This window comes from Williamwhitmania taraxaci (assembly GCF_900096565.1).
GTDB lineage: Bacteria > Bacteroidota > Bacteroidia > Bacteroidales > Williamwhitmaniaceae > Williamwhitmania > Williamwhitmania taraxaci.
On record NZ_FMYP01000031.1, the window covers coordinates 1 to 46,436 of the forward strand.

Genomic DNA, 46,436 nt, shown 5'->3' on the forward strand with positions numbered 1-46,436 from the left:
CAATGAGAAAAAACAAGATGAAAAAAACTCAAATTAATTCATAAATTTGGTCACGAAATCATCCTTTTTTTGTGGCACAATATCACCGAAACAAGTGGCACAATATCACCGAAATATCAAGCTAAACAGAAAGTTTCTTGCATATTGAATCAAATCCATTATCTTTGATACTATCATATGATACTATCAAAAAATGAATAAATGAAACCACCATACAAAATAACAGGAAAGATTTTAAAACTAGTAGCTTCTATTTCTGAGAAAATTGGAGAAGTTAACTCTGCACATTTGAGTAAGCCGCCGACTGAATTAAGGAAGAAAAATAGGATTAAGACAATCCACTCCTCACTTGAAATTGAAGGCAATACCTTAACTATTGAACAAATTACGGCAATTGTTGAAAACAAAAGGGTAATTGGACCGAAAAAAGACATATTGGAAGTTAAGAATGCAATTGCGGTTTATGATTATCTGGACAATTTGAATCCATATAATTTTGACTCATTCTGTGAAGCTCATGGAATATTAATGAAAGGACTAATTGAATCAGCAGGCAGACTTAGAACCAAATCGGTTGGAATTGTTAAAGGCTCTGAAGTTACACATATAGCTCCTCCAAGCGAAATGCTTAAGCCGCTAATGAATGACTTGTTTGAATATTTGAAAAATGGGGATGATTTAAATTTAACTAAAAGTTGTGTATTTCATTATGAAATGGAATTTATTCATCCATTCATTGATGGAAACGGAAGAATGGGCAGATTATGGCAAACTCTAATTTTAAAAGACTCATATCCTGTTTTTGAATATTTGCCGATTGAAACATTAATAAAAGAACGTCAAGAACAGTATTATGAATCACTTGGAAAATCTGACAATACAGGAGAATCAACTGTTTTTATAGAATTTATGCTTGAAATTATTCTTGAGTCTTTAGAAGAATTGTTAAGTATTCAGAATGTAAGCTTAACAAATATTGACAGGTTAAACCTTTTTAAATCACTTGTAAAAAAAGACTATTTTACGCGGAAAGAATACCTAATGAGTTTTAGAGAAATTTCATCAGCAACTGCAAGTCGAGATTTGAAATTTGCTGTAGAAAATGGATTAATAGAAAAAATTGGGGACAAAAATACAGCAAGATATAGATATAAATAATGCCTAATAAATAGGACTTTAAGCCGCACTTAGCGCCCAGCGATAACCCCACGGCTCTTTACCGAAGCGATTGCCGCTCGGTTGAACTACATTCAGAGTTTAGTGTTCCTTTTATGGTTCTCCTCTTTACATAGTGTAATTTATGCTTGCTATCTGGTGGTTTGCTGCGGGTTTCTTTGCTCTTGGCCGCATTGCCAAGCAGCCAGCAGTTGCCGAAAAATGAATGTGAGCCCATTGAATAATACTGACTTAAAAGGATAAAAGCATGAGTGACGTATTGAACAACCTTGCCCTAATTAAGAAACGGATATCAGCTGCTTGCGAAAAATCGGGACGAAATCCTCAAGAGGTAAAGTTGCTTTTGGCAACTAAAACTGTTTCGGCCGAAGGCATTAAAGTTGCGCTTGAAGCAGGCGAAACTTTGATAGGTGAAAACAAAGTTCAGGAACTCAAAGAAAAATTTGACGCACTGATACACACTCCGCACAAAAAGCATTTTATAGGGCATCTACAAACCAACAAAATAAAGGATATTTTAAAGTGCGATGTAACCTGTATTGAATCGCTCGACAGGTATGATTTGGCTGAAAAACTGCATCAACGCCTGATGTATGAGCAAAAGAAAATGGATGTATTTATTCAGGTAAATACATCGGCCGAAGAAAGCAAGTTTGGTGTTAGCCCTGAAGATGCAGTTGAGCTCGTAAAGCAGGTTTCGCAGCTAGAGTCTTTGCACATAAAAGGCTTGATGACTATTGGGCTTTTTAGTGCCGAAACTGAAAAAGTAAGACAATGCTTTAAACTCCTTAAAAAGCTGCAGCTCGAAATTATCCAGCAAAACATTCCAAATGTCGAAATGAAAGAGCTTTCAATGGGCATGAGCAACGACCTTGAGGCAGCCATTGACGAAGGTGCTACAATTGTAAGAGTGGGCACAGCCATTTTTGGCCAGCGGATGTACCCCGACAGCTACTATTGGAACGAAAATGAAACCAAGTAATTAACGCACACAGCCACGAATACCACCCGCCACAAGTATGCTATTGCGCGGAATATCGCGCCTAGCCAAACCCCTTGGCTCATGAGCAAAGCGAATAGATCCAACTCGCTTTGGTTTTTAATCAAAGTCTTCGGTCTTCGGACTTCCGTCTTCGGACTCCCGACTTCCTATCTACTTCCCAAAATGCTTCGAATCGCCCCACTCGCCGTAGCCCACCTCGTGGCCGGCAATGTGTACGCGTGCTTCAAGACAGTTCTTGCAGTCCTCCGCAGCATCGTCGGTGCAGGGCTTATTCTCGTACAGCTTGTAGTCGTCGCGGTACTTGCCGGGGGTAATGTTGGGCATTAGAATGTTGGCGCCAACCTTAATGGCCTTCTCGCGCCCCAGCGGATCGATGGCCTGCATGGCCGTTGCTGCCACCATGTTTATATCGGGCATCATCAGCCTAAGAATGGCAATCATCTTCAGGGTAAGCGTAAAGCGCTCTTCCTTTGGCAATAGTAAGTTGGAGTATTTATAGAGTGGTGTATCATGGTGTTCCACAAAGGGACCCATGCCTACCATGTGTACATCCATATCCTTCATAAATAGCAGGTCGTCGGCAAGGTCATCGAGGGTTTGGAAAGGAAGCCCAACCATTACCCCGGTTCCTGTTTGGTAGCCAATTCTCTTGAGCGCTCTCAGGCACTCTAACCGCTCCTCGTAGGAGTGGTCGCCCGGATGGTATTTGTAGTATAGGGCTGGGTTCGAAACTTCTATTCGAAGGAGGTAGCGGTGTGCTCCGGCATCGAACCACTCTTGGTAGGTGGCCTCGTCCTGCTCGCCAAGGGAGATGGTAACCCCCAACTCGCCGTTCGACATCTCTTTTATCTTTTTCAGCAGGTTGGTTATGCGCTTTGTAAAGGCAGGACTCCTTAGCTCGCCCGATTGCAGTGCAATGCTGCCATACTTGTTGTCCCACGCAAACTTCGATACCTCCAGCACCTCCTCGTCGGTAATATTGTAGCGATGAACGTTCTCGTTGCTGTTTCTGATTCCGCAGTAGAGGCAATCCTTGGAGCAGACATTGGACAACTCTATGAGTCCACGGTAGTAAACCTTGTTTCCAATGGTGGCTAGCTTCACGGCCGAAGACTTTTCGAAGAGGGCTGTTTTTTCAGGTCCTTCTAGCGAAAGGAGGTAAATAATTTCCTCCTTGGTAAACTCATTTTTGGAAAGTATCTCGTTCAATTGAATCATAGTAGCGAAGTCGTTGAGGGAGCAAAGATAATAAACAATGAAATTTTAACTGTCGTATTTGTTACACTCTAAAGCTTATTTTCTATTTTACAGCATAAATCGTTTGCGTAAAGGGTGTATTGGCATATATTTGCAATCAGAAAGAAATAAAAACTATCAACACGATATGGTAAATAAGCAATTACTCGATCCCCAAAGCATTGTTGTGGTAGGAGGATCAGATGATATACAAAAACCGGGCGGGAAAGTTCTGAAAAATCTAATTGATTGTGGCTATAAAGGCAAAATATTTGTCGTTAATCCAAAATTAGATGAGGTTCAGGGTGTAAAGGCATACCGGGATGTGAGTGAATTGCCTCAGGTTGATTTGGCAATTATGGCTATTGCCGCCAAATTTTGTCCCGCTACCGTTGAAACATTAACCAAGGAGAAGAATACCCGCGCATTTATTATCCTCTCTGCCGGATTTCACGAGGAGAGCGAGGCGGGCGGAAAACTGGAGCAACAAATTGTGGATAGCATCAATGCAGTGAACGGTTGCCTTATTGGCCCAAACTGTATTGGTATGATGAACGCCAACTATGCCGGTGTTTTCACCACTCCAATTCCTACGTTCGATCCTAAGGGCATCGACTTTATTAGCGGCTCTGGTGCCACTGCCGTGTTTATTATGGAGGCAGGAATTCCTAAGGGCTTAACATTTAATAGCGTTTACTCCGTAGGTAATAGCGCTCAAATGGGTGTGGAGGATGTGCTCAAGTATCTCGATGAGACTTACGATCCCAAGACCAGTTCGCCCATAAAGTTGCTCTATGTAGAGAGTGTAAATAAGCCCGACTTGCTGTTGAAGCATGCTTCCTCGCTCATTCGGAAGGGATGCAAGATTGCAGCTATTAAGTCGGGTAGTTCGGCTGCAGGCAGTCGTGCCGCCTCCTCGCATACGGGTGCTATGGCAAGTCCCGATGTTGCTGTAGAGGCACTGTTCCGCAAAGCGGGTATTGTGCGCTGCGGTGGACGAGAGGAGCTGGCTACCGTGGCCTCCATCTTTATGCACCCTGAGCTAAAGGGCAAGAACATTGCTATTATTACCCATGCCGGCGGACCGGCAGTTATGCTTACCGATGCCCTTTCCAACAACGGACTCGATGTTCCCCATATTGAGGGACCAAAGGCAAGCGCATTACTCGAAAAGTTGTTTGCCGGATCGTCGGTAGCCAACCCAATTGACTTCCTTGCAACCGGAACGGCCGAGCATTTGGGCCTTATTATCGACGCCTGCGAAAACGATTTTGATAACGTAGATGCCATGGCGGTTATCTTTGGTAGCCCTGGTCTTTGCCCAGTTTACGATGTGTACGACTTGCTGCACGAGAAAATGAAATCGTGCAAGAAACCCATATATCCAATTCTTCCATCAGTAATTAACGTTAAGGACGAAATTGCCCACTTCCTCGCAAAGGGACGGGTAAACTTCCCCGACGAGGTGGTTTTTGGTAATGCCTTAGCTAAGGTTTACCATACCCCTAAGCCAATGCCTGAAGTGGCAGAGCTGCCAACGGTTGATGTAAAGGCAATACGGAAAGTGATCGATGGCGTTGATAATGGATACCTATCGCCTGAAGCAGTTCAGGAACTACTTGATGCCGCCGGAATTACTAGGGCCGGGGAGGCTGTGGTTACTTCGCGTGAGGAGGCCGTAAAGGCAGCCGGAAAGTTGGGCTACCCTGTAGTAATGAAGGTGGTTGGACCAGTTCACAAGAGCGATGTTGGTGGCGTTGTGCTCAACGTAAGGGATGCCGAGACAGCAGCCCGTGAGTTCGATCGCATGATTACCATTAAGGATACTACTGCTATTCTTCTTCAGCCTATGCTCTCGGGTGTTGAGCTGTTTGTGGGAGCAAAGCGTGAGGACAAGTTTGGACACTTAGTTCTATGCGGACTTGGTGGTATCTTTATTGAGGTGTTGCACGACGTTAAGGCAGGCATTGCACCAATATCGGTAGCTGAAGCTTCAACCTTTATTAAGAGCCTTAAGAGTTATAAGATTCTGGAAGGCGTTCGTGGACAAGAGCCTGTAAACCAAGAGCTGTTTGCTGAGATGGTGTCGAGAGTTTCGGCATTGGTTACAGTGGCTCCCGAGATTTTCGAGATGGACTTAAATCCATTGCTCGGCCGTAAGGATAGGGTAGTGGCTGTAGATGCTCGTATTCGGATTGAAAAATAAAGATGTATGAGTTTAAAGGAGAAGTATCAGGCATTGACGCCTACGGAAAAGAGTTTTATTTGGATTATCGTTGTTTTGGCTATTCTTGTAGCCTTGCGATGGGAGTACATCTCGGAACGAGTTATAGCCGGATTTAATTTCTTTTTTAATAGAAAGTAGGCTGTAGTGGTTTTGTTTTTAACCACAGAGAACACAGAGGAAAGAACAGAGAAGCACAAAGAAAACATTAGATACTCATTCTTCTAACTTCTTTGACTTCTTTTACTCCTTTTACTCCTTTGACTTCTCCTTTTAACCACAGAAGGCGCAGAGAAAACATTAGATACTCATTCTTCTAACTTCTTTTACTTCTTTTACTTCTTTTACTTCTTTTACTTCTTCTTTTAACCACAGAGAACACAGAGGAAAATTACACAAAACGCGCAGAGAAAACATTAGATAGTCATTCTTCTAACTTCTTTTACTCCTTTGACTTCTTCTTTTAACTTTTAACGTTTCAACAATGAAAAAATCAGATTTATACGTTCTATTGGGAGTAATCCTTTTTTTTCTCCCCTTCTTTCTTTCCGATGCGGTTTACGGTTTCTACGAAACATTCAACAAGGAGCATGCACTTGTAACCAGCTTCATTAAATTTGCATTGCTGGCTACTTTTGGCGAAGCCATTGGCTTACGATTACGTGAAGGTGTTTACAACAAGCAGGGCTTTGGCCTTATTCCTCGTGCAATTGTATGGGGATTTCTAGGACTCACTATCTACATGTCCTTTATAATCTTTTCGAAGGGTATGCCAGAATTTCTTGCAGCCGTTGGGCTAACCGATGCTCCTGCAATTATGAAGGGCGATCTCTCATGGGCAAAACTTCTTGTGGCATTCTCCATATCTGCGGCTATGAATACCATTTATGCTCCGGTTATGATGACCCTGCACAAGATTACAGATATTCACATTGTTCAGCATGGTGGTAAGGTTGGGGGACTTTTTCGTCCAATACACTTTGGTAAAATAATGTCGGGAATGAACTGGGATGTTCAGTGGAATTTTGTTTTTAAGAAAACAATTCCCTTCTTTTGGATACCTGCACATACTATCACATTCCTTCTCCCTGCTGAGATGCGCGTGCTGTTTGCAGCCCTCCTCGGAATTGCATTGGGTGTGCTTCTCTCGCTGGCAAGCCTAAAGAGTGGAAAATAGTTGTATATTTGTAGCAAAGAGAATTATTATGAATAAAGTAGGTATATTTTATGGACCCGTGGGTGGTAGCACCGAGCGAGTAGCCAAGAGAATCGCCAAAGAATTTGGTGAGGAAAACGTAGAGTTGATCCCTGTGCACGATGCAACTGCAGCAGATGTGGAGCGCTTTCAGAACATAATATTTGGTTGCTCTACCATAGGAAAGGCAACATGGCAAGCCGATGCAGTAAAGAAGGATTGGAATCAATTTCGTTCCGAGTTGGCAAATGTTAAGGTTGAAGGTAAGACTTTTGCCCTTTTTGGGTTGGGCGATCATTTAACCTACCCTTTCCACTTTGTGAATGCCATGGGTGAGGTTGCTACCGGTCTGCTGGAGAAAAATGCTAAGATTGTAGGTCGATGCTCGGTTAAGGAGTATGAGTTCAAGGAGTCGATAGCCGTTATTGACGGTGAGTTTATCGGTCTTCCTATTGATGAGGATTTTGAAGCAGAAAAAACCGAATCGCGTGTTAAAAATTGGGTTGTTCGCCTAAAGAATAAGTTTGCCTAAGCATTCTTAATGATATATTGAAAAGGCCAACCGCAAGGTTGGCCTTTCTTGTTTTATCGTTGATGAGTTTAAAACTCAATCAATCCGCGGAAGGCAAACGTATTGGCGGTTGTGTTGAAGCCTTCAAACGAAAACGATTTTTCATCGCTGTTGCTGTGAGTTAGCTGGATTGCTTCGCCCGGCATGATCTCTTTTAGGAAGTTTATTGATAACTTCTTGGGATAGTTGTTTTTGTGAAAATCAATGGGAAATGTATCCATCATCCAGTCGATATAGCGGGTGGCGGTAACGTGACCATTCAAATCGAAATCGAAGAATGTTGGTTTGATCTCCACCGCGTTACCTCCCTTTACAGGAAATAGTTTTTCGGGAAGAATGCTCAATGCATGCTTGTCTTTTAGCTGGTTGAAAATCGAGATATCGCCTTCAAAGGTTTTTGGGCGTTTGGTTTTCAGATCAATAGCAAGCCAACCTGAAGTGGCCTTGGCAACTAGTTGTTGTTCCTGATTGCGAATTAAGTAATCTCTCAGGTATAGAATCTTATCCAAATCCTTGGGCCATGTCTCTACTTCGCACGATTGATACCAGGTAAGAGGCCTTTCAATCTCTATGGTTAGTCGGCTTAGTACCCAAAACAGTTTTTGCTGACGTAAGCCTCCAAAGCCGAATCCAAGGCTATCGGCGGAAGTAATGGCTGCTTGGACTAGAAAATTTGTCAGCGAACTCAGCTTTAAGCGCGCATTCATATCGGTGTCGGCTGAGGTAATCGGGTATGGTAGGCGAAGCGTTGTGTCTTGGTTTTTGAGATGATTACTTTCCATATCGTTCATTTGTAAGTAATGCGTTTGCTGAGTAAAAGTAACGAAAAAGACCAGCCGTGCGGCTGGTCTTTTCTAGTATTTTAGGGCATTATTAATTGTTGGAGTGAATCCGCTCATTTTAATATACCAATAATCAGTTCGGGTATCAGGTTAATTGTTATTCAAACCAGTTTTCTATAAGGACCTTTTTGTCCGATTGATAGTCAATTAATGGATAATGCACTTCCACATTGTTCTCAATAGTATAGTTCCAGTATCCCATAGAACCAGCTGGAGTGATAAAGGTTCTTTTTAGATAGAGCCTGTCTCCAACTGCAAAATCACATTTCTTACTATAGGCCGATATTTTACCAAAGATAGTGTCTCGGGATGTTTTGATCCAAATAATATTCGGCATTCCTGTGAGTTCTGGTTCAGTGTAACGATAAGTAACGAACTGGCCAACATACTTTCTAGTTAAGAATATTCTATCCTCCTCAAAGTGAGACGAACTATTATTCGTTGTGCTACACGCGGTAATAATGCCAGCAAAAAGTAGAAATAAAAGGGTTCTCATTTTTATGGTTACATTAAATTCTCCCTGATAATTTTTTTTGGAGATACGAATATAAAGGTTTTGGAGTGAAAAATGTTTAGTAATATCCCTGTTTTGTTTGGATTACTTTATGTGACTGTTGCTGCCCGTATGAGGATGCAATTGCAATAGAACACAGAATTGCTATAAATATTGGTTTATGAGTTTAGTCGTATTGTAATGCAATTCTCCTTTGTTTAGTAATGCAGTATAACGAACGAAGATACTGCAAATATAACTATTCTAGCAATATTTATTATTCTATTTTTTTTGCAGTAAGACACCATACAATGCACCGACCACCAAATTGGAGTGGATGGTTATAATTTGTTAGATTATTTTATCAAACTGGCATTTGGGGGAATCGGGCTTATGCTTCTTGTGCGAATATGGGAGTCCAGTATCCTCGCGCTTCCCCTGCTGAGACTTATACTATGGGGAACAGCTGGATATGGATTGGTTGCGTTTCGCAATTATATTCTTCTTTTACCACTCCGGTCAATCATAGATATGTTGAGATTCCTCTAGCTAGAAGCAATTGAGCCCGTTGGAATATGGATAACCTTGATCCCCTTTGTTCGATTGAGGTATTATAGAACTCTTTTTTTGGAATTTCGCCAAAGGATGAAACAACCAATGCATCTTAATTCGATGTTTGGATAAATATTTATACCATTTCGTTTTTTAATGTATTATTCACATCAGTAGCATGGTATGTGTTTTTTAGTGGCGATTTTTTGTTGAAAAATGCAAGGTGTTGCGTATATTTATGAGCGATGTGTGAAAAAAAATGAGAATCGTTATTATTTATGGTTTACAATGCCTAATTTCGCTGCGGTTTTTAACCAGTGTAACTAGTTGTTAGTAAATTATTAAAGGGGTAATTATTTTAGCGAATGAGAAAGTGGCGTATTGATGATTCGGCCGAACTCTACAACGTAGCAGGTTGGGGAGTAAACTATTTTTCGATCAACGACAAAGGCAACGTTGTGGTGACACCCAAAAAAAATGGTGTTGAGGTCGATTTAAAGGAGTTGGTTGAGGAGCTTACACTCCGAGATGTATCGGCTCCCATGCTGATACGGTTTCCGGATATTTTGGATAACCGGATTGAAAAGATGTCGAGTTGCTTTAAGATAGCAGCCGAAGAGTATGAATATAAGGCGCAGAATTTTATCATATACCCCATAAAGGTAAACCAAATGCGTCCCGTTGTTGAGGAGATTGTCAGCCACGGAAAAAAATTTAATATTGGTCTGGAGGCCGGTTCAAAACCTGAACTTCATGCCGTTATTGCTATCAATACCGATAGCGATTCGCTGATTATCTGCAACGGGTATAAGGACGAAAACTATATTGAACTTGCACTTCTAGCCCAGAAAATGGGCAAGCGCATTTTTATTGTTATTGAGAAGTTGAATGAGCTTAAGCTAGTGGCTACCATTTCGCGTCGCTTAAAGATTAAGCCAAACATCGGTATTCGTGTCAAACTTGCCAGTTCCGGTAGTGGAAAGTGGGAAGATTCGGGCGGTGATGTTAGCAAGTTTGGACTTACCTCAAGCGAGTTGCTTGAGGCACTAGATTTCTTGGAGAAGAATAAGCTTAAGGATTGTCTTCGCTTGGTTCACTTCCATATCGGGAGCCAAGTAAACAAGATTCGCCGCATCAAAATTGCCCTTCGCGAAGCTTCTCAGTTTTATGTGCAGCTCTACAAAATGGGATTTAACATCGACTTTGTAGATATTGGAGGTGGACTCGGTGTGGATTATGATGGCACCCGCTCATCGAACAGTGAGAGCAGCGTAAACTACTCCATTCAAGAGTATGTGAACGACTCTATCTTTACCATTGTAGATGCGGCCAATAAGAATGGCATTCCTCATCCAAATATTATCACGGAATCGGGTAGGTCGCTCACGGCTCATCATTCTGTGCTCATATTTGAAGTGTTGGAAACAACGTCCATTCCTACGTGGGACGATGAGGAGGAAGTGGGACCAAACGAACATGAGTTGGTTTGCGAACTTTACTCGCTGTGGGATAAGCTTAACCAAACCGGAATGCTTGAGACGTGGCATGATGCCCAGCAGATCCGCGAGGAGGCGCTTGATCGGTTTAGTCTTGGACTACTCGATCTTAAAACTCGGGCTCAAGTAGAGCGGTTGTTCTGGTCCATTGCCAAAGAGATCAACCAGATGAACGGTGAAACAAAGCACGGCATGGAGGATTTCAGATCGCTCCCTAAGTTGCTTTCCGATAAGTATTTTTGCAACTTCTCCCTGTTTCAGTCGCTTCCCGATTCATGGGCGATCGACCAGATATTTCCCATTATGCCCATTCAAAGGCTTGATGAGAAACCCGATAGAAACGCAACCATTCAAGATATCACCTGCGATTCGGACGGCAAAATTGATAACTTCATCTCCACCCGTAATTTCTCTTACGACTTACCGGTTCACTCCATAAAGTCGAAGGAATCGTATTATATAGGTGTATTCCTTGTGGGCGCTTACCAAGAAATCTTGGGCGATTTGCACAATCTCTTTGGCGATACCAATGCGGTTCACGTATCGGTGGGTAAGGATGGCTACTCTATTGATCAAATTATTGATGGAGAGACAGTTGCTGAGGTATTAGACTACGTGCAGTACAATTCCAAGAAGATGGTTCGTACCGTTGAAAGTTGGGTAACCTCTTCGGTAAAGGGTGGAAATATTAGCGTGGAAGAGGGGAAGGAATTTCTTTCGATGTATCGCTCCGGCCTTTACGGTTATACATATTTAGAGTAGTCTTTTATGCTACATATAATTAGAAGGTGCTCTATATAGGGCACCTTTTTTTGTAACAAAAGGTTTGGTTTAAGTCGCTTTCTTTTCTTCATCAGAATTCGAAGATCAAAACACTCCTGTTCAAGCCATAAGGATAGCTTAGTCTTTATGTTCCCGAAAATGCGACGATTTACGATTGTTGTTTTTTTAGTGAAGTTCAGGAATCTGCAATTTCTGATAAGAATTGGGTTGTTAGGTGTCAAAAAGCAATCAAAAGAGGTGGATTGGTTATAAATTGTTATAAAACAGGTGAAAAAAAGTTTAAATTATCTAAATAATGAGTAAAATTGTGCTTGAAAAAAAGCGCAAATTATGCAGGCTACCCCAATAAAAAGCGAAATCGTATTCGAGAAGATCAAGGCATCAGGGCTTCCTAATGTCGGAAAGGCATCTATTCGAGAGTTAGTACGGCTAGTGAATGAGATTGAAATAGCTAGCGGGGAGAAGTTTATCCGCATGGAGATGGGCGTTCCAGGGTTAGAGCCAGCAAAGGTGGGTGTAGAGGCTGAGATTGTAGCCCTGCGCAGCGGCGTTGCCTCAAAATACCCAATGATTGATGGTATTCCGGCACTCAAAACTGAAATATCCCTGTTTGTAAAGAACTTTATTAATGTGGATGTGGATGAGAAGTATTGCATCCCCACGGTAGGTTCCATGCAAGGTGGAATGGCCTCCTTTTTGGTAGGTAATCGCTGTCAAGTCGGCAAGGATAAAACGCTATTTGTCGACCCTGGTTTTCCTGTTCAAAAGCAGCAACTTAGGGTGCTTGGAATGGGATACGAAACCTTTGATGTATACAATTATAGAGGAGCAAAACTCAAGGCGAAATTAGAGAGTTACCTGAGCAAGGGCGATATTGCTACCATTATCTATTCCAACCCCAATAATCCATCCTGGATTTGCTTCACAGAGGAAGAACTTCAAGTAATTGGAGAATTGGCCACCAAGTATAATGTAATTGTAATAGAAGACTTGGCTTATTTTGCCATGGATTTTCGTAAAGATCTTTCAAAACCGGGCGAAGCACCCTACCAGGCTACCGTGGCCAACTATACTGATAACTATATCCTTCTGATATCTAGTTCTAAAGCATTTAGTTATGCAGGACAGCGAATTGGTATGTTGGTTATTTCTAATGCATTGGCAAAAAAACAGTTTCCTGATTTAAAACGCTTTTTCTCTTCCGATATTTTTGGATACGCCATGGTGTATGGTGCCGTTTATTCGTTGTCGTCAGGAACGAGCCATTCCGCGCAATACGGGTTGGCTGCAATTCTTAAAGCAGTAAATTGTGGAGAGTTCAACTTTGTAGAAAGCGTAAGGGTGTATGGTGAGCGGGCCAAACTGATGAAAGCAATTTTTCTTAAAAACGGATTTCGTCTGGTTTACGACATGGATGAGGATCAACCGTTGGCCGATGGGTTTTATTTTACCATTAGCTATCCTGGCTTTTCGGGTGAGAAGCTTATTGAAGAGCTGCTTTACTATGGTGTGAGCGCAATATCACTTTCGATTACCGGTAGTGAGCGAATTGAAGGATTACGAGCCTGTGTTTCGCAAGTTCAGGATGGGCAAATTCCGGTGCTGGAGCAACGTCTCGCTACATTTCATAAAAATCATCCTGTTGTTTAAGGATCATTATAATTGAGAATTATACGTAAATTAACCACAATTTTAAACGATAAATCCTTCGAAACATGGCAAAAGTAAGAGGAGCAATTGTAGTGGACACTGAGAAATGCAAAGGCTGTGGCCTTTGTGTTGTTGCTTGTCCCACAAAAGTGATTAGTCTAGCAAAGGAAGTAAACTCAAAGGGTTACAACTATGCATATATGGCTAACCCTGAAAGTTGCGTAGGTTGTACCAGCTGCGGTTTGGTATGTCCCGATAGCGCAATTACGGTTTATAAGGTAAAAGCTGTAGAAGCTTAGCAAAACGAAATTAATAACTTTAAAAAACATTGGTGTAATGGGAGATTTAAGGTTAATGAAGGGGAATGAGGTAATCGCTGAGGCAGCCATCCGCTGCGGATGCGACGGCTATTTTGGCTACCCAATCACCCCTCAATCCGAGGTTATGGAAACCCTCATGATACGCCGTCCATGGGAAGAGACCGGCATGGTTGTTCTTCAGGCAGAGAGTGAGACTTCATCCATCAACATGCTATACGGCGGTGCCGCTTGTGGAAAAAAGGTATTTACCTCTTCTTCGAGCCCCGGAATCAGTCTTATGTGCGAAGGGCTTACTTACCTTGCTGGTGCTGAACTGCCTTGCCTTGTTGTAAACGTAGTGCGTGGCGGCCCAGGTCTTGGAACGATTCAGCCTGCTCAAAGTGACTACTTTCAGGCTGTAAAAGGCGGTGGTCATGGCGATTACAAGTTAATTGTTTTAGCCCCTGCATCGGTTCAGGAGATGAACGACTTTGTAGATCTTGGTTTCGAACTAGCATTCAAATACCGCAATCCCGCAATGATCCTTACCGATGGGGTAATTGGTCAGATGATGGAAAAGGTTGAACTAAGCGATTTTAAGCCACGCTGGACTGAAGCCGAAATTGATAAGTTACATGGCAGTTGGGCTACTACAGGAAAGAAGGCAAACCGTGACCGCCACATAATAACTTCACTTGAACTAGACTCAAGTCGCCAAGAAGTATTCAACCATAAGTTGCAGGCTAAATATCGCACTATCGAAGAGAACGAAGTTCGCTTCGAAAAAATCATGTGTGACGATGCTGATTACCTGTTCGTTGCTTACGGTTCATCGGCTCGTATCTGCTCCAAAGCAGTAGAAATTGCGCGCGAGGAAGGCATTAAAGTTGGTTTGTTGCGTCCAATTACTCTTTTCCCATACCCAACCAAAGCAATTCAAGCGATGTGTGGTCAACTGAAGGGGGTACTTGCAGTAGAAATGAGCGCCGGCCAAATGGTTGAGGACGTTAGACTTGCTGTAAACGGTAAGGTTCCTGTTGAGCATTATGGCCGTCTTGGTGGTATGATTCCAAACCCCAATGAGGTAGTTGATGCACTGAAGAAACAAATTATCAACGGAGGAAAGTAGCCATGGATATAAAGGATATTATTAAGCCAGAGAATCTGGCTTACAGTAAAACCAAGATTTTAACTGATAATGTAATGCACTACTGTCCTGGATGTACCCATGGCGTGGTTCATAAGATTATTGCTGAGGTAATTGACGAAATGGGAATTCAGGATAAAACCATTGGCGTTTCGCCAGTAGGATGCTCTGTATTTGCATACAACTATCTCGATATCGATTGGCAGCAAGCAGCTCACGGACGTGCACCTGCTGTTGCAACAGCAACCAAGCGGTTATACCCCGAAAAGAATGTATTCACCTACCAAGGCGATGGCGATTTAGCTTCCATTGGAACTGCGGAAATTATGCATGCTTGCAACCGTGGTGAAAACATTACCGTAGTGTTCATTAACAACGCTATTTACGGTATGACAGGTGGTCAAATGGCTCCAACTACCTTAATCGGTATGAAAACGGCTACGACTCCTTATGGTCGTACTGTTGAGTTGAATGGTCACCCGCTAAAAATCACTGAGCTTATTGCACAGCTTCCCGGTACCTGTTATGTAACGCGTCAGTCGGCACATACTCCCGGAAGTGTACGCAAAACCAAGAAGGCTATTCAAAAGGCTTTTGAAAACTCAGCCAATAAGAAGGGCACCTCTTTTATTGAGGTGGTTGGTACCTGCAGTTCCGGTTGGAAACTTTCGCCGGTTAAATCGAACGAGTGGATGGTGGCAAATATGTTCCCCGCATACCCACTGGGCGATATGAAGGATGAATAGCCTTTTGTTAACTCTTTAAACATTGCAAAAAATGAAAGAAGAAATAATTATTGCAGGGTTTGGTGGTCAGGGCGTTCTTTCGATGGGAAAGATTTTGGCCTACTCCGGGGTAATGCAAAACCAAGAGGTTACCTGGATGCCGTCATATGGTCCCGAAATGCGCGGTGGTACTGCCAATGTGATTGTGATTTTGAGCGATAAGCGAATCAGTTCTCCTATTGTACAGGAGTTCGATACTGCCATTATCCTTAATCAACAGTCGCTCGATAAGTTTGAGAAACACGTAAAACCAGGTGGGGTTCTTCTTTACGATCCCAACGGCATAACCCGTCACCCTCAGCGTAAGGATATCAATATCTACAAGGTAGAGGCTGCTGAAGAGGCTGCCCGTATCAACAGCGCACAATCCTTCAATATGATTGTGTTTGGTGCATATCTAAAGATTAAACCGGTAGTTTTGATTGAGAACGTGGTTAAGGGATTAAAGAAATCGCTTCCCGAACGTCACCATAACCTCATTCCTCAAAATGAGGAAGCCATTAAAAGGGGTATGGCCATTATTCAAAGCGTTCATACGGTATAGTTTTACCAGTTTATTATACAGGAGCCGTCCATTAATTTGGGCGGCTCTTTTTTTCTACAAAACGGGGTGACAAGTTGTGGTGTTTTTTCCCCAATTAAGGGTTTAGTAAGGTGGAAAATTCTGTAATGCATGGTTGTATTGATAGTTATGCATGCAATTCACTTTTTGGCATGATTTTTATAATAAAAGAAGGTATATATCTGTAAAAGATAATGCTTACATGGTTTTTATTGGTTAAACCTAGAATTGATGCCAGTCTTGCACTACTCGGTTTCAAAAGCATTTAATCGATCTTTTTTGGATATTCCCTACTAGCTCTACTTCATTATACCCGGACTGCTGCACTGCTGCACTCCGGGTTTACTTTTTTGTTCTATCTTTACCATTCAGATGGTTCGTCCAAGGTCTGTGAGAACGCCTTCGTTTTCAACAAAACACTTTGGTTAAAGAGTCGGGTAGATGCATATGATTAGAGCGCTAGTTGTCGATGATGATGTTACATTTTGTTTAATGCTTAAAACCTTTTTGATGAAAAAGGGATTTGAGGTTGAAACTGCTTTTTCATATAGCGAGGGAGTTCGTCAGCTTGCCAAGTTTAATCCTGAGGTTATTCTAACCGATTTGCGGCTTCCCGACAAGGATGGAATTGATTTGCTGGAGAAGGTTATGCGTGAAAAACCGCAAATTCCAGTAATTCTTATGACTGGTTATGCTGATATACGAACTGCAGTTCAGGCGATGAAGCTGGGCGCATTCGATTATGTGGCTAAGCCTATAAGCCCCGATGAAATTCTTGCGACTATAGGCGCAGCTTTAACCGCTGGCGGTAAAAGTGGGAGCAGGGCTGTTCGAACGATTGGAGTAGGGGAAAAGGTTTCCTATATTGAGGGAAAGAGTCCTCTTGCCCTAAAAACTCTCGAGTTTGTTAAGCTGGTTGCACCTACCTCCATGTCGGTGCTTATTCTGGGCGAAAGTGGCACAGGGAAGGAGTTCGTCGCCAGAAGAATTCACAACCTTAGCAGTCGCGGGAATAAACCCTTTATAGCCATAGATTGTGGCGCGCTACCCAAAGACCTAGCGGCCAGCGAACTGTTTGGGCATGTGAAAGGCTCGTTTACTGGTGCTATTACTGATAAGCAGGGACAGTTTGAGGCTGCCAATGGCGGAACGCTCTTTCTTGATGAAGTGGGTAATCTCAGCTATGATGTTCAAATGCAACTCTTAAGAGTGATTCAGGAGCGAAAGGTAAGGCGGGTGGGAGCTAACGCCGAGGTGCCTGTCGATATCCGTATTCTCTCGGCCACCAATGAGGACCTAAAGCAGGCGGTAGCCAATGGTGATTTCAGGGAGGATCTTTACCACCGTTTAAATGAATTTTCCATAGTTGTGCACTCGTTGCGTGAGCGAAAATCGGATTTGGTTCTCTTTGTATCCCACTTTTTATCGGTGGCTAATGCTGAGTTGAATAGGCAGGTGGCAGGATTTTCGGAAGAGGTTATGTCCGTATTTATGGATTACTATTGGCCGGGAAACTTGCGGGAACTTAAGAACGTTGTTAAGCGCACGGTTCTGCTTACCCATGGCGATATGGTAGAAATAGGGACACTTCCCAATGAGATGATTGCCGATAGCCAGTGTATCTCACTAGGAGACTCAAATAGCCCATTAAAAGGAGCTGCAGCCAAGAGTGAGCAGGAGCTAATTTTGCAGACACTCGAAAGGGCTAAGTATAATAAAACCAAAACGGCTCAACTGCTGAATATCGACAGGAAGACTCTCTACAATAAGATGCGGCAGTATAATATTGATCTTTAGCCAAGTTCTTTTTCAATTGCTCCAATTGCATTATTGATTAGCACCCTGAATTCCTCTGCTTGCTTTTGAAAATACGCTAAATCCTTAGTGCTTTCTTTTCGGAACAATTCTATTTTGCTCAAAAGCGTAACTCCTTGCACCATACCTAAGTGATGGAAGTGAGGTATTAACTTGTGGGCCAATTCGGCAAGTTGTTTCTGCTCGTTTTTTTCGGCATTGGATGGGATTTGTTCCAGTGCCTGAGTAAGGTTTTCTATTAACGATTGAAGAATCGCTTTATAGGCTTGTTCGTCATCGCCGGTGAATTGTTTAATTCCGAGGAAGGAATAATTCGCCCCGTTTTCCTTTATGGATATGCTTGGAACAAATTGGGTTGTTTTTCCAAGCAATGGTGCCAATTTATCTATCAGGTCTTGTTCGTGAAATGGTTTAGTGAGCACGGCGTCGAATCCGGCTGTAAGAAATTGTTGAATATCGGCGCTGGCACTAGTAGCCGAGGTGCAGAGGGCGTGAATTCCTTTGTAAGTTTCGTCTTTTCGGATTTCGGCTATCAATTCCGGACCGCTCATCTCGGGCATGTTTATATCCGAAATTAGAAGGGAAACTGATTCGTGTTGCTTCAAAGTTGTTAGCGCTTCCTTTCCGTTAACGGCAGTAATCACCTTAGCTCCATATTTCTCTAGAATACTTTTTGTTAGCAATAGGGTGAGAGAATCATCATCCACCAGTAGAATGGTGACATCGTGGTAGGATGGGGGCGCTATTTCTGTTTTTAGCATTTGAGGTTGAACCTCCTCGGTGTTGGGTTCGAAGGGGAGAGATACATAAAACTCCGATCCTTTAGTTGGAATACTATTCACGCCTAAACTGCCACCCTGCATTTCAACCAAGCGTTTACATATTGCTAAGCCTAAACCTGTTCCTCCAAACCTTCGAGTTACTCCCAGATCGGATTGTGTAAACTCTTTGAATATGGCTTCTTGCATCTCTTTTGGGATTCCAATTCCGGTGTCGCTCACAAAAATGGTTAACTTAATTTTTTTCGATCCAACTTGTTCTGTCGTGGCCTTAAGGGTTACCTTTCCGTGCTCGGTGAATTTAATGGCATTGCCCAGCAGATTTATTACAATTTGCCGAAGGCGAAGTGGATCGCCACTTAACCGCATATTCTCTGGAAAATTTAGGTCACAATGCATTGTTAGCCCTTTTTCGATTCCCTTCTGGTGTATAAGGTTCCATGCATCTGTAACTGCTTGCTGAGGATAAAACGGAACCGTTTCCAAATGCAGCATGCCCGCTTCAATCTTCGAGAAGTCCAAGATGTCGTTCACTAACCCTAAAAGGTGTTCCGACGATTGCGTAATAATTGCTTGATAGTTGATCTGCTGTGGGTCCAGGTTTGTTTTTCCAAGTTGTTCGGCAAAACCAATTATGGAGGTAATTGGTGTCCTTATTTCATGGCTCATGGTCGCCAAGAATTGTTCTTTTACGCGCAAATGTTCTTCTGCCACCAACCGTGCTGTTTCTAACTCCTTTTTGTAGTATTCACTTCGGGTAAGATCCCTCCATATAAAAAGGGAGAATAGAAGTATGGTGAGTAATGCAACCACTCCCAATGCTATGGAGAATAAGTAAAGACGATCTTGTATATCCGTGCTTTGTTGCGCTCGTTCGTCCGATAGTTTTAGCTGGTCATGCTCGATTAGGAATAGTAATCTACGGATTTCATTGGCAATCTGCTGGTCGGTTTTTTGAAGATGTTTCTCCTGTTCCGATATTTCTTGAGATATGGTTAACTCTTTCTGTCGATAATCAATTAACTGGTTCTTTAGTAAAAGAGCAGTTGTGTCGCTAACTATGGAGTAAATTATCGAGGTATCTTTTTTTGTTTCATAATAGACTAGGAGCGGTGGCACTTGAATTTCAATTGGTTTAGTGCCGGTTATTGAGTTCCACATCCGTTTTAAAAGGTTATCCTTTTTTGGTGCTTCTGGCATACGGACTGGAATTCGTTCGATGGTGTGAACTTGAAGAATTGTGCGGGAGGTTTGTATTGTATCCGAGAGTTGCTCGGCCATATTTAGGATGGTATCGCGGGTAGTAGTGTCTACAACCAGTTGCCTCTTTAATCCAAAGAGTTTTTCGTGGATTACCTGTTTTTTCCCGATAAGCGTGTCTACTCGTTTTATGCGGGCTCGCTGCTGTTTATTACCGTCATTGCCCTCCTTCAATGTTTCTATTTCGCGCTTGAGGAGTTCGAAATTTTGGAGATAGTTGTCCAGCAGTTCAAAATTCCTGGAGGTATAGTAAGCCCTTGCTAACCTGTCCATTTCCAAGAGTCGCGAAAGCATTCCGTTCACCAGATTTGCCTTTGCACCGGCAACTTCTGCGGCTTGCCTCAGCGGTTTTGTTTTTTCGGATTGCGAAAGCAGGAGAAAAATGGCTGCTCCAATTATAATGAATAGGACAAGGAACCCTGCTGCAACCTTAGCGGTTATACTCCTTGTTTCTCTTTTATGTACCATATCGCGATTATATTGTTCCGAAGATAGTTATTCTACGGATTAGTTCAATTTCCGGGGTTTAATCGCGCTAGTAGAATCAATGTTATTCGCTAGTTGAACCGTAAAAATTTCTAAACATTAGTGGTGTTTTCATTGATATAGGTTCATTTTTTCAGCATGACAATTTTGAAAAGGAGTTTTAATATGATTGTATGAATCATTTTAGGCCTTTTTTTGGTTTATCGGAGTTAGTGGGAAGTATTAAATAAAAAAAAGGAGCCACCCTTGGGTAACTCCTTTCTAACACGCTAATGTTAACCTATTTTTATTTAACCTATTCTTTTATGAGTATTACTAAGTATTTCGATTTCTCCCAGAACTTAGTGGAGTTTGTAATAATAAATTCCTCTACTTTCTTCTCACTTCCAACGATTTCGTAAGAGTCGGATGGGTGTGTGCTGATCAGTGAGATCTCCTTTGCCTTTAGTGGGATTGAATTAAGGGTGCGGATATCTACCTGTTTGAAGTTATCTGGTTGTACGTTTCCAACAACCTTAAGCGATTTTCCTAAGCCAAGGAAGCCTCCTTCTTTTTCTATTACTTTTTTAGCAATGAGGTCTTTCTCTGTTCCAATAATGAAATAGGCTGTGTTTAGTTGGACTGTTTTGGAGCTGATATCTGTAGCCATTCTTTCATTATCCATTTTAATGGTGGATAGTGTGTCGTTTAAGGCTTGAACGGAGAAGTTTAACTTTGCCAAGTCTTCCTTCATTACAGAGATAGTCGAATCCTTTTGCGACATCTGTAGGTTCATCTTCTCAAGCATCTTTTGCAATTCAACAATTTGAATATTCGATGTCTTGACTGCTTTCTTAAGCCTTGCGATAGTCCGCTTGTTCTGATTCATTAAGTCGTTAATCACCTTAATATCCTCATTTACGCGTGCTCTAGCGTCTTTGCTTAACTCGCCACCCTTAGCTGTTTCCTTTGAAATAACTGCTTCTCTCCCCTTTATCTCCGCCAAGTTGGCTTCAATTTGGTTCAGTGATTCAAAGTAGGTATTTATGGTGGAATCTTTGGTGGTGGTCTCGTTCAGTAGCGCTGTTTTCTCAGCTTCGAGTTGAGCAATTTGTTCTTTTTCTTTTTGGTTGCATGATGCAAGGGCAGCAATTAAAGCCAGGCCTAAAAATAAATGTTTCATAATGTTTTAAGTATAAGTTCAGATCTATATATACAAGTTACAAACCACTTTTTAATATAAAGGTAAGTGTTTGGAAAACATTGATATGCGAAATTTTCTTTTTTGAGGCTTGGGAAAAAAAATCCACAACTTGGGGCGTAGTTGTGGATGAAGTAAATAGTTGAGAATCACTAAGGGTTGATAAGGTCTGTATTTCGGTATGCCAAAATCTCGTTGAGCATTTCAATTCCCGATTCGGCTGCTTTGTTCCCAGGATTTGCTTCAAGAGCAGCATTGTAATAGTTGATTGCTTTTGCAAAGTGCCCTTCTCTACGGGCTATATTCCCCATCAGGTATAGCGCCTGATCATCCTTGTTGTTCTCGCTAAGTAGCTGTTCTAAGCATATCTTTGCCTCAGAAAGATGAAAGCCGTCTATTAATACCTTTGCTACGGAAATTGATGGTTTCTGGTTCATTGATTGTATAGTTTGTTTGTCTGGATGTATTCATAAACACCTTTAGGCATAAACATCCGAATGTCGTGATGGTTTAAAAGCCATTGCCTAATTACAGATGATGAAATATCAATTGCCGGTGCCTTAACTATTTGAAATGGGAATGTAAATGTTCTTTTTTCCTGTTCATTGGTATTTCTGGGGTAAACCAACAGATCTGCCAGCGCAGGGATGTCTTGAAAGTTTCTCCACTTATGGAAGTCATTCAAACTATCCTCACCCATTATGAGTTTGAACCGAATTTCTGGGTAGATATTGTTTAGATGTAGGAGCGTTTGGTAGGTGTAGGAAGGTGTTGGCAGGGTAAGCTCCTCCGTGCAAATCTTGAAACTTGGGTGAGAATTCTCAACGGCCAAACGTACCATGGCAACTCTATGTTCAACCTTTGCCAGCCCAGTTTGTTCTTTAAGCGGATTTTGGGGGCTTGGGACAAACCATACTTCCGACAGATCCGCAAATTCAGCAAAGTAGTTTCCTATTGCAATATGGCCAATATGAATTGGATTGAATGAGCCAAAGTAAAGTCCTACTGTTTTCATACCACCGTATTTTATTTGGAGGTTGAGGTTAGTTGTTGGTTCTCTTTCCCTAAATGAAGTTATCCCTTTTGAAGAAAGGTTTCCACTAATCCTTTTGCCTTGTCAACAGCATGATGCAGTTCATCATTTATAACAATTTGGTCGAATTGCGGTGCGTGACTAATTTCATCCTCAGCCTTAGCAATCCTCATCTTGAGCGTTTCATCGCTCTCGGTTGACCTTAAGGCCAGCCTTTTCTCCAACTCTTCAATTGAAGGGGGCATGACGAAAATGGCTAGTGCTTTTTCACCAAAGATGGATTTAAGCTTTAGTCCACCTTTTACATCCACGTCGAAGACAACGTGGTGCCCGGCATCCCAAATGCGTTCAACCTCCGATTTAAGTGTGCCATAGTAACTACCTGGATAGACCTCCTCCCACTCAACAAATTCGTTTTGCTTAATTTTTGCACGAAAAGTATCGGGTGATAGAAAGAAGTAATCTACTCCATCGGACTCACCGCTGCGCACGGATCTGCTGCAAGCTGATATGGAGAATTTTAAGGTTGGAAATAGTTCCAACATTTTTTTTACAATGGTAGTTTTGCCGGCACCCGAAGGGGCGGAGAAGATAACTAGTTTACCGTCCATGTATTATAATATGTTGAGAACTTGCTCTTTGATTTTTTCTAACTCGTCCTTCATCTCCACAACTAACTTTTGGATGGCAGCATGATTTGCCTTCGATCCCAATGTGTTTATTTCCCGGCCCATTTCTTGCCCAATAAACCCAAGTTTTCGGCCCACGTTGTCCTCATCGTTCATTGTGCTAATGAAGTATTTGAGGTGGTTACGCAGTCTTACCTTTTCTTCATTTACATCCAGTTTCTCGATATAGAAAATAAGTTCTTGCTGGAAGCGGTCGGGATCGGGTTGTGATTGTAGTTCCGAAAAAGCATCTTTTAGTCGATTTCGAACGGTTTCGATGCGCTCTTTTTCGTAAGGTTCAATTGCCTCGAGTTTTTGCGCAATGGCTTCAACTCGTGCCGTAAGATCTTTTTTTAAGGCTTCACCCTCTTGAATCCTAAAGGCATTGAACTGATTAATTGCCTCCAAAACAGCCTCGTATACAACTTTCCACTCGGGGTCAATAAGTTCTAGTTTCTCAGCCTTAAGAACATCGGGAAGTTTAAGTATTGTTTGGAATATTGGCTCATTCTTAATTTTAATTCCATTCTCTTTGGCCAAATTAATCATTTGCCTGTGGTAGGCAGCAAAGATTTCTCTGTTTATAATTGGTTCTCTGTCATCGTGCGAGTAATCCATATAAATGGAAAAGTCAACTTTCCCGCGACCAATTTCCTTGGTTGCTAAGGAGCGCAACTCGAACTCTTTTTCACGGTAAACACCGGAAATTTTCAAATTCAGGTCTAGCTGCTTGCTGTTGAGTGATTTGATTTCTACAGTGACTTTTTTTCCGGAAAATTCAGCGTCTTTTTTCCCAAAGCCTGTCATCGATTTTATCATGCTTCCATGTTTTAAACACCAAAGGTAACACATAATTCAAAATTTATGGACAAAACCTTGATGGAACGGCACGGATAGAGAGCCAAAAACCAATTTCTTTTTAGGTGCTATTGTTATGTGATGTCGAATATGCCGTTTAATGATCAGTAAATCAGTAGAAAATATCACCTTTCGGGGAGTTGTCCTAATCCCCACCTACTTTTTGTCTCTTAAAAAGCACGCCAGTCAGTCTTAAAAGTAAGATTTCAATATGTTTTTGAATGCGAAATCCCTGACCTAAGACCGCTCTTTAGGTGCGACATGAATTGGTTACAATGTATTGTCGGATTGTATAGTCGAATCCTTTGTGCCTATTACACCCTTCTTTTTCCATCGTCCCGTGCGGTAGTAAATAATTGATCCCACCAGGCCAATTCCCCACCCTATTGGGATGGCCCACCAGATTCCTTTTTCTCCGAAAATGTTCGAGAGGAACATGGCTGCTGGAATGCGGAAAAGCCAAAGTGCAAATATGCTTATAATCATAGGTGCAATGCTCGCTCCAGCTCCTCTTAATACGCCATGAAACACAAACATTGTAGAGAAGAGAATATAAAAAGTGCTTACAATAATCAGGTATTCGCGTCCAATGGCTATAACTGCTTCATCGGTGGTGAAGAGCTGCATGAGTTGGGTGCTAAAGACAATTATTAACGCTGTTAAAATTACGCATACAACGGAGGACATCAGCAATGTAGAGGTTAATCCCTTCTTGATTCGGTCGAGTTTTCCAGCACCCATATTCTGACCCACAAAGCCCGATAGTGCAGCTGAGAAGTTCATTGCGGGTAGTGCGGCGAGGGAGTCGATTCGTCCGGCGGCAGAGTAGGCCGCAATAACGTTCGTTCCAAAAGTGTTTACTATCGTGTTTAGGGCAACAATTCCAGCCGCAATAAAGGATTGTTGGATGCCAGATGGTAATCCGATTCTTAAAATCTGTTTGAAGATATACCCGCTGAAGTGCATCCTAGTAAACGAATAGTTAAGCAGGTTGTGGTTCTTATTGAGGTAGAATATAGCAGTAGCAAATGCCCCTCCTTGAGCGAACAGGGTAGCTATAGCAGCTCCTGCAATGCCCCATTTAAATACTACTACAAAAAGCAGGTCGAAGACTATGTTGAATATGGTTGCTATTGCTAAGAAGTAGAGTGGTGTCTTTGAATCGCCAAGTCCCCTAAGGATGGATGCCGCACCGTTGAACCCAAAAAAAACTACCATTCCTCCAAGGTAGATGCTCAGGTATGTTTGAGCTTGTGGAATTAGTTCTGGTGGAAGTTGAATTAGTTGAAGTAGGTTTCGGCTAAAGAAAAACCCAACTAGGCCAACAATTATTCCGGTTACCATCAGAAATATATTGATTGTATCCGATGCCTTTTTTACACTTGCGTAGTCCTTGGCACCAAAGTATTGGGATATCACGATGCTAGCCCCACTTCCAATACCAATTACAAGCGCAATTACTGCATAAATTATGGGAAACGATGCCCCCACGGCAGCTAATGCCTCTTTTCCCAAGAACTTTCCTACGATTATTGCATCTACAATATTATAAGCTTGTTGAAAAATGTTGCCTATTAGCATTGGAGCCGCAAAACCTAAAATTAGTTTTCCTTCATTGCCGGTGGTTAAATCCTTCATCTAGCCTTCATGTGGTTATTCTTTTTTTTTCTTCAATCACGGGAGTAATTGAAATTCAGAAATAGTATTTTTTTCTCGCAACAAAGGTATAATTCCTCGGGAATAGCTGGTGATAAAACAAAAAAACGGCACCTAAGTGCCGTTTTTTTAACGAAAATTGTGTCTTGATTATTTTGCCCTCTCTAGGTGAATGGTAAAGTGGCGCATAATTGGGGCTTCCCATGTAACGCAGAATCCTTTTTTGATTTGGTCTCTGCGATCAAATACATTTTTAAGGGCTGCTGCTACCACATCCATGTGGTTATTGGTATAAACCCTGCGAGGTATTGCAAGGCGAAGCAACTCAAGTTTTGGATATCGGTTTTCCCTAGTTTCAGGATCGCGGTCGGCAAGGATTGCTCCAATCTCAACGCCTCTAATTCCAGCCTCTAGGTATAGCTCAATACCTAAGGTTTGTGCTCTAAATTCTTCTTTTGGAATATTGGGCAACACTCGGTTGGCATCCACAAAAATTGCATGACCGCCAGAAGGGAACTGGAATGGAACTCCATATTCTTTGAGCTTTTCGCCTAGGTATTCCACCTGCTTAATGCGTGTTTCTAATACAGAGAACTCGGTTCCTTCGTCTAAGCCCACTGCCAATGCATTCATGTCGCGACCCGACATTCCGCCGTAGGTAATAAACCCTTCGAACATGATATTAAACACAGAGCACTCTTGGTGTAACTTCTCGCTACGCATGGCAATAAAGCCACCCATGTTTACAATAGCATCTTTTTTGCTACTCATGGTCATAGCGTCAGCATTGCTAAACATTTCGCGAACGATCTCTTTAATCGTTTTGCTTTCGTAGCCTTTTTCCCTCATTTTAATGAAGTAGGCATTTTCGGCAAAGCGGGCAGAGTCGAAAACTACTGGTTTATTGTATTTATTGGCTATGGCCCTAACCTGACGTATGCACTCCATCGAAACAGGTTGACCTCCAGCTGTATTGTTGGTCACCGTTACAATAATGAAAGGTACTTTGCTGCTGTGTTCGGCCATAAACTTTTCGAGTTTAGCCGGATCAACATTGCCTTTAAATGGGTGGTAAAGTTCGGTATTGGCTGCCTCGTCTATGGTGCAGTCTACAGCGTGAGCCTTTCTAAATTCAATATGCCCCTTGGTGGTATCGAAGTGGGAGTTGCCGGGAATATAATCGCCCTCTTTTACTAATACCGAAAATAGCACGTTTTCAGCTGCACGTCCTTGGTGTGTCGGCAAAAAATAGTCGAAACCAAGAATGTTTTTAATCGCATTCTTCATGTTGAAAAAACTCGATGCACCGGCATAGCTCTCGTCGCCCATCATGATGGCGGCCCATTGTCTGTCGCTCATTGCACCGGTACCGGAATCGGTGAGTAGGTCGATAAACACCTGATCGCTTTTAAGGTTAAAGAGATTATACTTAGCATCTTTGATCCATTGCTCTCTCTCTTGGCGAGTGCTCCTACGGATTGGCTCCACCATTTTTATTTTGTACGATTCGGAAAAAGGAAGTTCCATTTTAGTTTTTTTAAAAGGTAAGTAGTAATGTTGAAAAATGATTACAGAAAGACCTATGGCTGCAACGGATGTGCAGCAAACTAAAATGGAAAACTGTCGCGTCTTTTGACGTTCAGAAAGTTAAACTTCGTTACAAAAAACAGTCTGAAAGATAGTTGAACCGAGTTCATTCTTTTGAAGTATTTTCCCCAATTGGGATAAGACAAAAATATAAAAAGATTTTTGTAATGACAGACTTTTTTTGAGAATTGAGAGGAAGAGAAGTGGTGGGGGCGATTTTTCCTGCCATCTTCAGTAAATTTCTGCTTCTAATCGGGTAATGAAAGATTGCAGAGAAATGATTTGATAATGACATACGATTCACGGTTAGTTTATCTGCTTAATAGTAAAGGTCCATAAAATGATTCTTTTTCTTTGTTGTTCCGACTTTTACCTATGCAAAAAAATGTTAACTTTCCCAGTGATCGAAAGTCTATGAGGAAGTTTGTATTGCTATTATTCCTGATGTCGTTTTTGGTAACGCTAACCTTTGGTAAGTCGACAGTTGAATCGCTGGAGAAGCAACTCGTTAACGCCACTGGTTCTTTGCGTGTCGAAATACTGTTACAGTTGGCAGACTCCACCTTGGCTAAAGACCCTGCCAAAAGTTTGGAGTATGGTTTAAAGGCACTTGTGGCAGCAAAATCGCTGGGTGCTCCAATTTATGAGGCTGCTTCTTTAATTCGGATGGGGGTTTCGAGTTTTAAAACCAAATCCTATGAGAATGGCCTGCGCTACTTCCAGCGCTCCTTGGCCATATACGAGAAACTCGGCAGGTGGAAGGAGTACAGCAGGGTTTATATTGTTTTGGGCGACCTCTATGTAGAAGAACGAAACTTTAACCTTGCCCAATCCGCATACCTGCAGGCCATCGAAATTCTTCAACGGATGGCGGTAGGACAAGAATTAGCGGAGGCTTCCCTTAAGATGGGCAGGTTATTGCTGGAGTATGGTAAGATAAAGGAGGCCAGAAAGTTTGCCATTCAAGCGAATACAATTGCTTTGCGGCTGTATAGGAAGGATCCCAAAGGAATGTCGAATTTGTTAGTCGAAACATCTATTCTATTAGCTTCATCGCAGAAAAGTTTGCACGATTATCCTGGCGCAAAAAAGAGTCTTCAAACTGCCTATGATATTTGTAAAGGTGGGGCAGATGTTCGCTTAGTTGTTACTATTCTTCTGCAGATGAGTAACCTTGCATTTGCAGAACAGAACTACCGTCTAGCCAAAACTTATACCGACTCTGCTCTGGTTTTGGCTGAGAAAGCAAAGATTCCATACGAAACGGCATTGGCTTATTCCAATCTCGGTGACATCTACTTTGTTCAAAAAAACTATGTCAAGGCCCAAGGGTACTATCAGCAAGCGTCTTATTTATATACAAAGACCAACAACTATAAAGATTTAGTCTCGACCTACGTTATTTCTTCACGGATTTTGAGCACAATGGGCAAAACTCAAGAGGCTCTTCGTTTGCTGAACTCCGCACTTTACCTCTCGAAACAGCATAAATTAAATCAAACAGTTGCCGATGTTTACCTCTCTCTTTCTGTTGTTTTTGAGCAGGAGGGAAAGTTTATACAATCGCTCGAATTTCACAAGTTATGGTCCGAGATACGCGATAGTCTTTATAGCGATGAGTCGGGAACTAAGTTGGCTCGGTTTCAAATGCTTTACGAGATTTCGCAGAAGGATCAGGAGAATAAGATATTGAAGCAAAACACGGAAATTCAGCGTCTGCAAATAACTCGGAATCGTTTTCAGTTTCTCTATCTTATTTTTGGTATTACCGTGGTGCTTTTGCTTTTCATGATTCTTTTTGTGCGATACCGGAGTAAAATGAGGGAAGTTAGACGACAAAAGGATAACGAACAGCGTATTAGCGAACTTAACCGAAGTTTGGAGAAGCGCATTGTAGAAGAGTTGCGAAAACAGGAGATGCAGCAGGAGTTACTGGCACAAAAATCAAAATTAGAATCGTTGGGAACCTTGTCTGCCGGTATTGCGCATGAAATAAACCAACCTTTGGGGGGAATATCGATGGGGTTGGATAATATTCAAATTAAATTGTTAGAAGGCCATCTTACCGATGATTACCTCAACCGCAAGATTGAAAGTATGTTTCAGCATGTGGAGCGGATAAAGAAAATCATTGAGCATACCCGCACTTTTTCTCGTTCGCAGCGGCAAGTTCTTTTTGGAAGAGTCGATGTAAATGAGGTCGTAAACAATGCCTTACTTATGATAAATGCTCAACTAATTACTAGTAAGGTTGATCTAGAGGTTGTATTAGGTGATATTCCGGGATATGTACTCGGGGATGGCTATCGTCTCGAACAGGTATTTTTAAATCTGCTTTCAAATGCCAAGCATGCGGTAGAGGAGAAGGAAAAAAAGAATAACACTGGATACGTAAAGCGAATTAAACTTCAAACCGAAACCAATGGTTCAGAAGTAGTTATTGTGGTTTGGGATAACGGTATTGGAGTGCCACATGATAATAAGGACAAGATATTCGATCCTTTTTTCACTACCAAGAAGGAGGATAAGGGAACAGGCTTAGGGTTATCCATAACTTATGGCATAGTAAAAGATATGCTTGGTGAACTACGGGTGGATTCACGCGAGGGTGAGTATACGCGTATGGAAGTAATATTGCCAATTTCAAACTAATTTCAAATGCAAGATCTATCAATTCTAGTGCTAGATGACGAAAAAGCTATTCGGGTGGAAATCGTCGAGTTTCTCACAGAAGAGGGATATAGCCTTTTTGAGGCAGAGCGTCCTTCTCAAGCTTTCTCTATATTAGAGGAGATTAAAGTCGATGTGTTGATCTTGGATTTGCAGCTACCCGAAATGGATGGGTTGTCCGTGCTGCGGCGAGTCAAGGAGGATTATCCCAGCATGGAGGTCATAATGATTACTGGCCATGGCGACATGGATGCAGTTATTCAAGCGATGAGACTTGGGGCGATGGAGTTTTTTACAAAACCGTTCCGATTACTCGACATGAAGGCGGCAATTCAACGCAGCAGACGCTTTGTGGAATTGAATTCGCAGTTGAAGGAGGCAAATCTTGGCTATGCCCTTCTATCTAAGGAATTACAAGAAAACGTGGGACATCAAATCATTGGAACAAGCCTTGCCATGAAGCGGGTAGTCGATTTGATGGAACGTGTAGCCAAGAGCGATACAACTTCCGTTCTGATTACTGGCGAAAGTGGCACAGGGAAAGAACTTGTGGCGCGAGGAATCCACTTTTTAAGCAATCGCAAAAAGAACCTGTTTTGTGCTGTAAACTGCTCTGCTATTCCCGATTCACTCTTCGAAAGCGAGTTCTTTGGGCATAAAAAAGGCGCATTTACCGGAGCAATGGACGAGAAGGAGGGCTGGTTTGAAATCGCAAGTGGTGGCACTCTCTTTCTGGATGAGGTAGTAGAGATGCTACCCTTGATGCAGGCCAAACTGCTCCGTGTTTTAGAGGACAGGAAGGTTCAGCGGATTGGTTCGCATCAGCAGATTGATGTCGATGTGCGCATTATTGCCGCTACCAACAAGAATATCGCCCTAATGACTGAGGAAAATCGATTTCGATCTGATCTCTTTTATAGGCTCAACTCATTCATAATTAACCTTCCGGCGTTACGGGAACGGAGGGAGGATATCCCTATCCTGTTCGATTACTATTTGCGATTTTTCTGCAGCAGGTTCAATAAGAATGTCCCGGAAGTTGATGCTCAGGTATATAAGGCTCTAAGTCAATATTCATTTCCTGGGAATGTAAGAGAATTGAGGAATATGGTAGAGCGCGCCATCATTCTTACCGATGGGAACAAAATTCGGGCGCGTGATTTTATGCTCAATGATGTTAATATAGAGGAAGTTCCTACAGAAATCGATGAGATGTTCGACCTCGAGGAGTTGGAAAAACGTACTATCATTAAGGCATTGGAGAAGACTGGTTTTAAGAAGGTTGAAGCGGCCATCATGCTGAATATTACCAGACAGTCGCTCGATCGTCGTTTGGAGAAGTATAACCTTTTCTACTAAGCAAGCCAGTTCTAACCTAGCAGCTGGTGGTATAAATCGTAGTTTTCGTCGTCGAAGCACACAAAGGTTATTTCGATGGGGAGAAATGGATTGGCTTGCAGAAATTGCTTAACGGTTTTTAGGGCAATTTCGGCCGCTTGAATCTTGGGAAAGCCAAATACTCCTGTGCTAATATTTGGAAAGGCAATGGCTTTAATGTCGAGAGATTTCGCAAGTTCTAGCGATCGATAGTAGCAGCTGGCCAGCAGTTCTGGTTCGTTACTGTTGCCTCCTTGCCATACAGGGCCAACGGTATGGATAATATATTTTGCTACCAATCGATATCCTTTTGTGTATTTGGCATCTCCGGTGTTGCAACCATTCAGTAGGCGGCACTCTTCGAGTAATTCGTTACCCGCTGCCTTATGGATGGCGCCATCCACACCACCCCCACCAAGTAAGGTATTATTGGCAGCATTTACAATTGCATCAACATCCAGACGGGTTATGTCTCCTTTAATTACCTTTATGTTCATGGCTTTGCTGTTTTTTGTTAAAGGTATAACCTTAAGCAGCTAATTTCAAGCGAAAGCGATAAATATTGATGAGGGATAGGTAAAAAGAAGGCCGCCTCAATCTTGAAACGGCCTTGCATGGTATTGGAAATGAGTTATCTCAGTTTTGCTCCAACCTCTTTCTCGTAGGCGGCAATAAGATTGTTCATGATGCCGTCAATTTGAACGTCGGTAAGGGTTTTCGTCTCATCCTGAATGATAAAGCTGAGGGCATACGATTTTTTGCCTTCACCCAAGTGTGGTCCTTCATAAACGTCGAATAGTGAAACTGTCTTAAGTAGCTTTTTCTCGGTTTTATGGGCAATATCCTTCAGCATCTTAAAGGTGATGTCGGAATTGATAAGTAGTGCCAAATCACGTTTTACCTCCGGAAATTTGGGCATTTCTGAGTAGGATACGGTATTGCGGCCAAAGAAGCGAATGGCAACATCCCAGCGAACTTCGGCAAAGTAGACATCCTGCTTGATATCAAACTGTTTTAGCAATTTGGGGTTAACTTTTCCGACTGTAAAGAGAACCTTTTCACCCATAAAATAGGTGAGGCCATCGGAGTATAATTCATCGGATAGTTCTTTTATCGTAACCTTCTCGATATTTACCCCAAACTTATGCAGCACCTTTTCGGCGTACGATTTTAAAACAAAAAAGTTGGTAGGTTCTGCCTTCTGGTTCCAACTGGCCGCAGCCTGATTGCCCGAAAGGAGCATGCCAAGGCGGGTATCCTCGTTAAAGTTGTCGAGAAGGTTGTTGGTATCCCGTTTCGAGTGGGAGTAGCAGTTGCCAAACTCATAGAACTTTAGGTCCGAATTGCGCCGGTTGATATTGAAAATGGCAGTCTCTAGTCCATTAAATAGGAGCGTTTGTCGCAATCCGTTGAGATCGGAACTGAGCGGATTCAGGATTTTAACCGTATTCTCCTCCTTAAACGATTCAATACCCTGGTAGTAAGAGGTTTTTGTAAGAGAGTTCGACATGATTTCGTTGAACCCATTGGCGCTTAAGAATTCGGATGCGAGGTCGGTGATTCGAACCTTATCGGGCTTCTTTTGAATGGTGATGGCGCTCTTTATGGTTTGCGAAATCTCTACGTTGTTGTATCCATAGATGCGAAGCACATCCTCAACAACGTCGGCTTCACGGGTTACGTCTACGCGGTAGGCAGGAACGGAAAGGGTAATGTCGTCGCCTTTTTCCGAAATGATCTCCATCTCAAGTCCATGGAAGATAGCCTTTAGCTGTGCCGAAGGAATCTCTTTACCTATGAATCGGCACATGCGGCTGAGGTTTACCTCTACCTTTTGGTTTTCGACTTTGGTGGGGTAAACGTCTATTATTTCGGATGATATTTGACCACCGGCAATTTCCTTAATGAGCATTGCGGCGCGCTTGATGGCGTAAATGGTAATGTTTGGGTCGGTGCCACGTTCGAAGCGGAACGAAGCGTCGGTGCTTAGACCATGGCGTCGTGCAGCCTTACGTACCCACACAGGGTTAAAGTAAGCACTTTCAATAAAAATGTTTGTGGTTTTGATACTTACTCCTGAATGAATACCTCCAAATACCCCAGCCATACACATGGCATCGGTTTCGTTGCAAATCATTAGGTCGTCGTTATGCAGCTTGCGCTCTTGCTCATCGAGGGTGGTAAAGGCTGTGCCATTCGCCATAGTTTTAACCCGAACGTGGTTTCCCTTTATTTGGTCGGCATCGAAAGCGTGAAGTGGTTGGCCAAGCTCCTGTAAAATAAAGTTGGTAATGTCCACCACGTTATTGATAGGGTTGAGGCCAATGGCGCGTAACTTCTTTTGTAGCCATTCGGGCGAAGGGGCCACGGTAATACCGCTTATCGTAATGCCGGTATATCGGGGGCATGCTTCGCTATTTTCGACGGTAATTTTAATCGGACGGCTGTTATTGTCCACCTTAAAGGCGTCTACTGAAGGTAGTGTTAGGGTTGCCTTCTCTCCGTGGGCAAAAAAGTATGCGGCCAAGTCGCGGGCAACACCAAAGTGCGAAGCGGCATCGATACGATTTGGTGTAAGGCCTATTTCAAATGCATAGTCATCTTCAATCTTGAAATACTCACGGGCAGGTGTCCCCACTGGAGTAGCGGGATCGAGCACCATGATGCCGTCGTGCGAATGTCCAAGTCCCAGCTCATCCTCGGCACAAATCATCCCTTCGGAATCAACGCCACGTAGCTTCGATTTCTTTATCTTGAAATTCTCATCACCGCTGTATAGGGTAGTGCCAATGGTTGCCACAGGAACTTTTTGTCCCTTAGCCACGTTGGATGCGCCACAAACGATTTGGAGTAGTTCGGGACCGCCAACATCCACCTTGGTAACGCTGAGTTTATCGGCATTGGGGTGCTGTTCGCATTCCACAATATACCCAATAACGATGCCTTCAAGGCCACCTTTTACCGATTCTTCCTTCTCGAGCGATTCTACCTCTAACCCAATATCGGTAAGTATTCTGGATATTTCTTCGGGGCCTTGCTCCGTTTTCAGATAATCTTTAAGCCAACTGTAAGATATTCTCATTGTATAACTATTTAATCTTCTTTGTAGTGCTCATTTTCTAGAGCAAGCAAAAGTAGCAAAAATAGCGGATCAGAAATGGTTGGTAGTAATATTTTACCTTGTGGCTATGGCTATTTGCAGGTTAGGTATCTCAAAATGGTTTTGAAATAAGGCAAAATTTCAATAGGTTTGTTACTGCAAACATTGCTGAACGTTTGAATTTAAACTGAGATGGACGAGAAATGAAGCCTTGGGCTGATCTCTCTGTTTACGGTTATGGGCGACTCCAAAGGAAAGGCGATTCACGATATGATAGTAGGATCTGTTGTTGTTTATGTCTAGATTGTTATAGCATAACGTTGATATGTAGTTCGTTTTTATCTGTTAAACCAACTTAAACCTGAAATAGGATGTATCTATTTTTCGACACCGAAACAACCGGACTTCCCCGTAACTGGAAGGCACCGGTTACCGATCTGAATAACTGGCCTCGTCTTGTGCAGCTGGCTTACCTTTACTACGATTCCGATGGCAAAAAAATATTGGGTGGTGACGTAATCATTCGGCCAGAAGGATTTATTATCCCAACCGATGCCTCACGTGTTCATGGTATTACCACCGAAAGAGCAATGGAAGAGGGGGTTAATTTACGGGATGTTCTTGCCGATTTTCACAGTTTAGTTGCTGAGGCGGAAGTGTTGGTTGCGCACAACATTAGCTTTGATGAGAAAATTATGGGCGCGGAGTTCTTAAGGAATCAGTTCGAGAATATAATTGTTCCCAAGAAGAAGATTTGCACCATGCAGTCTACAACCGATTTTTGCGCCATCCCCGGTCCATATGGTAATAAGTGGCCCAAACTATCGGAACTACACTATAAGCTGTTCGATTCCAATTTTGAAGAGGCCCACAATGCTGCTGCCGATATTAATGCCACTGCCCGTTGTTTTTGGGAGTTAAGACGTAGAGGAGTGGTTTAATCGGTAACGTGTTTTCCTTGCTTCTTTTAATATGAGAAACGGCATGCTGATATATGTAAGAAGCCCTGCAATATTAAATTGCAGGGCTTTCTTGTAGTTAAATTCTATGGCTGCTGCGAACTAGCCCTTACTCTTATCAACACGTTTTGCTTGTTTCTCAGCGCGTTTTTCCTTCAAGGTCTTGGTAGGTTCTTTTTTTGTATTAACCTGCTTTGTGTTTTTTTCTTTTGTCATGGCTAGAGCGTTTAAGGGTGAATACTCTTTTTATTATGTGGTGTAAGTCTGAATGTTGCTTAACCATTCGCTTTTTTACCACTTATCAAAAGTAACATTTTTTTTGTTTTGGGCAATATATCAGTTTAAAACGCATGTTTTATTGTGGTTGCATTGGGCATTGAAAAATACAAGTTAGGCGAAGTGTAGTGGTATAGGTGTCTTCTCGGTTGGATCAGTAAATGGGACTGTCATATATTATAAACCAATTCCGCTTTGTTTGCGTTACAATGGTAATTAGTTAAATTTGCAAGCCATAATTAAAATAAGGAGTAAAGAATGAAGCCATTAATTTTAGTTACCAATGACGATGGAGTAAATGCGCCGGGTATTGCTGCGCTTGTGGAGATGGTAAGGCCTCTTGGTCGGGTAATTGTGGTAGCACCAGAGGAGGGCAATAGTGGTATGAGCCACGCAATTACAATTAAGGTTCCGCTACGGCTTACAAAAGTGAAAGAGGAAGAAGGACTGGTTATATACTCCTGCAGCGGAACCCCTGCCGATTGTGTTAAGTTGGCTATGAGCGAGGTGGTAAAGGAAAAGCCAGCACTTCTAGTTTCAGGTATCAATCATGGGTCCAACTCTGCCGTGAGCATCGTTTATTCAGGAACGATGGCAGCGGCAATGGAAGGTTCTCTCTATGGGATTCCTTCGGTGGGCTTCTCCTTGCTGGATTATTCCTACGATGCCGATTTTTCTGCTGCTGTAATACATGGCCGACCAATAGCCGCCAGGGTCTTGGAAGAGGGATTAGTGCGAGGCGGTTGTTTAAACGTTAATTTTCCAGTTCTTCCATCCGATATGATTAAAGGGGTTAAGGTATGCCGGATGAGTGCTGGTTCGTGGCGTGAAGAGTTTGAGAAGCGTATCGATCCTCGTGGACATGAATATTTTTGGCTCACTGGATCCTACCATAATGCAGAACCGGCGTCTACCGATACGGATGAGTGGGCTCTTACCAACGGTTATATTTCCATTGTTCCCATAAATATGGACTATACAAACTATCAGGAAATGGAGAAAATGAAGAATTGGGAACTTATATCTAACAAAAATGAAGCAACGATTTGATTCCACTAAGCTAGGACTTCTCGCCGGATTTGGATTGCCCATTATAATCCTTGCCGTTACCTTTTTGTTTAAGGGCTATACCTTTGGTGTTATTCCCTATATCAAAGGGCTGGTGGCGTATGGAGCGCTTTCCAAAATGCTGAGTATATGTGTTTACCCAAACCTTATTCCTTTCTTTATTTTTATCTGGACCGATCGTCTACAATCGGCACGAGGGGTTCTGGGTGCTACCATAGTTATTGCAATCCTTGTTTTTACGTTGCAAATAATTTACTAGAAAACTAACTCAGTATGCGCTACTATCTCATTGCCGGGGAAGCATCGGGCGACCTACATGGCTCTATGCTAATTCGGGGTATAAGGCAACAAGATCCCAATGCCGAATTTCGTTTCTGGGGCGGCGATTTAATGGCTGAAGAGGCTGGAATACCCGTTAGGCACTACCGAGAATTGGCGTTCATGGGTTTTATTGAAGTGCTGCTGAATATCTTTAAGGTGCTCGGAAATATTCGCTTTTGCAAAAAGGATGTTGCTCAATGGAATCCCGATGTGGTTATTCTTATTGATTACCCCGGGTTTAATTTCCGAATTGCTGAGTTCGCTCACAATAAAGGATTTAAGGTTTTCTACTACATTGCTCCCAAGGTGTGGGCGTGGAAGGAGGGACGTGTCAAGCGAATCCAGCGTAACGTGGATAAACTCTTTGTGATTTTCCCTTTCGAAATAGACTATTTTAAGCGTTTTCAGATTGATGCCTACTATACCGGTAATCCGCTTATTGATAGTGTGGCGAAAAAGATTGATGCTCTACCAACCCTCGAAGAGTTTAAGGCAGAACATGGACTTGATGAACGGCCCATCCTCACCCTTTTGAGCGGTAGCCGAAGGCAAGAGATAGCTAAGTGTCTTCCTACCATGGCAAAGTTAGCCGAACGGTTCCCCGATTTCCAAGTTGTTGTGGCTGGTGCGCCTTCGCTCACGATTAGCGATTATAATGAAACGGTTGGTGCGTTACCCGTGAAAATTATTTTTGGAAAGACATACGAGTTGCTTGCCTTTGCCAAGGCTGCGGCGGTGGTTTCGGGAACGGCAACCTTGGAGGCTGCTCTTATTGGCACTCCGCAAGTGGTTTGCTACCAAGCTTCCCCTATTTCCTATTACATTGCAAAACGATTTATTAAGGTTCGCTATATCTCTTTGGTAAACCTGATTATGGATAAGCCGGTTGTTAAGGAGCTTATTCAGCACGACTTTACAATCGACAAGATTGCCCAGGAACTTAACGAATTGCTTTACGATAGCCCAGCCCGAAGCGCAATGCTCCACGAATATCAACTTCTCCGCACAATGCTTGGCGAGCCAGGTGTGGCTTATCGGGTAGGGGAGCAGATGGTTACCGAATTAAAACAACTGAAAGCTTAATGAAGAATTTCCTAGTCCTTGCGTTTCTCGTAGTATCTTGTAACCTATCTGCTAATACCGATTCGCTCCGAATAGCCCTTTTCTACACGCAACCATTATCTTCAGTGGCCATTGTTACCGAAGGTGAATACCACTTAATGCTCGATAGTTCTCGCTCAGTATCCATTACCAGCGGAGAAATGCTTTTCTTTTCTATATCCGAAGGTAAGGTTCGGGTAAGAACAGCAAGCAAACACATTGGGTCATTCAACTCTGTAGTTTTGTATAGTAATACCTCGTCGGGATCGTTTAAGACAATGCCGACCAATCCTAAACTTGCGGCTCGTTGGTACGACGATAACGCCATTCTCACGCCCCAAAATGGTAAGTTGTTGTTGGTAAACCATGTTGAGTTGGAGAAATACATTGCAGGGGTAGTTGAGGCGGAGGCTGGCAATTCGGCTAAACCTGAATTTTATAAGGCACAGGTATTGCTTGCACGCACCTATGCACTCGGCCACACCGACAAACATGCTCCAGAGGGATTCAGCCTTTGCGACGATGTGCATTGCCAGGCATTTAAGGGGCGTTCGACACGTAACCCTGAGATTTTTAAGGCTGCCCTTGCAACTCACCGTCAGGTAGTGGCCGATTCTACAGGAAAACTCATCATTGCGGCTTTTCATTCCACTTGTGGTGGCGAAACGGCTAACTCCGAACAGGTTTGGCCTAAAGCAAAATACTACCTTACTAGGGTTGCTGATCCATTCTGCGTGGGTAAACGGAATGCAACGTGGGAGAAGCGTATGCCGGTAAATGTTTTTACCAGCTATCTTTCGTCCAAGGGTTTTTCGTCGAGTTCGCTTACTGGTGAAGGCCTCTCATTTCTTCAAGAGAGCCGAAAGACCTATTACAAAATAGGTAGAGATTCTATTGCATTTGCTCGAATCAGGACCGATTTAGGCCTTCGCTCGGCGTTCTTTAGCGTGACAAAAGTTGATGGCGAAGTTGTTCTCAAAGGTAAAGGATACGGACATGGTGTGGGGATGTGTCAAATAGGGGCCATGGAAATGGCAAACCGCGGCATGGATTATATCGCTATTATCAACTTTTACTTTAAAGGGGTGAAAATAATTCCTATTGAGGAGGTCACCAACTTTTTTCCCGATGCTAGGGAGGTTGAACTGATTGTTGGGGAACCGAATACCTCAGATATTGGACAGTAAATCGAACTGGCTTAACATACTGGGAGAAGAGTTGTATTCTTTCACAAGATATCCTACTCTTTTTCGTTATAGTTAGCTCAGCGTGGTTATTTTTATAGTGCTTTCTATTTCTGTTCGCATTGATGATATTATTCTGTAAATAATTTTTTTTGTGAAAATACAAACCTATGTTTCAGATATTTGCTAAAGAGGTAAGGCTTTTCTTTTCGTCGCTCACAGGCTACATTGCCATCCTAGTATTCCTAGTGGCCAATGGTTTGTTTATGTGGGTTTTTCCTGGAGAGATGAATGTGCTTGATGCAGGATACTCCTCCATGGATACGTTATTCATGCTAGCACCTTGGGTGTTTTTGTTTCTGGTTCCGGCCATTACCATGCGAACCTTCTCGGAGGAGCATAAGGCTGGAACGTTGGAACTCCTTCTTACCAAACCAATCACCGAAATGGAGTTGGTGATGGGAAAATTTTTGGCCTCCGTGTTCTTGGTCTTCTGCGCAATAGTGCCAACGCTTATCTTCTTCTTTTCTGTGTATTCACTGGGTAATCCGGTTGGAAACATTGACCTTGGAGGAACATGGGGATCGTTTCTTGGCCTTTTCTTCTTAGCATCGGCCTATGTGGCTATTGGAATTTTTACCTCCACGCTCTCCACCAACCAAATTGTTTCCTTTATTCTTTCAATGTTGCTCTCCTTTACCCTATACTTAGGGTTTGAGTTTATTGGAACGATACAGGCACTTCGGGGCATTGAGTCTACCGTTGTATGGCTAGGAATCAACGATCACTACAAGAGCATGAGCCGTGGGGTTATCGATTCTCGCGATGTGATTTACTTCTTGAGCGTCTCGGCAATCTTTCTTTTTGCCAGTAAGCTCATACTTCAACGGAGGAAATAGGTTATGAATACGTTCAACTTAGCTTTAAAGAGGTGTTTTGGCAAAAGCAAATCCACTAAAATGCTCCTTTTTATTGGGGCTGTTGTCGTGGCAAACATGATTGCTTCCTTTTTCTTCTTTCGAATCGATTTAACCTCCGATAAACGTTATAGCATTAGCCCTCAGTCGAAGGAGGTGCTTCGTGGACTTACCGATTACGTGAACATTACTGTATACCTCGATGGCGAGATGCCCATCGGCTTTAAGAAACTCAAAAGTGGAGTAAAGGAGATGCTCGATGAGTTTGAGGTGTATGGGGGTAGTAACTTTAAATTTCGGTTTGTAAACCCATCCGAATCTACCGATCCGAAGGAACGTAATGAGGAGTACAAGGCCATTTTCGATAAGGGAGTTAAGCCAATCAATATTCATGATAAGGATGTTGAGGGTGGTTCGTCCGAGAAAATTGTATTCCCTGGGGCTGTTGTTAACTACCGCGGTCGGCAGCTTCCAATTAATTTCTTGACCAACGTGCCCGGAATTAGTGGAGAGGAGAATCTGAACCGATCCATTCAGAATGTGGAGTACAATCTGATAAACACAATTGATAAGCTTAGCCTCGATACCATACCTGCCATTGCTTTTATTGAGGGGCACGGTGAATGGGAGGCGCCCCAAGTGGCTGCTATCACTCAGGAGTTATCGGCCTACTACAACGTGGGGCGCATAACGCTCGGAGGAAATTTCTCGGCACTAAAGGGATATAAGTTGGCTATTGTAGCGGGAGGAAAGAGCCCCTGGTCGGAGGTCGATAAGTTTGCTCTCGATCAGTTTATCATGCAGGGAGGCCGGGTGGCTTTCTTTATCGACCCTGTTGTGGTAAGCGAGGATAGCTTGGCACACGGTAGCATGACGGTGGCCATGCCAAACAATATAAACCTCGAGGATATGCTCTTTACCTATGGGGTGAGGCTTAACGCGGTATTGCTGCAGGACATGCAGTGCTCTTCCATTCCGGTAAATGTTGCTCTGGCTGGGGAGCGGCCCAATTTTGTTCCGGCTCCTTGGTACTATTACCCACTTTTAAATCCTTCCGATGAAAGCCCCATAAGCCGTAACTTAAATCTGGTGAAGACTCAGTTCTGTAGTGTCATCGATACGCTTTCGTCTGTTTCGGGTATCGCAAAAAAAACACTCCTTGCTTCCTCGCCCTATTCACGGGTCATGAATGCTCCCCTAATGGTGAGTTTGGGTCAGATCCGCAATAGTCCGCTGAAATATGAATTCAATCAGCAGCATTTGCCGGTTGCAGTTTTGCTTGAGGGGCGTTTTCGTTCGGTTTTTCGCAATAGGATGATTAGCGAATATACGCCCAATGCCTCGGTAACGCTTATTAACAATAGCCCCGAAACAAAGGTAGCGGTGATAGCCGATGCCGATATTATCCGGAACGATATTAAGGTGCGGCCCGATGGAATCTCGGTTATGCCTTTGGGGCTCGATAAGTATACTAGCCAAACGTATGGCAACAAGGATTTTGTATTGAACTTGGTTAGCTATCTCACCGATAGTCGTGATCTTATTTCGCTGCGCAATAGGAATCTGCAGCTGCGGTTGCTCGATCGAAATAAGGTTCTCTCCAGTAGGGTTACTTGGCAGATCATAAATGTTGTGGTGCCCTCTGTTGTTGTGATTTTATTTGGTATCCTATTTTTCTACCTAAGGAAACGGAAGTATGGCACTCCTCAAACAAAATAGTCGTAACAGAAGGCTGTTGCTGGTTGGCGTTGTGGTGGTTGGGCTACTTGTTCTGATGGCTCCCACGCTGGTTCAAACGGCGCGCACGCTATTCCTCGGTGGTAATCTGATGCCCGAATCTTATAGCATATCCGATACGGCTAGTGTCGATAGGATATTTATTGGCAGTGGACACGATTCGCTTCTGCTGAGTCGTACGGCTCAAGGGTGGTCGGTCAATGGAAGGGTGGCTAACCATGCGCTGGTTTCCGGTTTCTTGTCCGCATTTCAATCGATCGACGTTTATGCACCAATCCCTAAGATGGTTGATTCCGTAATTCAAAGTCAACTCCTTGCAAGCAATGCGCTAAGGATTCGGTTTGGAAGTGAAGGCGAATGGCTGCGAAATATTCGGCTGGTTTATACCGATACTCTTGGATTAGGAACGGTAGCCTTATCCGAAGGGAACTCCTCCGGTGCTGTTGTACGAACTGCAAAGCAAGGGGCTCGGTTGGTGGAGATGGTAAGCGTTAACCCATCGTTCTGGGTAAATAGTCGCTTGGTTACAGCGTCGGAATCGGAGATAACCGAGGTGGTGTTTAAAAACCTTTTTCAGCCCGATAGTTCCTTTACCATTCGTCGGAATGGTGCTGGATTTCAGGTGGTAGATGGTAGGGGAGTGGACGTGAACAAGCGGGTAAACCTTCGGGCGGTTTCACGCTATCTGAACTACCTCACCCGCATGAGCACCATTGCTGTTGTCGAAAAAAGTATTCAAGAAAAATCGCCCTTATACTCGATTTCAATTACCAGCTCCAAGGGCACAACTTCGCTCGATTTCATTCCCATGCCTTCGCGAACGAACCTTGATGCTACGGGAAAAAAGGCGCGCTTCGATTACGATTATCTTTTTATATTGATGAACGGAACGAATTTATATACAGCCTACTGGGTTGATGTAGATTTGACAATCAAGAGTATAAGCTACTTCTTCGAGTAATGTTGAATGCTTGCAAAGCATCAGAATTATTTGTAATATTGAGGTTCAAAATCAGGAATAATTAATCAAAACTTAAATACGCCGAGGGATGAAATTTGTTGTATCTAGCACCGAGCTGCTCAGCCATTTGCAAACCGTGAGTAGGGTAATCAGCAATAAAAATACCTTACCAATTCTCGACCATTTCCTCTTCCAACTTTCGGGCAATGGGCTTACCATTACTGCCTCCGACTTGGAGACAACATTAGTTACCAGTATTAACCTCGAGAATGTTTCCGAGGAGGGTGTTGTTGCCGTCCCGGCTAAGCTGCTTACCGATACCCTTAAGGAGTTTTCGGACCAGCCGCTTACTTTCGACGTGAACACCGATACTAAGGCAATAGTTATCAACTCCGAAACAGGTAAGTTTACCCTTCCTGGTCAGGATGGCGAAGATTTTCCCGCAATACCTACCGTAAGGGAGGATAAGAAATCGGTTCTTCAAACCAGCACCGAAACCCTTTTCAGCGGTATCAGCAAGACCCTCTTTGCTACAGCCGACGATGAGTTGCGTGCCGTTATGAACGGAATTTTTATCGAGCTCACCGAAAGCGATGTTACCTTCGTTGCCACCGATGCTCACAAGCTGGTTCGCTACAAGCGCATGGATGTTAAGTCCGATGGTGCTGCTTCGTTTATCCTTCCCAAAAAACCTGCTGCCCTTCTAAAGGCAATCTTGGCAAAGGATTCAAACAATGTAATGGTGGAGTTCGACGATAAAAACGCATTCTTTACCCTTACCAACTATAGGATGATCTGCCGTTTGGTGGAAGGAACCTACCCAAGTTACGCTTCGGTTATTCCTGCCAACAACCCCAATAGGCTTACCATCGATCGTATTGAACTTTACAACGCACTTAAGCGGGTTGCGGTATTCTCCAACCAAGCAAGCAACTTGGTTAAGCTCGAGTTGGTTGGCAACCAGCTTACCATTTCGGCTCAGGATCTCGACTTCTCCATCTCGGCTTACGAAAGGCTCAACTGCATTTACGAAGGTGATAACATGCAAATCGGGTTCAAGTCCACCTTCCTTATCGAAATTCTTTCGAACCTCTCCTCTTCGGATGTGGTTCTTCAGCTCTCCGATCCATCGCGTGCAGGCCTTATTCTGCCTACCGAGAAGGAGATCGACGACGAGGATACCCTCATGTTGCTTATGCCGATGATGATAAACGGCTAACCATACTTTTTACTACCTTAGCCCGGCCATCTGTGCCGGGCTTTTGTTTTGTATGGGGTTTGTGTTCAGCTGGTTTTGTCTTCGGCGTTGAACAACGTTTGCGCGTAGGCATACGGCACATGGTTTAGATACTGATTGTTTAATTGTTTAAAGGAATAGCGTTTTGAAAATTAACATTAAGAATCCGCTGGTTTTTATGGATTTAGAAACTACGGGTATTGACGTTTCGAAGGATAGGATTGTGGAGATTGGTATTGTGAAGGTATACCCCGATGGACGCGAGGAGGTAAAGACCCGACGCGTGAATCCAACGATTCCAATTCCGGCAGAGGCTACCGCCATTCACCATATCACCGACGAGGATGTGAAGAACGAACCTACCTTTAAGGATATTGCCAAATCGCTGGGGGTGATGATTGAAGGGTGCGACTTTGCTGGCTTCAACTCCAATAAGTTCGATTTTCCCTTACTGGCTGAGGAGTTTCTACGCGCTGGTGTCGATGTGGACTTTAAGAACCGTAAGTTTATCGACGTTCAAAATATTTTCCACAAGCTGGAGCAACGAACCCTTGTTGCGGCATATAAATTCTACTGCCAAAAGGATCTTGAAGGGGCGCATGGTGCCGAGGCCGATACCATTGCTACCTACGAGGTGCTCAAATCGCAGCTCGACCGTTATCCCGAACTGAAGAACGACGTTGATTTCTTGGCCGAGTTCTCCTCGCGCAGCAACAATGCCGATTTTGCGGGCCGAATCATATTCGACGAAAATGGGGTTGAGCTATTCAACTTTGGCAAGCACAAGGGCCGCGCGGTAGTGGAGGTTCTCAAAGAGGAGCCTGGCTACTACGCTTGGATGATGAACGGCGATTTCCCGCTCTACACCAAGAAAGTGCTTACCGGTATTCGTCTTCGGTCGATGAACACGAAGGCCTAATGCCTGTTTGTTAAGATCTCCTCGTTGTCTGCAATAATTCTAACGACATGAAGATTATTTGTATTGGACGCAACTATGCCGAGCATGCCAAGGAGCTGGAGAACCAAGTTCCGGAGTCGCCCGTATTTTTTCTGAAACCCGACACGGCACAACTTCGGCACAACCAGCCGTTTTACATTCCCGATTTCTCCAAGGAGATACACTTTGAGGTGGAGTTGGTGTATAAGATCAACCGGCTGGGAAAGCACATTGCCGAGCGATTTGCTTCGCGCTACACCAGCGAGGTGGGAATTGGTATCGACTTCACAGCCCGCGATCTTCAGCGCGAGTGCAAGGCCAAGGGGTTGCCCTGGGAGTGCGCCAAATCTTTCGATTACAGCGCCCCGGTAAGTATGGAGTTTGTTCCCCTCGATCAGCTTCCCGATCCTAACGCCATCCATTTCCGGCTCGAGAAGAACGGAATTGTGGTTCAAAGCGGGTGCTCCTCCGACATGATCTTCAGCGTGGATAAGCTCATTGCCCATGTATCCATATTCCTATCGCTAAAAATGGGCGATCTACTCTTTACCGGAACCCCCGCCGGCGTTGGTCCCGTGCAGGCGGGCGATCGCCTTCAGGCCTACATTGAGGATCGGCTCATGCTCGATTTCTTTATAAAGTAGACAACGGGGAACCGGGTGAAGAGCGGCTAACGACATTCAGTAACCTGTAACGGAAATATCGACGGGGTGACTCTATAATGTAAGAGTCACCCCGTTAGCGTTTTACAAACGGAACGCCCCGTTTTTAAATCGGACGGTTCCTTTTTCACAATCGGACGGTTCCTTTTGTCCAAACGATACGCCCCTTTTTAAAATCGGACGGTTCCTTTTCCTAAAACGATACGTTCCGTTTCGGTGAACTCTTTCTGCATCTTCTTGTTTTAATGCCTTAAATCCGCAGGTCGATTGCTAGGTTTTAAATCTTAGCGTATTTAGGTTTGCTTGGTGGATATTTTGCCATTTTTTTGGTTCGACATAGCCCTTCTTTGCGTCACTTCTTCCGTTTTTCGCTCCCCCTATGGTTTGCAACTTCCTTTTTTGGAAGCCTGCAACAATAAAAACCGTAACGAACCGTAAGTGTCAGGTATTCAATTACTAGCTATTGAGGCGCGGGCATACCTTTCCCATTGGGCACAGCAGCGTGGCCGCTTCACTCCAGCAGCAGGTGGTATTTCTTGGCCGAAAAGAGCTTTAGGATGCGCTGTCGTCCCCGCATTATCCACTTGGCCGGC

At 43.2% G+C, this 46,436-nt stretch carries 39 protein-coding genes; 26 read left to right on the top strand and 13 right to left on the bottom strand.

Features of this window, described 5'->3' with window-relative positions:
* Window positions 1-201: 201 nt before the first annotated feature.
* Together BLS65_RS09310 and BLS65_RS09315 are read left to right on the top strand one after the other, a co-directional pair.
* On the top strand, window positions 202-1,158 hold the full coding sequence (locus BLS65_RS09310) for a Fic family protein (protein WP_092438252.1): 957 nt from the start codon (window positions 202-204) through the stop codon (window positions 1,156-1,158).
* A gap of 265 nt (window positions 1,159-1,423) precedes the next feature.
* The gene (locus BLS65_RS09315) at window positions 1,424-2,158 is read left to right on the top strand and encodes a YggS family pyridoxal phosphate-dependent enzyme (RefSeq protein WP_092438254.1); all 735 of its coding nucleotides are present in this window, start codon (window positions 1,424-1,426) and stop codon (window positions 2,156-2,158) included.
* Between the two features lie 171 nt (window positions 2,159-2,329).
* Here BLS65_RS09315 and hydE read toward each other — a convergent pair whose 3' ends face one another.
* The gene (gene hydE, locus BLS65_RS09320; RefSeq protein WP_092438256.1) at window positions 2,330-3,397 is read right to left on the bottom strand and encodes a [FeFe] hydrogenase H-cluster radical SAM maturase HydE; all 1,068 of its coding nucleotides are present in this window, start codon (window positions 3,395-3,397) and stop codon (window positions 2,330-2,332) included.
* 166 nt (window positions 3,398-3,563) lie between these two features.
* Here hydE and BLS65_RS09325 point away from each other — a divergent pair, with 166 nt between their 5' ends.
* The 4 genes from BLS65_RS09325 (at window position 3,564) to BLS65_RS09335 (ending at window position 7,366) form a co-directional block, all read left to right on the top strand.
* Complete coding sequence (locus BLS65_RS09325; RefSeq protein WP_092438258.1) at window positions 3,564-5,621, top strand: acetate--CoA ligase family protein; 2,058 nt, start codon at window positions 3,564-3,566, stop codon at window positions 5,619-5,621.
* A gap of 6 nt (window positions 5,622-5,627) precedes the next feature.
* A complete protein-coding gene (locus BLS65_RS18230) occupies window positions 5,628-5,780 on the top strand; it encodes a hypothetical protein (RefSeq protein ID WP_170830061.1) in 153 nt (50 codons plus the stop codon).
* A gap of 343 nt (window positions 5,781-6,123) precedes the next feature.
* Window positions 6,124-6,816 carry an Mpv17/PMP22 family protein gene (locus BLS65_RS09330; protein WP_092438260.1) on the top strand — a complete coding sequence of 231 codons (693 nt, stop codon included), beginning with the start codon at window positions 6,124-6,126 and terminating at the stop codon, window positions 6,814-6,816.
* 28 nt (window positions 6,817-6,844) lie between these two features.
* The gene (locus tag BLS65_RS09335) at window positions 6,845-7,366 is read left to right on the top strand and encodes a flavodoxin (RefSeq protein WP_092438263.1); all 522 of its coding nucleotides are present in this window, start codon (window positions 6,845-6,847) and stop codon (window positions 7,364-7,366) included.
* A 68-nt stretch (window positions 7,367-7,434) separates the two neighbouring features.
* On the opposite strand, the gene BLS65_RS09340 is transcribed toward BLS65_RS09335, so the two are convergent.
* Window positions 7,435-8,187 (bottom strand): acyl-[acyl-carrier-protein] thioesterase, encoded by a 753-nt coding sequence (locus BLS65_RS09340; RefSeq protein WP_170830062.1) that lies wholly within the window; start codon window positions 8,185-8,187, stop codon window positions 7,435-7,437.
* A 157-nt stretch (window positions 8,188-8,344) separates the two neighbouring features.
* Window positions 8,345-8,743, bottom strand: a complete 399-nt coding sequence (locus BLS65_RS09345; RefSeq protein ID WP_092438266.1) for a hypothetical protein — start codon at window positions 8,741-8,743, stop codon at window positions 8,345-8,347.
* A gap of 914 nt (window positions 8,744-9,657) precedes the next feature.
* On the opposite strand from BLS65_RS09345, the gene speA reads away from it, so the two are divergent.
* The 7 genes from speA (at window position 9,658) to BLS65_RS09380 (ending at window position 17,811) form a co-directional block, all read left to right on the top strand.
* On the top strand, window positions 9,658-11,550 hold the full coding sequence (speA, locus tag BLS65_RS09350) for a biosynthetic arginine decarboxylase (protein WP_092438268.1): 1,893 nt from the start codon (window positions 9,658-9,660) through the stop codon (window positions 11,548-11,550).
* Between the two features lie 351 nt (window positions 11,551-11,901).
* Window positions 11,902-13,221: an aminotransferase class I/II-fold pyridoxal phosphate-dependent enzyme gene (locus tag BLS65_RS09355; protein ID WP_092438270.1), complete on the top strand. Its 1,320-nt coding sequence runs from the start codon at window positions 11,902-11,904 to the stop codon at window positions 13,219-13,221.
* Window positions 13,222-13,286: 65 nt separating this feature from the next.
* A complete protein-coding gene (locus BLS65_RS09360) occupies window positions 13,287-13,520 on the top strand; it encodes a 4Fe-4S dicluster domain-containing protein (RefSeq protein ID WP_092438272.1) in 234 nt (77 codons plus the stop codon).
* A 37-nt stretch (window positions 13,521-13,557) separates the two neighbouring features.
* Window positions 13,558-14,649 carry a 3-methyl-2-oxobutanoate dehydrogenase subunit VorB gene (locus tag BLS65_RS09365; RefSeq protein WP_092438274.1) on the top strand — a complete coding sequence of 364 codons (1,092 nt, stop codon included), beginning with the start codon at window positions 13,558-13,560 and terminating at the stop codon, window positions 14,647-14,649.
* 2 nt (window positions 14,650-14,651) lie between these two features.
* Window positions 14,652-15,413 (top strand): thiamine pyrophosphate-dependent enzyme, encoded by a 762-nt coding sequence (locus BLS65_RS09370; protein WP_092438276.1) that lies wholly within the window; start codon window positions 14,652-14,654, stop codon window positions 15,411-15,413.
* A 31-nt stretch (window positions 15,414-15,444) separates the two neighbouring features.
* Entirely contained in the window at window positions 15,445-15,996 is a 552-nt protein-coding gene (locus BLS65_RS09375) for a 2-oxoacid:acceptor oxidoreductase family protein (protein ID WP_092438278.1), read from the top strand.
* Between the two features lie 465 nt (window positions 15,997-16,461).
* The gene (locus tag BLS65_RS09380; protein ID WP_092438330.1) at window positions 16,462-17,811 is read left to right on the top strand and encodes a sigma-54-dependent transcriptional regulator; all 1,350 of its coding nucleotides are present in this window, start codon (window positions 16,462-16,464) and stop codon (window positions 17,809-17,811) included.
* Here the strand turns inward: BLS65_RS09380 and BLS65_RS09385 are convergent.
* The 8 genes from BLS65_RS09385 to BLS65_RS09420 form a co-directional block, all read right to left on the bottom strand.
* Window positions 17,808-20,336, bottom strand: coding sequence for an ATP-binding protein (locus BLS65_RS09385; RefSeq protein ID WP_092438280.1), 2,529 nt, complete (start codon window positions 20,334-20,336; stop codon window positions 17,808-17,810). The two genes, BLS65_RS09380 and BLS65_RS09385, sit on opposite strands and share 4 nt — an antisense overlap.
* Window positions 20,337-20,649: 313 nt before the next feature.
* A complete protein-coding gene (locus BLS65_RS09390; RefSeq protein ID WP_092438282.1) occupies window positions 20,650-21,516 on the bottom strand; it encodes a Cbp1 family collagen-binding glycoprotein adhesin in 867 nt (288 codons plus the stop codon).
* A 170-nt stretch (window positions 21,517-21,686) separates the two neighbouring features.
* Window positions 21,687-21,971, bottom strand: coding sequence for a tetratricopeptide repeat protein (locus tag BLS65_RS09395; RefSeq protein ID WP_092438284.1), 285 nt, complete (start codon window positions 21,969-21,971; stop codon window positions 21,687-21,689).
* Window positions 21,968-22,549: a nicotinate (nicotinamide) nucleotide adenylyltransferase gene (gene nadD, locus BLS65_RS09400; protein WP_092438286.1), complete on the bottom strand. Its 582-nt coding sequence runs from the start codon at window positions 22,547-22,549 to the stop codon at window positions 21,968-21,970. Before nadD ends, BLS65_RS09395 begins: the two co-directional genes overlap by 4 nt.
* 59 nt (window positions 22,550-22,608) lie before the next feature.
* Entirely contained in the window at window positions 22,609-23,178 is a 570-nt protein-coding gene (gene gmk, locus BLS65_RS09405) for a guanylate kinase (protein WP_092438288.1), read from the bottom strand.
* A gap of 3 nt (window positions 23,179-23,181) precedes the next feature.
* Entirely contained in the window at window positions 23,182-24,054 is an 873-nt protein-coding gene (locus BLS65_RS09410; RefSeq protein WP_092438290.1) for a YicC/YloC family endoribonuclease, read from the bottom strand.
* 309 nt (window positions 24,055-24,363) lie between these two features.
* Entirely contained in the window at window positions 24,364-25,731 is a 1,368-nt protein-coding gene (locus BLS65_RS09415) for an MATE family efflux transporter (RefSeq protein ID WP_092438292.1), read from the bottom strand.
* Window positions 25,732-25,899: 168 nt separating this feature from the next.
* A complete protein-coding gene (locus tag BLS65_RS09420) occupies window positions 25,900-27,276 on the bottom strand; it encodes a tryptophanase TnaA (RefSeq protein ID WP_092438295.1) in 1,377 nt (458 codons plus the stop codon).
* 474 nt (window positions 27,277-27,750) lie between these two features.
* Here BLS65_RS09420 and BLS65_RS09425 point away from each other — a divergent pair, with 474 nt between their 5' ends.
* Window positions 27,751-29,988 (top strand): tetratricopeptide repeat protein, encoded by a 2,238-nt coding sequence (locus tag BLS65_RS09425; RefSeq protein ID WP_170830063.1) that lies wholly within the window; start codon window positions 27,751-27,753, stop codon window positions 29,986-29,988.
* A gap of 6 nt (window positions 29,989-29,994) precedes the next feature.
* Window positions 29,995-31,365: a sigma-54-dependent transcriptional regulator gene (locus BLS65_RS09430; protein WP_092438301.1), complete on the top strand. Its 1,371-nt coding sequence runs from the start codon at window positions 29,995-29,997 to the stop codon at window positions 31,363-31,365.
* An 11-nt stretch (window positions 31,366-31,376) separates the two neighbouring features.
* Here BLS65_RS09430 and BLS65_RS09435 read toward each other — a convergent pair whose 3' ends face one another.
* Together BLS65_RS09435 and pheT are read right to left on the bottom strand one after the other, a co-directional pair.
* Window positions 31,377-31,880 (bottom strand): O-acetyl-ADP-ribose deacetylase, encoded by a 504-nt coding sequence (locus BLS65_RS09435; RefSeq protein ID WP_092438303.1) that lies wholly within the window; start codon window positions 31,878-31,880, stop codon window positions 31,377-31,379.
* A 134-nt stretch (window positions 31,881-32,014) separates the two neighbouring features.
* A complete protein-coding gene (gene pheT / locus BLS65_RS09440) occupies window positions 32,015-34,465 on the bottom strand; it encodes a phenylalanine--tRNA ligase subunit beta (RefSeq protein WP_092438305.1) in 2,451 nt (816 codons plus the stop codon).
* 389 nt (window positions 34,466-34,854) lie between these two features.
* On the opposite strand from pheT, the gene BLS65_RS09445 reads away from it, so the two are divergent.
* The 11 genes from BLS65_RS09445 to BLS65_RS09495 all read left to right on the top strand — a co-directional run bounded on the left by BLS65_RS09445 (window position 34,855) and on the right by BLS65_RS09495 (window position 45,825).
* The gene (locus BLS65_RS09445; RefSeq protein WP_092438307.1) at window positions 34,855-35,424 is read left to right on the top strand and encodes a 3'-5' exonuclease; all 570 of its coding nucleotides are present in this window, start codon (window positions 34,855-34,857) and stop codon (window positions 35,422-35,424) included.
* A 552-nt stretch (window positions 35,425-35,976) separates the two neighbouring features.
* Window positions 35,977-36,768 (top strand): 5'/3'-nucleotidase SurE, encoded by a 792-nt coding sequence (gene surE / locus BLS65_RS09450; RefSeq protein ID WP_092438309.1) that lies wholly within the window; start codon window positions 35,977-35,979, stop codon window positions 36,766-36,768.
* Window positions 36,752-37,045 carry a hypothetical protein gene (locus BLS65_RS09455; protein WP_092438311.1) on the top strand — a complete coding sequence of 98 codons (294 nt, stop codon included), beginning with the start codon at window positions 36,752-36,754 and terminating at the stop codon, window positions 37,043-37,045. Before surE ends, BLS65_RS09455 begins: the two co-directional genes overlap by 17 nt.
* A gap of 14 nt (window positions 37,046-37,059) precedes the next feature.
* On the top strand, window positions 37,060-38,190 hold the full coding sequence (gene lpxB / locus BLS65_RS09460; RefSeq protein ID WP_092438314.1) for a lipid-A-disaccharide synthase: 1,131 nt from the start codon (window positions 37,060-37,062) through the stop codon (window positions 38,188-38,190).
* Window positions 38,190-39,395 (top strand): SpoIID/LytB domain-containing protein, encoded by a 1,206-nt coding sequence (locus BLS65_RS09465; protein ID WP_092438316.1) that lies wholly within the window; start codon window positions 38,190-38,192, stop codon window positions 39,393-39,395. Before lpxB ends, BLS65_RS09465 begins: the two co-directional genes overlap by 1 nt.
* 167 nt (window positions 39,396-39,562) lie before the next feature.
* Window positions 39,563-40,291 (top strand): gliding motility-associated ABC transporter permease subunit GldF, encoded by a 729-nt coding sequence (gldF, locus tag BLS65_RS09470; protein ID WP_092438318.1) that lies wholly within the window; start codon window positions 39,563-39,565, stop codon window positions 40,289-40,291.
* Between the two features lie 60 nt (window positions 40,292-40,351).
* Complete coding sequence (gene gldG / locus BLS65_RS09475) at window positions 40,352-42,028, top strand: gliding motility-associated ABC transporter substrate-binding protein GldG (protein WP_170830064.1); 1,677 nt, start codon at window positions 40,352-40,354, stop codon at window positions 42,026-42,028.
* On the top strand, window positions 42,006-43,007 hold the full coding sequence (locus tag BLS65_RS09480) for a hypothetical protein (protein ID WP_092438322.1): 1,002 nt from the start codon (window positions 42,006-42,008) through the stop codon (window positions 43,005-43,007). Before gldG ends, BLS65_RS09480 begins: the two co-directional genes overlap by 23 nt.
* Before the next feature lie 88 nt (window positions 43,008-43,095).
* Window positions 43,096-44,226 carry a DNA polymerase III subunit beta gene (dnaN, locus tag BLS65_RS09485; RefSeq protein ID WP_092438324.1) on the top strand — a complete coding sequence of 377 codons (1,131 nt, stop codon included), beginning with the start codon at window positions 43,096-43,098 and terminating at the stop codon, window positions 44,224-44,226.
* A 163-nt stretch (window positions 44,227-44,389) separates the two neighbouring features.
* Entirely contained in the window at window positions 44,390-45,163 is a 774-nt protein-coding gene (locus BLS65_RS09490; protein ID WP_092438326.1) for a 3'-5' exonuclease, read from the top strand.
* Window positions 45,164-45,210: 47 nt separating this feature from the next.
* Window positions 45,211-45,825: a fumarylacetoacetate hydrolase family protein gene (locus tag BLS65_RS09495; protein WP_092438328.1), complete on the top strand. Its 615-nt coding sequence runs from the start codon at window positions 45,211-45,213 to the stop codon at window positions 45,823-45,825.
* Window positions 45,826-46,436: the final 611 nt, after the last annotated feature.

What these genes read in the sequence shown, in the direction of transcription:
- gldF (WP_092438318.1), top strand. Translation starts at nt 39,563, where the DNA reads ATGTTTCAGATATTTGCTAAAGAGGTAAGGCTTTTCTTTTCGTCGCTC.
- BLS65_RS09330 (WP_092438260.1), top strand. Translation starts at nt 6,124, where the DNA reads ATGAAAAAATCAGATTTATACGTTCTATTGGGAGTAATCCTTTTTTTT.
- BLS65_RS09455 (WP_092438311.1), top strand. Translation starts at nt 36,752, where the DNA reads ATGAAGCAACGATTTGATTCCACTAAGCTAGGACTTCTCGCCGGATTT.
- gldG (WP_170830064.1), top strand. Translation starts at nt 40,352, where the DNA reads ATGCTCCTTTTTATTGGGGCTGTTGTCGTGGCAAACATGATTGCTTCC.
- BLS65_RS09365 (WP_092438274.1), top strand. Translation starts at nt 13,558, where the DNA reads ATGGGAGATTTAAGGTTAATGAAGGGGAATGAGGTAATCGCTGAGGCA.
- dnaN (WP_092438324.1), top strand. Translation starts at nt 43,096, where the DNA reads ATGAAATTTGTTGTATCTAGCACCGAGCTGCTCAGCCATTTGCAAACC.
- BLS65_RS09480 (WP_092438322.1), top strand. Translation starts at nt 42,006, where the DNA reads ATGGCACTCCTCAAACAAAATAGTCGTAACAGAAGGCTGTTGCTGGTT.
- BLS65_RS09370 (WP_092438276.1), top strand. Translation starts at nt 14,652, where the DNA reads ATGGATATAAAGGATATTATTAAGCCAGAGAATCTGGCTTACAGTAAA.
- BLS65_RS09415 (WP_092438292.1), bottom strand. Translation starts at nt 25,731, where the DNA reads ATGAAGGATTTAACCACCGGCAATGAAGGAAAACTAATTTTAGGTTTT.
- surE (WP_092438309.1), top strand. Translation starts at nt 35,977, where the DNA reads ATGAAGCCATTAATTTTAGTTACCAATGACGATGGAGTAAATGCGCCG.
- gmk (WP_092438288.1), bottom strand. Translation starts at nt 23,178, where the DNA reads ATGGACGGTAAACTAGTTATCTTCTCCGCCCCTTCGGGTGCCGGCAAA.
- BLS65_RS09435 (WP_092438303.1), bottom strand. Translation starts at nt 31,880, where the DNA reads ATGAACATAAAGGTAATTAAAGGAGACATAACCCGTCTGGATGTTGAT.
- BLS65_RS09355 (WP_092438270.1), top strand. Translation starts at nt 11,902, where the DNA reads ATGCAGGCTACCCCAATAAAAAGCGAAATCGTATTCGAGAAGATCAAG.
- BLS65_RS09390 (WP_092438282.1), bottom strand. Translation starts at nt 21,516, where the DNA reads ATGAAACATTTATTTTTAGGCCTGGCTTTAATTGCTGCCCTTGCATCA.
- BLS65_RS09345 (WP_092438266.1), bottom strand. Translation starts at nt 8,743, where the DNA reads ATGAGAACCCTTTTATTTCTACTTTTTGCTGGCATTATTACCGCGTGT.
- hydE (WP_092438256.1), bottom strand. Translation starts at nt 3,397, where the DNA reads ATGATTCAATTGAACGAGATACTTTCCAAAAATGAGTTTACCAAGGAG.
- speA (WP_092438268.1), top strand. Translation starts at nt 9,658, where the DNA reads ATGAGAAAGTGGCGTATTGATGATTCGGCCGAACTCTACAACGTAGCA.
- nadD (WP_092438286.1), bottom strand. Translation starts at nt 22,549, where the DNA reads ATGAAAACAGTAGGACTTTACTTTGGCTCATTCAATCCAATTCATATT.
- BLS65_RS09420 (WP_092438295.1), bottom strand. Translation starts at nt 27,276, where the DNA reads ATGGAACTTCCTTTTTCCGAATCGTACAAAATAAAAATGGTGGAGCCA.
- BLS65_RS09380 (WP_092438330.1), top strand. Translation starts at nt 16,462, where the DNA reads ATGATTAGAGCGCTAGTTGTCGATGATGATGTTACATTTTGTTTAATG.
- BLS65_RS09335 (WP_092438263.1), top strand. Translation starts at nt 6,845, where the DNA reads ATGAATAAAGTAGGTATATTTTATGGACCCGTGGGTGGTAGCACCGAG.
- BLS65_RS09425 (WP_170830063.1), top strand. Translation starts at nt 27,751, where the DNA reads ATGAGGAAGTTTGTATTGCTATTATTCCTGATGTCGTTTTTGGTAACG.
- BLS65_RS09410 (WP_092438290.1), bottom strand. Translation starts at nt 24,054, where the DNA reads ATGATAAAATCGATGACAGGCTTTGGGAAAAAAGACGCTGAATTTTCC.
- BLS65_RS09375 (WP_092438278.1), top strand. Translation starts at nt 15,445, where the DNA reads ATGAAAGAAGAAATAATTATTGCAGGGTTTGGTGGTCAGGGCGTTCTT.
- pheT (WP_092438305.1), bottom strand. Translation starts at nt 34,465, where the DNA reads ATGAGAATATCTTACAGTTGGCTTAAAGATTATCTGAAAACGGAGCAA.
- lpxB (WP_092438314.1), top strand. Translation starts at nt 37,060, where the DNA reads ATGCGCTACTATCTCATTGCCGGGGAAGCATCGGGCGACCTACATGGC.
- BLS65_RS09315 (WP_092438254.1), top strand. Translation starts at nt 1,424, where the DNA reads ATGAGTGACGTATTGAACAACCTTGCCCTAATTAAGAAACGGATATCA.
- BLS65_RS09340 (WP_170830062.1), bottom strand. Translation starts at nt 8,187, where the DNA reads ATGGAAAGTAATCATCTCAAAAACCAAGACACAACGCTTCGCCTACCA.
- BLS65_RS09395 (WP_092438284.1), bottom strand. Translation starts at nt 21,971, where the DNA reads ATGAACCAGAAACCATCAATTTCCGTAGCAAAGGTATTAATAGACGGC.
- BLS65_RS09385 (WP_092438280.1), bottom strand. Translation starts at nt 20,336, where the DNA reads ATGGTACATAAAAGAGAAACAAGGAGTATAACCGCTAAGGTTGCAGCA.
- BLS65_RS09360 (WP_092438272.1), top strand. Translation starts at nt 13,287, where the DNA reads ATGGCAAAAGTAAGAGGAGCAATTGTAGTGGACACTGAGAAATGCAAA.
- BLS65_RS09325 (WP_092438258.1), top strand. Translation starts at nt 3,564, where the DNA reads ATGGTAAATAAGCAATTACTCGATCCCCAAAGCATTGTTGTGGTAGGA.
- BLS65_RS09495 (WP_092438328.1), top strand. Translation starts at nt 45,211, where the DNA reads ATGAAGATTATTTGTATTGGACGCAACTATGCCGAGCATGCCAAGGAG.
- BLS65_RS09310 (WP_092438252.1), top strand. Translation starts at nt 202, where the DNA reads ATGAAACCACCATACAAAATAACAGGAAAGATTTTAAAACTAGTAGCT.
- BLS65_RS09445 (WP_092438307.1), top strand. Translation starts at nt 34,855, where the DNA reads ATGTATCTATTTTTCGACACCGAAACAACCGGACTTCCCCGTAACTGG.
- BLS65_RS09465 (WP_092438316.1), top strand. Translation starts at nt 38,190, where the DNA reads ATGAAGAATTTCCTAGTCCTTGCGTTTCTCGTAGTATCTTGTAACCTA.
- BLS65_RS18230 (WP_170830061.1), top strand. Translation starts at nt 5,628, where the DNA reads ATGAGTTTAAAGGAGAAGTATCAGGCATTGACGCCTACGGAAAAGAGT.
- BLS65_RS09430 (WP_092438301.1), top strand. Translation starts at nt 29,995, where the DNA reads ATGCAAGATCTATCAATTCTAGTGCTAGATGACGAAAAAGCTATTCGG.